Source organism: Micromonospora narathiwatensis, from assembly GCF_900089605.1.
GTDB classification, from domain to species: domain Bacteria; phylum Actinomycetota; class Actinomycetes; order Mycobacteriales; family Micromonosporaceae; genus Micromonospora; species Micromonospora narathiwatensis.
Map to the genome: position 1 here is coordinate 5,292,514 of NZ_LT594324.1, position 57,671 is coordinate 5,350,184.

The following is a 57,671-nucleotide window of genomic DNA, read 5'->3' on the forward strand; positions in this document are numbered from 1 at the left end:
GCGACCGCCACCGGGCCGAGCGCCAGCGCCGGGAACGAGCCGCCGTCGGAGCGGACCCGGACCCGGGTCAGCAGCGCGTAGCCGACCACCTCGCCGCCGTACTCGGCGACCATGGCCAGCTCCGGTACCCAGGCGTCGCTGTGCCGGAGCTCGTCGACCAGAGCCACCTCGGGCGGCGCGGCCACGTCGGGGCGGGCGAAGGCACCGGCCAGCACCCGGGCGACCGGTTGCTCGTCCGCCGGATCCTCGGGTCGCAGTCGCAGCGTCGTCACCCGCGCGACCTTACCGCGCGTACCCGGTCCATCCGCGACGGTCGCTGAAATCGATACGCCGGCCGGCTCGCCTGGACGTCCACGTCGGCCGATCCCGTTCGGGTGTTGCGCGGGTGGCGACCGCCGCGACGGGGTATGACTGAGCCATGAAGCCCGTGCGTTCCCTCGCCCGCGTCATGTTGAGCGGCATTTTCGTGGCCAGCGGCGCCCGTAACTTCAAGAACCCCGACCGGCTGGTGCCCGCCGCGAAGCCGGTCACCGACCGGGTCGCCCCACTGATCCAGAACCTGCATCCCCGGATCCCGACCGACACCGTGACGCTGATCCGAGCCAACGCGACCGCCCAGGTCGTCGGCGGGTTGATGCTGGCGAGCGGCCGGTTCGCCCGGCCCGCCGCGCTCCTCCTCGCCGGCAGCCTGGTGCCCACCACCTTCGCCGGCCATTCCTTCTGGAACATGGACGACCCGGTGCAGCGGAACACCAACCAGATCCACTTCCTGAAGAATGTCGGGCTGATGGGCGGCCTGCTCCTCGCCGCCGCGGACACCGGTGGGAAACCCGGACTGCGCTGGCGCGCGGGTCATCGGATCGACCACTCGCGACGCTCGGTGCGGCGCGCGGTCCGGACCGCCCGCAGGGAGACGAAGATCGCCGTACGCTCGGCCGCCACCGGCCGCCGGCTTTCTGGCTGACCTACCGTCCATTCGGCCGCCACCCCCGCAAGGCCACTAATCACCTGAACCCCCCGACACCCGTTAACGCGGTGGAATTGTCAAAGATGTGTGGGATCGGACACGGTCGCATAACGCGGGAGGCAACGAAGTGAGGCACCGTTCTAGGCTCCGTGCGGGACCTGGACGGGCAAGACGATCTTGGTACGGGGGTGGCCACGCCATGCCGGCGACCGTCGGTAGGCGGACCGACCGCCTCGCTCCATTCCGCTACCGGGGTCGCGGCACCGACCGGCGAGCAGTCGTACGCGCCAGCGTGGTGGCCGCCGTCGCCTACGCCGCGTGGCTCGCCATCACCGCCTTCGGCCGGCCGTACAACTTCTTCGACATGAAGATCTACCACGGTGCCGTGGTGTGGTGGGCGAACGGCAACGAGCTGTACGACTTCATCGCACCCGAGACGAACCTGGGCTTCACCTATCCGCCCTTCGCCGCACTGGTCATGCTGCCGATGTCCTGGCTGCCGGTCGACGCCGCCGGCTGGCTGAACGCGGTGGCCAGCATCGCCGCGCTCGCCGTCGCGCTGGCCGCGCTGCTGCGCCCGATCGTCGACCGGCTGGGCTGGCCGCTCTGGTTCACCGTCGGCATCGCCACGCCGATGGCCGTCGCCATCGAGCCGTCCCGGGAAACCCTCGGCTACGGCCAGGTCAACCTGCTGCTCTTCGCACTGATCGTGGCGGACCTGGTCGGCCTGCGGTGGCGGGCGAAGCGGGGCACCCATCACGACACCGCCGACTCGGCGCTGGCCCGGTTCGTCTACAGCGGCGCGTGGGCCGGGGTCGGCATCGGTCTGGCCACCGCGGTCAAGCTCACCCCGGCGCTGTTCATCGCGTACCTGATGATCACCCGGCAGTGGCGGGCGGCGATGGTCGCCGTCGGCACGGCCATCGGCGTGACCCTCGGGGCGTTCGCACTGGTCGACACGGAGTCACGGGCCTACTTCACCGGCGTGCTCTGGCAGACGGAGCGGGTCGGTGCCGCCGACATGACCGCCAACCAGTCGCTCGCCGGCCTGCTCGCCCGGCTCTACGACTCCATCGAGACGCCCGGCCTGCTCTGGCTGGCCTTCTCGGTGCTGGTGCTGGCGCTCGGGCTGTCCCGGGCGGCAAGCGCCCGGGCCGACGGCGACGAGCTGACCGCGTTCACCCTGGTCGGGCTGACCGCCAACGTGATCAGCCCGATCTCCTGGTCGCACCATCTGGTCTGGGTCATCCCGGCGATCATCGTGCTGGCCGACGCCGCGATACGCCGCCGCGAGGCGAGCCGTGGCGTGCCGCCCCGGATCACCTCGGCACCACCCACCGGCGGGGTACCGGCGCTGCGCCCGCCGATCTGGTACCCGACGCTCACCGGTCTACGGCACGGGGCCGGCGCCCTCGCGCTCTACCTGCTCTTCCTGGTCTCGCCGATCTGGCCGTACGAGCACCAACTCCCCGAGGTGTCCCACTACCAGGACGGGCTGTTCGGCGCGCTGATGGAGAACTCCCTGGCGATCGCCCTGATCGCGCTGGTCGCGGCGCTGCCCTGGCGCCCGGGCGCCGAGCCGGCCTTCTACCACGACCGGCTGGTACGCGCCGCACCGCTCACGGCCCGCCGCTGAACCTCCCCGGGTCGGGAGGTCAGGGGCAGTTCACCCACTCCTCGGTGCCGTCGGCGAAGACCTGCCGCTTCCAGATCGGCAGCCGTGCCTTCACCTCGTCCACCAGCCGGGCGCAGGCCGCGAAGCCCGCCGCCCGGTGGGCGGTGCTGACCGCCGCGACCAGGGCCACGTCACCGATCTCCAGCGGGCCGATCCGGTGCGACACGGCCACCGCGTACACCTCCGGGTCGGCGGCGATCTCCGCCGCCACCTCGCGCAGCACGACCTCGGCGGTGGGGTGGCCCTCGTACTCCAGGAGAGTGACCACACGGCCGTGGTCGTGGTCGCGGACCACGCCCTGGAACGAGACCACCGCGCCGGCCCGACGGTCGGCGACCGCCGCCTCGTGCGCGGCCAGGTCCAGCGGCCGGTCGGTCACCGCGCCGACGGCGACCACCTGGGCCGGGCTCACTGTGGCTTCCTCCGTTCGCGACTGCGGGGCTCGCAAACCCGGCTCACTCCTCGCGCTCACCGGGCCATCTCCGTTCGCGACTGCGGGGCTCGCAAACCCGGCTCACTCCTCGCGCTCACCGGGCCATCTCCGTTCGCGACTGCGGGGCTCGCAAACCCGGCTCACTCCTCGCGCTCACCGGGCCATCTCCGTTCGCGACTGCGGGGCTCGCAACCCCGGCTCACTCCTCGCGCTCACCGTGCCCGCTCCCCGGGGAGCAGCGGCAGCGGTACCACCGGCACCCGGTCCCCGACCTCGCCCGAGGTGCCCGGCCGGATCAACGCGAAGCCGTCCGCCTCGGCCAGCCCGCGCAACATCGCCGAGCCGACGTGGCGCAGCGGGTGCGCGGTGCCGGCCGCCCGGTCGATCCGGACCAGGGCGAGGTGGGTGTAGTCGCCGCGACCCGGAATCGGCTCGGCGAGGGTGGCCTGCGCCAGCACCGGCATCGGCCGGCCCTGGAGGCCGGCGAGCAGCGGCGCGACCAGCGAGACCAGCGCCACGACGGCCGACTGCGGGTTGCCGGGCAGGCCGGCCACGAACCGGACTCGACCGTCGCCGTCCACCAGCCGGGCCAGCAGCATCGGGAAGCCCGGACGGACCGCCACGGTGTTGACCACGTACTCCGCGCCGAGCGCCGCCAGCGTCGGGTGCAGGTGGTCGACCGGACCGTGCATGGTGCCGCCGGTGGTGCAGACCAGGTCGGCGTCGACCAACGCGCCCCGCAGGGCGGCCACGTGCTCGGGAAGGGTGTCGGCCACCGGGCCGACCACGTCGGCCGGGCGCACCTGGCAGCCGTACCGGCGTAGCCACGCGGGCACCGCCGGGCCGAGCGCGTCGCGGACCCGTCCGGCACCCGGCGGGCCGGAGGTCAGCAGCTCGTCGCCGAAGACCAGCAGCGCGGCGCGCGGCTGCCGGCGGACCCGCAGCGAGTCGTGCCCGCAGGAGGCGGCCAGCCCGATCAGCGCCGGGTCGACCGGCGTGCCGGCGGGCAGCAGTTCCTCCCCGGCGTACGCCTCCTCGCCCGGCTCCCGCCACTCGGTCACCGGACGCGGGGTGCCGGCGACCCGGCCGTCCCCGGTCCGGGTCGACTCCTCGATCCGCAGGATCGCCGTGGTGCCCGCCGGGACCATCGCGCCGGTGGCGATCTCGACGGTGGTGCCGTCGGTGGCCAGCGGAGACGGGGTGTGCCCGGCCAGCACCCGGCCGACCACCTGCCACGGGCCGTCCCCGCGCACCGCCCAGCCGTCCACGCCGGAGGTGGGAAACGCGGGCAGGTCGGTACGGGTGGTCAGCGGCTCGGCGAGGGTGTGGCCGTCGGCGTCGGTGAGTGGGCGGTCGACCGCCGGGAGCGCGGCGGCGAGGCCGGCCGCGTACACCTGGGCGCGGGCCTCCGCCCACTCGGCCGGCGACGGCGCGGCGACCTGCGTCGCCGTGGCTGCGGTTTCCGTGCTCATCCGGCGAGCCTAGCGCCGGCGCGACCGGCAGGTGTGGTCAGTGGTCGCCGCCGCGGAGCTGGTCGACGGCGTGGCGGAGGATCGGCCCGAGCACGGCCAGCCCGTCCTTCGCCCCGCCCCGGGAGCCGGGCAGGTTGACCACCAGCATCCGCCCGGCCACCCCCGCCAGCCCCCGGGACAGGGCGGCGGTGGGAACAGCGTCGCGGCTGTGCGCCCGGATCGCCTCGGCGATGCCGGGGATCTCGTAGTCGAGCAGGGCGCGGGTCACCTCGGGCGTCCGGTCGGTCGGGGTGATGCCCGTCCCGCCGCTGGTCAGCACCACGTCGACGCCCTCGTCGCGGGCGGACCGCAGCGCCACGCCGACCGGGTCACCGTCCGGCACCACCACCGGTTCGTCGACCTCACAGCCCAGCTCGCGCAGACCGGCGACGAGCAGCGGACCGCTGGTGTCCGCGTAGACCCCGGCGGCGGCCCGGTTGGAGGCGACGATCACCCGGGCCCGGATCACGGCCGGTCCTCCGGCCGGACCCACTCGCCGGTCTTGCCGCCCTCCTTGCGGAGCACCCGTACCGCGTCCACCGACGCCGCCGGGTCGACGGCCTTGACCATGTCGACCAGGGCGAGCCCGGCGACGGCCACGGCGGTGAGCGCCTCCATCTCCACGCCGGTCCGGTCGGCGGTCTTCGCCGTCGCGGTGATCTCGACCGTGTCGGTGGTGAGCCGAAGATCGACGGTGACGCCGTGCAGGGCGATCGGATGGCAGAGCGGGATCAGGTCGGGGGTCCGCTTGGCACCCATGATGCCGGCGAGCCGGCCGACCGCCAGCGCGTCGCCCTTGGGCAGGCCGTCGCGGCGCAGCAGGTCCACCACCTCGGGCGTGGTGCGGAGCCGGCCGGCGGCGACCGCGAGCCGGCCGGAGACCGGCTTGGCGGACACGTCGACCATCCGGGCCGCGCCGGCCGCGTCGACGTGGGTGAGCTGCGCGGGATCGGTCACGGCCGCGAGCCTACCCATCGGGTACGACGCGCACGGCGACCGCCGTGGGGAGGAGCGCCACCGCAGGTGCCGATCTCGCGGTACGGCGCTCCTCCCTCGGTCACCCGCCGTCCGTCGCTGGGGGAAACCGACGGCGGGCGCCTCGACGGCCAGGTCCGCCCTGCGGCTGGACTGCCCCCGTTCGGCCGACACGCGAGGGACGGTAGCGGCCCGTGCGATAAGAAATCGATAAGGCGGAGCCCGGTCAGTTGTCGGTGTCGGCAAGCCGCTGGCGTACCTCGTGCCGCTCGGGGACACCCATCCGCTCGAAGATCGCCAGGGCACGCTGCCAGTACCGCCGCGCCTCGGCCGGCTCGACGGCGATCCGGTGCTCGGCCAGTCCGTTGAGCGCTCGGCCCTGGGCGTAGGGGTATGCAATACGGGTAGCGATGTTCAGAGCTTCCCGATACGTCGCCGCCGCCTCCTCGTGGCGTCCCACCGTCCGGAGAGTCATGGCTAGTTCGTTGCGAGCCTCGGCCTGCACATGCCGTTCACCGGAGTTGGCGGCTGCTTCGATTGCCGCGTGGTGGCTCCGCATCGCTTCGTCATAGCGACCCAACTGCCGGTACGTTCCCGCTAGGTCGCTGAGCGCCTCGGCTCGGGCATACCCGTTACCGGTGCGGTCCCTGAGGGCCAGGGAAGCACGGAGCAGGCGTTCGGCCTGGATGCTGTCGCCAAGGCGGTAGCGCACGCCGCCGAGATGACCGAGCGCGTTCGACACGTGGAACTGATTCCGAGCCACCCCGGCGTTGAAGAGTTGCAGCCGATGAACGGCCATGGCCTCCTCGTATCTGCCGAGAAAGCGCAGCGTGAGACCGAGGTTGGGTAACACCGGAAGGCTTTCCAGAATCCCGGCCCGCAACGCCGAGGCGTTGATTTCCATCGCTTCCTTCAGACGACCGGTAAGCCAGTACACGACTCCCATGTTCACCCGTGCCCGGTCTGTTCCTTCTGCGTCACCGAGTTCGGAGCGTATCGACACCACCTCGGTCAGGTGGGCCAACGCTTCCTGATAGGAACCGGTGCGTACGTACGCCGAGGCGAGGTAGTTGTGCATGAGCGCGACCGCGTGCCGATCCTCCGACCGAGTCGCCGCAGTCAACCCCGCTCCATGTGTCACGGCGATGTCGTCGAAGTAGCCGCGCGAGTAGAAGAAGCGCCAAGCCGCCCGAGCCAGCCGCCACGCCAGCGCTTCGTGGCCGTCCCGCACGGCCTGGCGGACCAGGGCGTGCAGGTTGAGTCGTTGATTCTCCAGCCACTCGAAGTCGCCCGTCCTACGAACTTCCAGAAGGTCAGGGCGCAGCGGATCCGCCAAGCGGAGATGCTGGCCAACCAGGCGTTGTTCCTCCATCGGCGCCGAGACTTTGACGACCGAATGCACGAGGTGATCCAGCAGGCTCCCGACGGCCGCCTTCCGAGTCGCCTCGGAATCGGACTGCATACCCAACTCGAAGGCGTACTGCCGCATCAGGTCGTGGACGCGGTATCGACCGTTCGCCAGTTCCTCCACCAAATTCCGGTCGACGAGTTCGTCGACCAGATCCGCCGCGTCGTCGAACGGCAACTCGGTGAGCGCCGCAATCATCGCGGTGTCGAGATGGCTGCCTGCAGCTAGTCCGAACGACCTGAAGAGCCGTTTGGCCGGATCGCTGAGCGGCTCGTAGGACTCGGCGAAGGCGTCGACGACCGTTCGGGCCTCGGCCTGCAATCGCGGGAGAAAGGCAGGCTTGGCGACGAGCCGACGGACCATGTCGGACATGCTCCACGCCGGCCGGTGCGCGAGCCGGGTGCCTGCCAACCGGATGGCGAGGGGTAGACGGCCGCAGAGACGCACGACTTCCACCGCGCCGGCCATGTCAGCTCGCACCCGTTGCTCACCGACGAGTGTCATGAGCAGGGCCAACGCCTCCTGCTCGGAGAGGACAGGAAGCGATACCGGGGGCCGTGCGGTGAGCGCCAGGAGGCGCCGCCGGCTCGTCACGAAGACCAGCACCCCGCCGGATGCCGGCAGCAGTGGCTCGACCTGCGTACTGTCCGCAGCGTTGTCAAGGACCAAGACAGTTCTACGCAGCGCCAGTTCCCGCCGCCACATCTCGATCCGGTCCGACAGTTCGCCGGGTATCCGGCTGGCAGGCACCCCCAGTTGACGGAGCAGGGTGACCAGGGCCGCAGCGGGCTGAACCGGCGCCCCCTCCGAGTGGCCTTGCAGGTCGACGAACAACTGACCGCCGGGATAACAGCCGGCGAGACGGGCAGCCAGGTGCACGGCCAGGGTCGTCTTGCCGCAGCCCGCCATACCGTCGATCAGCCGGATCACGGGCGTCTCCTCGTCTGCGGCGGCGATCTCGTCGAGCATCCGCCGCACGATCTCCTGACGACCGACGAAATCGGGTACGACCCGAGGCAGCCAGTCGACCGTCCGGCCCGAGTCGTTCTGTCCGCCTACCTGATCAGCTACCGGACCGTCCGACAGGGCCTGTCTCCGGCTTGCCCGCCGGGCCTCGATCGTGTGCTGGCGGAGCCGCTCCAGTTCCGCACCGGGCAACACGCCGAGCTGCTCGGCAAGCGCATTTCGGGTGCTCTGGTAGACGTCGAGGGCTCCGCTGAGATCGTCGGTCCGGATGAGGGCACGCATGAGCAGGATCTGGGCGGGCTCCCGTACGGGCTGCTCCGACGCGTGCGCCCGAAGGAGGGGGATGGCGAGGTCGGCACGACCGGATCTCAGGTACAGGTCGGCCAGAAACTCAGCCGTCGACTGCCGTTCCCGATCCACGGTCTCTCGTCGAGCGAGCAGGGCCGGGCCGAGCGGCAGTCCGGCAAGCAGAGATCCCTGCCATGCGTCAACCACACGCCTGAGCAGATCACCTGCCCGTGGCAGGTCACCCGCATCGGCCAGCTCTCGGGCCTGGCCCCACTGCGCCGACAGGCGCATGAGGTCGACTCGGCTCTCGTCCAACGCCAGGCGGTAGCCGCCCTGCTCCCGGACGACAATCGCCTGTTCAACCATGACGGATTCAAGGCTCCGTCGCAGGTTCGCAGCGTAGGTACGGACATTGGGGACGGCAGACCGTGGCGGCTCCTCGGGCCACAGCTCGTCCACCAGCTGGTCGACCGTGACCAACCGGCCGGCATGCAGAGCGAGCATGGCCAGGACAAGTTGCTGCTTTGGCGTCCCGAGACGCAGGCAGCGCCCGTGGACCCGTACGGTGAGGCCACCCAGGACTTGAATTTCCACGGGGTACGACTCCGGTTCAGTCCGCCTCGACCGATCGCCCCAGGCAGTTTACCGACAATTGTCGAAGGCCCGGGTGCCCGCGGCACGGAGCGGGCATCGCCGACAGCTCCGACTTTTCCCTCCGAACGCGGAGGGTCGTTCGAGGGGGCGGGAAGTATGCGGAGACTGACCGGTCTGGCAGGCTGGACAACGCCTTCCACCGGAGGTCGATTGCGGTCGGCGACCAGTTGGGCACGGTTGGGATCCAGCCAACTCCGCTCTGCACAACGATGATGGACAGAACGTCATATAAGACCACAGTGTTGGCTAATATTGCGCATACCGACATTTATATCTTTGGAACGGGAGCATCCCACTTCTAAGCTGCTTTCGAGGTTTTAAAGAACCTATCGAACGTTTCGAAAGACAGCCGGAAGGAGTCGGGCGATGCGCGGCAGCGAGTGGCACTGAATCCCGAGACTTCACGCAGGAAATCCCTCACGGTAGGCTTCCGACATCAACTGGTTGGTTGATGCTGGTACAGGCGTCAGCCGTTCAGCCACTGGAGCTGAATGAGCCGGACCGACGGACGACGTGTTGTTGGGACCGATCGGCACCTCGTGGCGCTCGTCGGTCTCATCGTCGTTCTCGCGTCGGCCGTCACGGCCGCCGCAGTCAGCTTCCTGGTACGGCAACCACCTACCGCCGTCCGAGATATCGCAACGCTCATCACGCTGATCTTCATGATCACGGTCGGTGGGATCGTCAAGACCTCCGTCCGGATACGCTCGACGACACACTCCATCGCATGGGTCGAGACCGCAGTCGTCATCGGGGTGGCGATTGCGCCAAGTTCGTGGGTCATCCTGAGCACGGGCGTGGGCGTTGCGGCGGCTTCCGCGATCCTGCGTCTACCGGCGATCAAGACCGCCTTCGGCATCGGCAAAAACGTGCTGATCGCCGGCGGCACCGTGGTGATCGCCCGGTTCCTGGACTGGCCTTCGGCGTCGCCCTCAGTCGGCGGCCTCATCGGCGTGCTGGGCATCGTCTACCTGGTCGCGGCGCTCCTCGATGACATACTCGCGATCCCGGTGATCGCACTGGCCTCGGGAACGCCGATCTCGCGGCAGTTTCGGAGCGACCTGGATCTGCGGGTCGCCGGCTTCGGGGTCCGGTTCGTGGTAGCGGCCTGCACCCTGCTCATCCTCCGGGCCGACCCTCGACTGCTGCTCGCCGTACCACCGCTGGTGCTCAGCCTGCACCTGGCGTACTCAACCCGCATCCGCAGCCGCACCGAGCAGCAGGCCTGGCAACGGCTTGCCCGGACCACCGACGCGCTCAACGTGGTCGACCTCGACCAGGTGCTGACCACCGCCGTCACCCAGGCCGCCGAACTCTTCTCCGCCGACGAGGTCGAGATCGAGCTGCGCGAGGGCGACCGCACAGTCCGCGGCGGCACCGGCGGGATCGCGTACGACGGTGCGACTCCCGAGCCCAGCGCGGTGGACGGCACGGTCATCCCGCTGGCGCTTGAGGGGCACGACCGCCTGGTCGACCTCGGTGTGCTCCGGCTCCGCTTCGCCGGGCCGGTCGAGCTCTCCGAGCGGGAGCAGTACACCCTGCGTACCTTCGCCTCCGCGCTCTGCACCGCGGTCCGCAACGCGCAGGCGTACGCCGAGTTGGCCCGGATCGCCGAGGAGCACGCGTACGCCGCCACCCACGACGCGCTGACCGGGCTCTCCAACCGGCGTCACCTGCTGGACGAGGGCACCGAGCAGTTGACCACCCGCCACGCCGAGGGCGTCACGGCCCTGGTGCTGATCGACCTCAACCACTTCAAGGAGGTCAACGACACCCTCGGGCACGGCGCCGGCGACCGCGTACTGATGCAGGTGGCCGACCGGCTGCGTGCCGCGGCCCGCCCGGGCGACCTGGTGGCCCGGCTCGGCGGCGACGAGTTCGCCGTCCTGCTGCGCGGGCTGCCCGCACCGGCGGTGGCCGCGCACCGGGCCGACACCCTGCTGGCCGCCCTGCACGAGCCGCTCGAACTGGACGGCATGCGGATCAGCGTGGAGGCCAGCGGTGGCATCGCCGTCGCACCGTCCAGCGGCGGGATGCCCGAGCTGCTGCGCCGTGCCGACGTGGCGATGTACCAGGCCAAGCGCTCCGGCCGGCGGACCTCCACGTACGCGCCGACCCGCGACACCGCCGACCTGGGCCGGCTCACCCTCGGTGGCGAGCTGCCCCGCGCCGTCGCCGACCACGAGTTCACCGTCAACTTCCAGCCGATCGTCGACCTGGCCAGCGGTGCGGTGATCGGCGCGGAGGCGCTGGCCCGCTGGCACCACCCGATCCACGGCGTGATCGACCCGCTGCGCTTCCTGGAGGCGGTGGAACGCTCCGGGCTGCTGCCCGCGTTCGCCGAGGCGATCCTCGACCAGGCGCTGATCGCGGCCGGCACCTGGCGGGACGCCGGGTTCGACCTGCCGGTTTCGGTGAACGTGTCGCCGCGCAGCCTCCTCGACGCCCGCTTCCCCGGGGCGGTGCTGGCCCGGCTGCGGGCGCACGACCTGCCCCCGGACCGCCTCGTGCTGGAGCTGACCGAGACCCTGACGCTCAGCCAGCTCGACGTGGTGGACCGGGTGCTCAGCCGGTTGCGCGATTCCGGGGTACGGCTTGCCCTCGACGACTTCGGCACCGGCTACTCCTCGCTGTCCCTGCTCTCGCGGATCCCCGTACACGAGCTGAAGATCGACCGCAGCTTCGTCACCGCGATGGAGAGCACGGCCGAGGCGGCCGCCGTGATCCGCTCCACCCTGGACCTGGGCCGCAGCCTCGACCTCACAGTGGTCGCCGAGGGCGTGGAGAGCGAGCCGCAGCGCCGGGCGCTCTGGGAGTTGGGCTGCGCCGCCGGGCAGGGCCATCTCTTCGCCCGGCCGTTGCCGGCCGGGGCGCTGCTCGCCGCCCTCCAGCGCGGGGCGGGCGGACGACCTGGCATCCTCGCGCCGCCGTTGCACGACGCGGGTGCCGTGATCCGCCTGCCCGGTCGTCGCTCGGGCGGGCGCGCTCGGACGACCGCCGCCGGCTCCACCGCCACCCAGACCGCCGGCTCCACGGCCGCCCAGACCGCCGACGACTCCAGCCGCCACTGATCCCACTCCCGAGCGACCGGATGATCGTTGCCCGAATCTTGGCGAGTTGCCGCCGGCCACGAACGGTGACTGTCCAAGATCCGTAAGCGGACGAGCGGCGCGATGTGGGCGGACGGCTGTCGCGGCGGCCGTCTGCCAGACTGGCCGGCGTGACCGCCGACCCCGAACCGCCCGCCCCCGCCACCCGGCGCTGGACGGCCATCGACTCCGCGGCCGGCGGCCTCGCCCTCGACCTGGGCCTCTACGCCGCCGCGGCGACCTTCGCCGGGATCACCGCCGCCACCTCCACGCTGACCCCGCACCGGGCCTGGGGGGCCCTCGCCACCGCCGGATACCTGCTGGCGGCGCTCGCCGTGGCCGGGCAGTTCCTCGCCCGGCACCGCCACGCCGGCACGCCGCTCGCCGGGCTGGGCGCCCGCTGGGCGGTGACCGGGTTCGCCTGGGCCACCACCACCCTGCTGCCGCTGGTGACGCAGAGCGTGCAGCGGGCGGCCGGGCGTACCGACCGGGCTCAGGAGGAGGTGGTGGTGGTCGAGCACGCCGGCACCCGGCTCGCCGAACATGGCACCCCCTACCTGGGCCACGACGCGATCGCCGCGCTGCCGCCGGGGGAACAGTTGCTCGGCTACACCCCGTACCAGCCGGGGATGGCGCTGTTCGGGCTGCCCCGGGCCGTCGCCGACGCCTGGTGGACCGACGCCCGGATCTGGTTCGCCCTGGTCACCGCCGTGGTGCTGGCCGCCGCGGTGGCCACGCTGCGGACCGTACCCGGCCAGGTCGCGCCCGGCCGCGGCCCCGCCGTGCTCCGGGGCGTACAGGCGGCCACCGTGCTGCCGGTCTGCGCGCTCACCCTGGCGACCGGCGGCGACGACCTGCCCGTACTCGCGCTCTGCCTGCTCGCGCTGGCCCTTGCCGCGGCCGACCGGCCCGGTCGGGCCGGCCTGGCGGTCGGCGCGGCCGGCGCGCTGAAACTCTTCGCCTGGCCGGTGGCGGTCGTGCTGGTCTGCTGGGCCGCCACCCGCCGGGCCGGTCTCCGCGCCGCCCTCGGCGCCCTCGGGCTGCCGGTTCTCGCGCTGCTCCCCGCGCTCCTGGTCGACCGGGACGCCCTGGTCGAGAACGTGCTGCGCTTCCCACTCGGGCACGGCCTGGTGACCAGCCCCGCCCAGTCCCCGTTCCCCGGCCATCTCATCGCCACCGCGCTGCCCGCCGGTCGAATCGTCGCCGCCGCGCTGCTGGTCGCCACGGGGGTGGCGATCGCCGCCCGGCTCCTCCGCCGTCCACCGCGCACCGCCGTCACCACCGCACTGATCTGCGGGTACGGGTTGCTCGCGGCGATCCTGCTGATGCCGTCGACCCGCTTCGGTTACCTGCTCTACCCGATCGCCCTGCTGATCTGGGCGCCCGCGCTGGCGGGACGGCCAGCGCTCCACCGGCCCGGCATTCGGGCGACTTCCGCCACGCGACCCGCCGCGAGGGCGTAGACCTGAGGACATGACCACCTATCGCGACCGGGCCGAGGCGGGCCGCATGCTCGCCGACCGGCTCACCGACCTCGCCGGGCGGCCGGAGGTCGTCGTCCTCGGGCTGGTACGTGGCGGGGTGCTCGTCGCCCAGGTGATCGCCGAGCGGCTCGGCGTGCCGATGGACGTGCTGGTGGTCCGCAAGCTCGGCGTGCCGTGGGCACCCGAGGTGGCGTACGGCGCGCTCGGCCCCGGCGGGGTGCAGGTGCTCAACGAGATGGTCGCCGGCCGGCTCAGCGAGGCCGACCGGGCCGAGGTGCGGCAGCGCGAGCAGGCCGAACTGGACCGTCGGGAGAGCCGGTACCGGGCCGGCCGCCCACCGCTCGACCTGACCGGGAAGACCGCGGTCATCGTCGACGACGGGCTGGCCACCGGGGCCACCGCCCGCGCCGCCGTGCAGGTCGCCCGGCATCTGGGCGCCGCCCGGGTGGTCGTGGCCGTGCCGGTCGGCTCACGGGAGGCGTACGAGATGCTGGTCGCCGAGTCCGACCAGGTGGTCTGCCCCGACACCCCTCCCGACTTCGCCGCCGTCGGCGCGTACTACGACGATTTTCACGAGGTCTCCGACGACGAGGTGACGGCGGCGCTCACCACCACCGCGTGAAACCACCCGGTACCGTCGATACCATGCAGCTCACCTGCCCCAAGTGCCACGGAGAAATGCGCCAGTACGAGCGCAGCGGAGTGATCATCGACCAGTGCGGCGAGTGCCGCGGCATCTTCCTCGACCGCGGCGAGTTGGAGAAGCTGTTCGAGGCCGAGGCGAACTGGAACCGGCAGCACGCCGGGCCGCAGGCCGCGCCGGCCACCGGCGGCTACGCCCCGCCGCCCCCGCCGCCCGCCGCCCCGCACCAGCCCGGGTACGGCGCCGTCCCGCCGCCCCCTCCGCCGCCGCCCGGCCACGGCTACGCGCAGCCGGCCTACGGCCAGGGCGGGCACTACGGCTACCACGGCCACTACAAGCGCAAGAAGCGCCACGGCTTCCTTGGCGAACTGTTCGACTGACCGGCGTCGGGCCGGACTCGCGTCCCGGCCCACCCCGGCCTCGGTTTTCCTGCTCGGTTGATCCTCCTGCCGCCGACGACGGTTCGCGGCGGGCGGGTCAGACGATGGCCATGTCCACGAACCGGGACAGGTGCAGCTGGGCGGCGACGGTCACCGTGTCGGTGGGGCCATTCCGGTGTTTGGCCACGATGAAGTCCGCCTCTCCGGCCCGCGGCGACTCCTTGTCGTAGTAGTCGTCGCGGTGCAGCAGGAGAACAACGTCGGCATCTTGCTCAATCGAGCCCGATTCGCGCAAGTCGGACAACTGTGGTCGCTTGTCGGTGCGCTGCTCCGGGCCACGGTTCAGCTGGCTCACCGCGATCACCGGGCACTCGACCTCCTTGGCCAGCAGCTTCAGGCCACGGGACAGGTCGGCGACCTCCTGCTGCCGGCTCTCGGTGCGCTTCGGCGAGGTCATCAGCTGGAGATAGTCGACCACGATCAGCTTGAGGTCGTGCTTCTGCTTGAGCCGCCGCGCCTTGGCCCGGATCTCCATCAGGTTCATGCTCGGCGTGTCGTCGACGAAGAGCGGCGCCTCACTGATCTCGCCCATGCAGCGGGCCAGCTTGGTCCAGTCGTCGTCGGAGAGCTGGCCGCTGCGCAGCACGTGCAGCGGTACGCGGGCCTCGGCCGAGAGGAGTCGCATGACGATCTCGACCTTGCTCATTTCCAGCGAGAAGATCGCCGACGCCTGGTTGGCGCGAATCGCCGCGTTTCGGGCAAAGTCCATACTCGCCGTGCTGTTGTGGGTCGGGATCATGGACCGGCCGGCCAGGTAGAGGTGGTCAGGATTGTCCACCGTGACGCAGCGTACCGGGACACTGGCCACCGGCCGGACGTCCACGACAAAGCGGGCGGTGGTCCGTACGTCCGAGGACGTCCGCCGCCGCGCCGCGTGTACCGTCCGCTTCCGCGCAAGCCGGAAGACCGGGTCGGGCGTGGAGAAGTTCACGGTGTACGCGGTCGACGAATCCTCCGTCCGTCCCCGTACCTGCTTCTCGTTGATCGTGCACCGGTAACCGAGGCTGACCACCAACTCCTGGACGCCCTCGATGAGGCGCTTGGAGGTGGACGTGTACTGGAGGTTCCCCGCCGGAGCCACCGTGCCGTCGGCGTCCATCAGACCGGCGAGCAGCGCCCGGCGTTGCGCCTCCGAGGCGCGGAGGTAGTCCAGCGGGATGTGCTTCTCGTGCGCCACGCCGGCCCGCCGGAGCAGGGCCAGGAAAGCACCGTTGCGGTCATGGCACTCGGCGCAGGTCCGATCGGGGTTCCTGGCGGGAGTGGGCAACACGATGGTGTAGACCATCGGCCCGCTGGGGCGTACGACGAAGCCGTCCCGCGCGACCAGCTCGATCATCTCGGCGTCCGCCGTGGTGAAGCGACTCGCCCCGGCGTGCCCGTCGCCGAGCCACACCCCGAGGGTGTACGGCGGGACCACCAGATCCCGCTCGGGCAGTTGAAGGGGCGCGCAGTTCTCTACCGCGTGGTTCAACCGGCGGTCGGCCGTGTCCGTACGCAGCGTGGCGGCGATCTGCGCGGTGGTCACCACGCCGTCGTGGCGTGCCCGGGCGCCGGCGTTGACATGTCGCTCGGTCCGCTCGCGAAGGCCGGCCAGCAGCTGGCCGGCCGGGTAGCCGGGAGCGGTCCAGCTCCGCACCTTGCCGGCCCGGCTCACCTGGCGGCTCACCCGGTCGTTGGGACCGACCTGGCGCGCGACGGTGTGCAGCACGTTGCGGAACTCGGGTCCGACCTGCTCAAGGGTCTGCGCGAGGGTGACCAGACGGTGTGGCTCAGCTCCGGCCGTCGCCGCGGCCGCCCGTACCTTGGCCAGTGATTCCTCGGACCAGTAGTGGCGCGGACGTGCCTCCGGCTGCCGGCGGCTGGCCCGGGTGGTCGTCTTCCACAGGTGCTCGGCGTCCGCCACGATGACCGAGCCGTCGGAGAACTCGACCTCGTAGCAGGGGCGGTCGTACATGACGTCGAAGACGGCCGTGATGGTGGTCGGGGTACCGTCCGCCGCGAGCAGCCTGTCTCCAACCGTCACCTCGCTCATCGTGGTCCAGCCATCGGGAGTGGGCAGCGGGGTGTCGAGCGCAAGAGCCTTACCCAGACCGGGCCGGCCCGCCACGATGATCAATTGGCCCGGGTGCAGGCCGTTCAGCAGCCGGTCGAGGTCGCTGAAGCCGGTCGGCACACCGGTCATCACCCCGCCCTGGGCGCCCACCGCCTCGATCTCGTCGAGGGTCGGCTGGAGCATGTCGGCCAGGACCGCGAAGTCCTCACTGACCCGCTTCTCGGTCACCTCGTAGACGGCCTGCTGGGCGAGGTCGACGATGTCGTCGACGTCCCGGCTGCCGCCCTGGCCGGTGCCGTACCCGAGTTGGACGATCCTGGTGCCGGCCTCGACCAGCCGGCGTAGCACCGCCCGCTCGCCCACGATGCGGGCGTAGTAGGCGGCGTTGGCGGCGGTGGGCACGCTGGCGATCAGCGTGTGCAGGTAGGGCGCTCCGCCGATCCGGGCCAGGTCACCGGAGTCGGCGAGGGCGGCGGCGACGGTGATCGGGTCGGCCGGTTCGCCGCGTCCGTAGATGTCGAGGATCGCGTCGAAGACGGTGGCGTGCACCGGGCGGTAGAAGTCGTTGGACTTGAGGATCTCCACGACGTCGGCGATGGCGTCCTTGGAGAGCAGCATGCCGCCGAGGACGCACTGCTCGGCGGCCACGTCCTGGGGCGGCGTCTTCTCGAACTGCCCGTCCCGCTGCGCCGGCGCCGGCGACTGTCCACCGGTCCGCTCCGTACGCGTGTCATCGGTGACCGACACGGTCCCCCCTCGGTGCGTCGGATCGAAAACCAGCTCCGCCGGGTCTGACAGCGCCGACGACCCCTCCGGTCGATCGGGGGCCACCGCCCGGACGGTCGGGGATCCACGATACGGAACCCGAGGTCAGCCCCTCAACAATGCCGGTGGACGAGCCTCGGGACAACCTGTGGACGCCGGGGACCGGCATGTGTGCAGGTTGTGCACAGGGGTGTGGACAAGTAGTGGAGAATTTCGTGCGCACCGGCCCTGACCTGCGGTAATACAATCCACACCCTGTGGACGACAAATTCCGGGTCGAAACCTGTCCCCGACCGTCCCGTACTATCTCGGACGAACGGCTACACCTGGACAGCGGATTGCACTTTCGGTTGAGAAGGGTCACGCTCCGGCCGTGAGTTACCGGGACTGGGGAAGCGAGGAGAGCAGCGCCCCCGAGCGCCACCGCACCCCGAGCCGCCGGCGTGCCATCGAACGCGGCCAGCAGGAGCCGGTCGACACGTACCTCCCCCGGTGGGCGGTGGAGTCGGGCGTCCGCCGGGCGGACGGCGGCGGCCGGCACGCCGCCCCCGACGACGATGACGAGGTGCCGCCGTACCCGGGTGGCGGGTGGCGGGCCGACACCGGATGGCGCCGGGAGAGCGACCTTCGCGAGGTGCCCGCCGTCGGCGCTGGCCCGGCCGGCGAGCACACCGCCGAGTGGACCCTGGACACCCCGCAGGAGCAGGGGTACGTCGGGAGCCGGCGGGCCGAGTCCACCGAGGACGAGCCGGTCTCCGGGCGTCGTGCCCGGCCCCGGCGGCCACAGGTCACCTGGTCGGGCCTGCCGGACAGCACCTCCCCGGCGGAGGAGAGCGACCGGTGGGACACCGAGCGGCCCACCCGGCGGAGCCGGCGGGCGGCGTCGGACGCCGGGACCCGCCCTGCGGTCGACCCCTGGGAGCGGCCCCGGTCGGCGGAGCCGGATCCGGCGGAGCGGCCGGCGGTCGACCCGTGGGACGCCTCGGGCGTGCACGCGTGGGGCCGGTCGGTCCCCGACCGCTGGGACCGGACGGAGGCCACCGGTCGGTGGGACCGGGCGGAGCACACGGGCGAGTGGAGCCGGTACGACACCGGGCAGTGGGACCGGCACACCGAGGTGGACCGATGGGACCGCACGGCGCCGCCGACGCCGGCCCGGGAGGGCTGGGCGTCGCCGGAGCAGACCGAGGAGTTCTTCTCCGGCACCCGGCTGGCGGATGACGATCCGCGCTGGGTGGAGACGCCGACCTCCGCGCCGCGCTCGCCGACGGTCGGCTACCCCGCGTCCCGCCCGGGTACGACGCCACCGCGACGGACGGCGGACCCGGTGGGCGCCGGCAGGGCGTCGACCGGCCGTCGGCGGGAGGATCTGTCCGGCGGCGGATCCTGGCACCGCCGGATCGAGGACGATCTGCTCGACCCGGATCCGGGCGGCCCGATCCGGCCGTTGGCCTACACCGCCGCCTGCTACCTGGTTCCGGCGCTGCTGCTCTTCGTCGGCCTGCTGTTCCTCGACGGGCGGGCTCCGGCGGGATGCGTCACCGACGTCACCGGCGGTGGTTGCGACTCGCCGCGCATCCACGCCTTCGCCTCGATGGTCGCGGGTGCGCCACGGTTCGGGCTGGCGCTGGCGAGCAGCCTGGTCGTCGCGGTGGTGCTGCGCTGGGTCGGGACGAGTTGGCGGCCGGCGACGGTGGCACTGGCGGCGGCTGTGGTCGGTGGTGGCCTCTCGACCGTGCTGATCAGCGCGGTGACCGGTCAGCCGATCGGCTGACCGCCGACGGCTGCACGTCGCGGCACGGCACCGCGACCGGCCCTCGTACGGTCCGGAGCGCTGCCCGGCGGCGCGGAGGCCGAATCATGGCCGCCAGTCGAGCCGGAGTTGTCGCAGCCGTGGAATGCGGAAGGGCCCGCACCGGGGAGTCCGGTGCGGGCCCTTCTCGTGCTGCCGGGTGTCAGCCCTGGACGACGTTCAGGTTGAACTTGGCGGTCACCTCGGGGTGCAGCTTGATGCTGACCGGGTAGGAGCCGATCGACTTGATGTGACCGGGCAGCTCCAGCCGGCGGCGGTCCAGAGCCGGACCACCGGCCGCCTTGACGGCGTCGACGACCTCGGCCGGGGTGACCGAGCCGAAGAGCCGTCCGCCGTCGCCGGCGCGGGCCTTCAGGTTGACCTTCAGACCCTCGATCTGGGCCTTGACCTCGTTGGCGTGGCCGAGGTCGCGGATCTCCCGGGCCGAGCGGGCCCGCTTGATGACCGTGACCTGCTTCTCCGCACCCTTGGTCCAGGCGATCGCGAAGCCCTGCGGAAGCAGGTAGTTACGGCCGTAGCCGTTCTTCACCTCGACGATGTCGCCCGGAGTGCCGAGGCCGGACACCTCCTGAGTCAGGATGATCTTCATGTCCGTGCCTCCTCTCAGCGGGTCGTGGCCGTGTACGGCAGGAGCGCCATCTCGCGGGCGTTCTTGACCGCACGGGCGATCTGCCGCTGCTGCTGCGAGGTCACGCCGGTCACCCGCCGAGCGCGGATCTTGCCGCGGTCGGAGATGAACTTGCGCAGCAGCGCGGTGTCCTTGTAATCGATGTAGGTGATCCCGTCCTTGTCGAGCGGGTTCACCTTCTTCTTCGGCTTGCGAAGTGCCGCAGCCTTGGCCATTGCTCTTGCTCCTGGTTTGCGATCGCGGGCGCTCGGCGCCATCAGAACGGGGGCTCCTCGTCGAAGTTTCCGCCGCCCGAACCACCGCGCGAGGGAGCCGGGGCAGCCGAGGCCCAGGGGTCGTCGAAGTTGCCTCCGCCGCCCTGGCCACCACCGCCACCACCACCGAAGCCGCCACCGCCGCCCGAGCGGGACATCTTCTGCACCTTCGCCGTGGCGTAGCGCAGCGACGGGCCGATCTCGTCGACCTCCAGCTCGATGACGGTGCGCTTCTCACCCTCACGGGTCTCGTACGACCGCTGACGCAGCCGGCCGGACACGATCACCCGGGCGCCGCGCTGCAGCGACTCGGCGACGTTCTCGGCGGCCTGCCGCCAGACCGTGCACGAAAGGAACAGCGGCTCGCCGTCCTTCCACTCGCCGGACGCCTTGTCCATGAAGCGGGGCGTCGAGGCGACCCGGAACTTGGCGACGGCCGCCCCGGAGGGGGTGAACCGCAACTCGGGGTCATCGGTCAGGTTGCCGATGACCGTGATGGTGGTGTCTCCTGCCATGACCATCTCCTCGCGCACTCATCTTTGTGCCCTACAGGCTCTCAGAGCCCTCCGACACCGTCGATGAGGCTTGATCCGGACGTACCGGGACGGATGCTCAGCGCATCTCCGGGCGAATGACCTTGGTGCGCAGCACCGACTCGTTGAGTCGGAGCTGACGGTCCAGCTCGGCCACCGCCTCCGGCGTCGCCTGGAGGTCGACGACGGCGTAGATGCCCTCGGCCTTCTTGTTGATCTCGTACGCGAGGCGCCGGCGGCCCCACACGTCGGTCTTCTCCACCGAGCCACCCGCGGTCCGGATCACGTTCAGGTACGTGTCGAGCGACGGGGCGACGGTGCGCTCCTCGAGGCTGGGGTCGAGGATCACCATGACTTCATAATGACGCAAGACGTGCTCACCTCCTGTGGGCTAAGCGGCCACGGTCCTTCCGTGGCAGGAGGTCGTGCGTCGTGGCCCGTGCCGGTACCGGGGGAACCCGGCCGGACGCGGACAACCGGACCAGGATACCCGGTCGGAACGATCATGCCCGGGCCGGTCGTACGCGGTGGCCGGAACGCGGCGACAGGGGTCCACTTCCGATCGCGAGCATCGGAAGTGGACCCCTGTCCACGGGGCCGCGGGGCGTCCCGTCCGCATTCCTTGGGTGGGACCTGGGGAGGAACGACCACACCGATGAGGTTGGATCGAGGACGCCCCGCGGAGCTTTATCGTGTTGTCACGTGCTCTGACCATACAGCCGGTCTCGTCACCTGTAGGGGGAATTGGAAGAATTTGCCCGGCTGTCTTGTCGCCCAGCCGGTCAGGTGTGACGAGGCGGATCCCGCCCCGTCGTGCCGGGCCGCACGGCGGGGCGTCCCGTTTCCGGGGGCCTACCCTGCATCCGGGCGCCTGTGGACCGCACCCGGTTGGAGCGTCGACCATCGATCCCACCTCGGACAACGACCACCCGGCCGACTGGTGACGCCGCCCGCTCCGCCTCCGTACCCGGTGCCGGACGGCACGACGCCGGCCGGAAGCTCGCGGTCTCCCCGCTCGTCGGGGGCGCGACGTAGGCTGCCGTGCATGCGAATCGGAGCCCACGTCGATCCGACCGACCCACTGGCCGAGGCCGCCGCCCGGGACGCCGAGGCCGTGCAGTTCTTCCTCTCCGATCCCCAGGGATGGAAGGCCCCGAAGGCCCGGGAGGACGCCGAGCGGCTGCGCGCCGCCGATGTCGACCTCTACGTGCACGCGCCGTACGTCATCAACGTGGCCACGCTGAACAACCGGATCCGCATCCCGAGCCGCAAGCTGCTCCTCGGCCACGCGGCCGCCGCGGCGGCCGTCGGGGCCAAGGGGCTGATCGTGCACGGCGGTCACGTCAACGCCGGGGACGACGTCGCCGTCGGCTTCGACAACTGGCGCAAGACCTTCGCGTACGCGGCGGAATCGGGCGGCTTCCCGCTTCCGGTCCTGATCGAGAACACCGCCGGCGGCGACAACGCCTGCGCCCGGCGCCTCGACGCGCTGGCCCGACTCTGGGACGCCCTCGGCGACTACGAGGTGGGCTTCTGCCTCGACACCTGCCACGCGCACGCCGGCGGCGAGGAGTTGCTGGGTCTGGTGGACCGGGTCAAGGCGATCACCGGCCGGATCGACCTGATCCACGCGAACAACTCCAAGGGCGCCTTCAACTCCGGGCAGGACCGGCACGACAACCTCGACGGCGGGACCATCGACCCGGAGCTGTTGGTGGCGGTGATCCGGGCCGCCGGCGCGCCGGTCATCGTGGAGACGCCGGGCGGCACCGAGGGGCAGGCGGCCGACATCGCCTTCCTGCGCCAGCAGCTCGGTGCCGGGGCGTCGGCGGCATGACGACCAAGCAGTCCGACACCGCGGACGGTGCCGGGCCGGCCGGGGGATTCTCCGCCGGTGGCGCCCAGCCGCACGCCGGCGACGCCGGACCGGTCGGGCGGTCGACCGACGGCGAGGCACCGTCGTCCGGCGTCACCGGCCGTGACGGAGCCGCCGAGGCGGCACGGGAGCAGGCCACCGGGGTGCCCGACGGGATCGGCTCGACCGACAACCGCCAGGCCGGGGCGACCGCTCCGGACGGGCCCGCCGCCGAACTGACCGCCGCCGGCCAGTCCGCCACCGGCCCGGCCGGTGGCGACGCAACCACGAAGACCCGCCCGGGCGCGGCCGCCACGAAGACCGGCCCGGGCGCGGCCGCCACGAAGACCGGCCCGGGCGACCCCGGTGCGGCCGACAAGCCCGCGAAGCCCGGCCAGGACGGCGATGCCGGGAAGCACGAAAAGACCGCCGACGGCGGGGCCGGGACCGCCGGCGCGGCCGGCGGCAAGGACACGTCCGCCGAGGGTACGGAGCCGGCCGATCGCTGGTCCGCGTTCGGCCCCGCCCCGGATCCCGTGCTCTCCCGGCCACGCCGGGCGGTCCGCGCGGCGGGCCGGTTCCTGATCCACGAGTGGACCCTGGCCACCGTCGCCTCGCTGGTGCTGGCCGTGCTGATGACCTGGCCCACCCTGCGCTACCCGCGTTACACGCTGCCGCAGGACTACTGGGACCCGAGCCTCCAGTCCTGGCAGATGGCCTGGTCCGGGCACATCCTGCGGACCGACCCCGGGCAGCTCTGGCACTCGAACACGTTCTTCCCCGACTCGTGGAGCTTCGCCTTCTCGGACACCCTCCTGGGGTACGCGCCGGCCGGCCTGCTCGGTAACGGCCCCGAGGACGCCCTGCTGCGCTACAACATCCTGTTCGTGCTGGCGCACGCGCTCGCCACGCTCGGGGCGTACGCGCTGGCGCGGCAGCTCGGCGCGGGGCGGATCGGCGGCGCGGTGGCCGGGGTCGCCTACGCGTACGCGCCGTGGCTGCTGGCCCAGGCCGGGCACCTGCACATCATCTCCAACGGCGGCATCCCGCTGGCGCTGGCGATGCTCGCCCGAGGCCACGGCTGGTCCCTCCGGTACGGCTACCGGCCCCGGCGGCGCCACGCCGGCTGGGCGTTCGCCGGTTGGCTGGTGGCGGCGTGGCAGCTCAGCCTCGGCTTCGGCATCGGGCTGCCGTTCGCGTATCTGCTGGCCACCGTGGTGCTGGTCTCGACCGTCATCTGGTTCGCCCGGCGCTGGGTGGTACGGCCGGTGAAGCGTCCCTTCGGTGGCCGGCTGCTCCTCGCCAACGTGCTCGGTGGCGTGCTCTTCGCCGCGGTGGGCGCGCTGCTGGCGGTGCCGTACTTCAAGGTCGCGGAGCTGCACCCGAACGCGGAGCGGACCCTCGGCGAGATCAGCCTCTACTCGCCGCCGGCCACCGGGTTCTTCACCGCCCCGGCGGAGTCGCGGATCTGGGGTCCGCTGCACGAGGGCGCGCGGGCCGCGCTGCCCTGGCATCCGGAGATGACCCTGCTGCCGGGCTACGCGCTGTACGCCCTGGCGGCCGGCGGGCTCTTCTTCTCCGTCTGGCGGGTCCGTCACCGGATCTTCCTGCTTGCCGGGGTGCTGGTGACGATGGCCCTGGCCATGGGCACCCGCCTCCTCGACGGCCGGTTCACCTACGTGCCGCTCTTCGACTACCTGCCGGGCTGGAGCGGACTGCGCACGCCGGGCCGGCTGATGCTCTGGACCACGCTGCTGCTCGGCCTGCTCGCCGCCGGCGCCGTCACCGCGTTCTGCGCCCGGGTACGCGAGGTCGCCGCCGGGCGGGTTCCGCCGTGGCCCGGCCCGTGGCTGCGGCTGGCCACCCTGCTGCCGCTGCTCCTGGTCGTCGTGGAGGGGCTGAACACCACGCCGCACCCGGTGGTGCCGCAACAGCCGGCGGTGATGCGGACGGTCGACGGCCCGATGCTGGTCCTGCCCAGCAGCCAGGCGCTGGACCAGCCGGTGATGCTCTGGTCGACCAGCCGGTTCCAGGACATGGTCAACGGCGGCAGCGGCTTCACCCCGAGGAGCCAGGCCCAGATACGCGATGCCAGCGTCAGCTTCCCCGACCCGCTCAGCATCGACTATCTGCGTCAACTCGGCGTGAAGAACGTGGTCGTGCTGCCCGGCCGGCTCGCCGGCACCCCGTGGGAGGGCATCCTCGACCGCCCGACCGACGGGCTGGGCGTCACCCGCGAGGAGGTCGACGGCGCGGTGGTCTACCGGCTCTGACCGCTGACCACCGGTCGCAACTCGGCGCACCCTACCGCTCGGCTGCCTCCCCGGCGGGAACTCGACTCCCGCCGGGCAGATCATCCGTCGAGGCTGACGATGCGGTCAGGATGATTGGGCCGCCGCTCATCCAGCGAGGAGGCGCAGGCGGTGTCGACCATCCTGACCTGCGGATCGCGCCCCACCACTCCGGAGAGCCGGGCGCAGAGCCGGACGATGACCTGGGCGGGGGGAAATCCGCTGCCGGTACCCGTCGCGTCGAACGCGACATCCACCTCGAGCCGACCGTCCCGACCGGCCCGTTGCTCGAAGACGATGCCGTCGAGCTTGCCGGCGCTCACAGCTGTGACCAGCGCGTCCAGCCGCTGGTCCGTGGTCTTGGCGTCGAGGTCCGGGCTGGCGAGCATGGTCACCGCCGTCCCGCGAGCAGCCTCCGCACGTCCGCGCACCGACTTGGTGGCGGCCTCCGTCGCGCGGCCCTCCGCGTCGAGACCACAGCCGGTAAGGCAGAGCAGGGTGACGCCCGCGAGGAGGAAATTCTTTCTCCTCGCGGACGCCGTCCAATCGACTCCTGTCACAGCCCCATCATATCGACGGTGATATGGTTCATGACCGATGCGTAACGACGCGATCCGTCCATGTTCGGATGGAATGATTGTTGGGATACGCCATACCGGTTCCAGCTTTCCGGAAGCCAGTCCGGTAGCTCCCCGTGCTCACCCGGGGTCAAGGTGGTGATGATTTTGTTCAGCGCCTCCTGGTCAGCGCAGATCCCGTGACCGGCAAACGCCACGGTGGGGTCGGCGAAATAGGTCGGGATGCCCTCGGCACTGGCCTCGGTGGCGGCTTGGCCCATCACGGTGGCAAGCAGCATCGCGGTGTTGTTCAGCCAGGTCCGCTCTCCGTCATTGATAGCGTTCATGCAGAATGTGCTCGTTTCCTTAAAGAGCTTGGGATATCCCATCAGCATGATCTGGGCATGGGGCGCCTTCTTGTGAATCTCCCTCAACACCGTCTTTATCGACTGCTTGACCGGCCCTTCGATATCCCTCTTCACCTCAACCGAAAGTGGATCGGAGTCGCCGGGCATCGTGTCGTTCTCGCACTCGAAGCTGTGCATGACGCAGAACTGGAGCACCTTGGCGAATCTGGCGTCGTTGCCGCCGACGGACAGCGTCACCAGGGTGGTGTTCTCGTCCACGAAGCCTCGGTCGAGCTGCGGCATCTCTCCCCACAGGTACTTGGCGTTCTGACCCCACGCGTTTTCGGGCAAGGGCTGGCCGGCCGGGACGGTGTAGGCGGGCAGGAGGTGCTCCGTCTCGGCCCAGGAACAGGCGAGGAAGTGGTAGTCCATGTTCGGGTCCCAACTGTCGGCACGGCTCCCGATATTCGAGGTGCTGTCCGAGAGCACCCCCAAGCGAGACCAGGCGAACCGGGACCGGTGACAGAGGTCCTGGTACTGCACCTCGTTGTTGACCACCTGCTTGTAGTCGCTCTCCGGGTAGTAGTCGGCGCCGTTGCCGCTCGAGACACCCTCACCAGACGAGTACGAGTCGCCGAGCGCGACGATCTGGTGCCGCGGCTTCGCCGTCAGCTTCTTGACCGCGATCGCGTCCCAGGCCACGTCCTCGTCGCCGGTGCCGTCGTACGCGTCGTTGGTCAACCGCACCCGGGGCGTCCCGTTGAACTGGAACACTCCGAGGGACACCCACTGGTTCCGCTGCACCCGTTGCAGCAGGACTCGCTTCTTTCCGGCGTTGCCTAAGCCCTGCCCGAGATCGATCTCGTAGGCCGCCTGCCGGGTGTGCGCGCCGTGATCCGGGATGTGCACCATCACCCGGGCCCAGCCGGTGACGCTCTGGTTGAGTGTCCAGGTGCCCGTGACCTTCATCTTTCCGCCCAGCATCCCTGGGCCCCAGGTATGGGCGAACCAGAAGTGTCCCCCGAAGCCACCGCCGATCTGATGGAAGTCGACCTTGGAGGGGAACTTGCCGGCCGAGTCCGTGGCAAAGGTCAGCTTGAAATCGCCCGAGTTGGTCCACTGGTTGTCGCAGCCCGGGCGGACCGACTTGGTACCGGACGGAACGTCGTCCACCACGAGGCTCCCCGCCGGCAGGCCGGAGAGATCGCAGCTGGGCGGATACGTCGTCGCATCATCCTGATACGCGTACCCCGGATCGAACCGCAGCACCTCGTTGCCGAGCTGGGTGTCGCCCTTCCAGGTCGCCGACCGGTGGTACCAGCACACCAGGTCGTACTTGCCGGCGGCGTTCTTGTGGGCGCACGGTCCGGCCGGCTCGCCGACCACGTCGGGATCGTCCGGGGTGTTCAGCTCACCGGGATGGCAGTCGTTGGACGCGTCGCAGAACAGGTAGGGCGGCGGCTTGACGTTGATTCGGTTCTCCACCGTGGTCCACCATGCGGCCCGAAAGCCCGCCACGAAGGTGTCCGGTCCCTCCAGCAGGTTCGGCGGGTGCCCGGCAAAACCCAGCACCTTCTCCTGGTACGGCCAGAACTGCGGCCGGGCGGCGTCGGCGTAGGTGTACTCGAGGAAGGGCTGACGGTCCGGCTTGTAGCGCGGGTTGGCCGGGTTGTTGGCCCAACCGAGGCCCCACGGCTCGCCGGTACCGAGGTTCGGATGCAGACCCGAGTTGTACGCCCAGAGGGCGTAGAACCAGTTCTCCAGACCGGCCGGGTCGCCGTTGTTGATGATGAGGTTGGCGACCCGGGTCTGGTTCCACTTGTCCTGCAGCACCTGGAGACCAGCCGCCACGTTGGCGGCGAAGTCGAGCGCAACCGCCCGCTGCGTCTGGTACGGCAGCAGCGTCTCGCCGGGCTTCGCGTGGCCGGCGAGACGCATTCCGTCGGTCAACTGGGTGACGCCATAGCCGCAGTCGGCATCCTCCCAGTGCACGTCCCAGTCATCGTTCGGGTCCACGTTATAGATGTCGCGCCCATAGAAGTTGCCGATCAACGGATTGCCGGTAACACCTGGCAGGGCGTTGCGCGACGCCTGCCACATGTTCGACTCCTGCGCCACAACACCCAGCATCACCTGGGCCGGCACCCGGCCACCGCCGAGCAGTTCGTGTGGCCGAAACAGTCCCTGCGGGGTGTACGCGGGCATCCCTAGGTTCTTCCAGTTGGCCGGCCGCTGCACGTACAGCGAGTCGGTGATGGCCTGGTCGATCGCCCATTCCACCTGGCGCGGCTTGGGCTGCAACGCCTGGTTCTGCGGATCGTTGCGCGGCACCGAGCACCACCGCTCGTCCTCGACGGCGTCCGTGGGCGAGCCGCTGGGCGACGCGGTGGCGCCGAGCAACCGCTGGCCTTCTGCTGCTGCTGCACCGGGCCGCAGCCGTGCCGAGGGATCGATCCCGGCGCGGGTGGCAACCCGGAAGCTGACGTCGCGGCCCGTGCCGGTGACCCGAGCCTGGATTGCGATCTGGCTGACCTCGGCGGTCGATGCGTTGGACACCGAAGGTGCGGCCTGGTCGGCGCGCTCGACCCTGGTCAGCGCGAGCTGCCCCTCCGAGGACAGTTCCGCGCCGGCCGGTACGTCGCGCCAGCTGATCCCCGCCGGCAAGGAGTGCAGCTCGGTAGGTCGACCGGTGATGAAAAGCTGGCGACCCGCACCCGCGCCGACCGACAACTCCCCCAGGCGCCCCTTGGCCAGCGTCCTCGCGACCGCCCCGGGTAGCGCCTCGGCGTACCCCACTCGCGCCGCGCCGCCTGGGCGGTCCAGGAAGACCACGTTGCCGTGCCGGTCGGTGGCGAGCCCGAACGGAGTGCCCGCGGTGCGGGCGAGCGGGACGAGCTTGCCGCCCTGCTCCACCCGGACCAGCCGGGAGCCGCCAGCGGCGACGATGCCCGCCGGGGTGAGCACCGGCGAGGTGAGTTCGGCCTCGACGACCGTCGACTCGGCGAGCTTTCCGGTGGCGGCGTCGAGGGTGGTCAGCCGGGTCCGAGGTCGGTCGGTCACCTTTTCCACGCGCTGGCCGTTCAGCTGGGTGAGCACGGCGGACTCCCCGCCACTGCAGCTCGGGTTGAAGTACGCCAGTGACGTGCGGATGGGCAGCCTGGTGACCGCACCGGTGGTCAGGTCGACCGTTGCGGTAAAGCCGCCCCGGTCGAAGAGATCCGCCTTGTTGGTGTAGGTCCGTGGCGCGTAGACCACCACGAGCCGGCGACCGGACGCGGTCAGACAGGCGTTGCCGATCCACTGGTCGGCTTCGACACCGGGTACCGCCAAGTCGGCCACTCCGCGCCAGGTGTACCCGCTGCGGGCGGTGGCGGAGAGCACGTGGAAGCCGTCGGCGTCACCCGACGTCGTCCAGGCCAGGTCCGACGACCGGGCCCAATCCTTGGGCAGCAACTGGTCGCGGCGCCCGGGTTGGATGGTGTTGGTGGCGGTCGTCTGCTCGGCACGGGGCGAGGGAGCGGGTGGGGCGGCGGTAGCGGGCAGCGCGGGTGCGGCTGACACGGTGATGGTGGCTGCGGCAACCACCGCGATCGCGGCACGTCTTCGTAGCATGGCCTGCCTATCTCGGAGAGCGGGTGGGACCCGGGCATACTGACCGAGATCGTCATCGCGTCGTCATCAACGCCCCACCAACTTGGGCGCGGGAGGCGAGGGCGGGCTGGCCACATACGCAATCGACGGCATGCCGCTCCATCGGGAAGGAGCGACCTGCCGTCGGCGCGCGGCGTGGACCGGTCAGTTCACGCAGTACTCGACGTACTGGCCCCAGTCCTGGGAATAGAAGAAGAGGCAGCCGTGCGGGCTCTGGTTGGCGGCCGCCATCGGCGTCCAGCCCGTCTCACCCGCGTACGCCGCCAGGGTCTTCTTGTACATGACACTGTTGCCCTTGATGCGGGCCTCACCGCTGGCCCCGTTCTTGTTGGTGTACCGGGTCCAGTACGCCTGGCAGCCGGAGGAGTACCGAAGCTCCACGTACACCCCGTTCCGGGCCGCGCCCTCCGCCACGGTCACCGCCGTGCAGCCCATGGTGTTGGGGTCCTTGCCGTTGCACGACAGGTAACCGGAACCACCGCCGTTGCGGCACACGTCCGGGTCGGCCGCCGTGCCCGCCCACGCCGCGCTCGGCGCGGCCACCAGGGCACCGGCTACCAGCACCGATGCCGCCAGGATGTTACGTACGTGCTTGAGGCTGAATAACCGGCTCAAGGCTGTCTCCTTGTGACTCGTCTCCGACATCGGGGCCGACCGTAGGAGGCCGGAACATCACGGCTTCATCATTCGGCCACAGGGATCCGCTGCGCCCGCGCGGGACTACTACACCTACCGGTCAACGACGCGGACCTGCTGGTCGAGGCAAGAGCATCGCCCGGCCCGACGACCTAACGTACTGATTGATACCGGTCTCGGGCGCTGGCCGGAGCGTAGAAGCGGTCACCGCCCCGGCTCAACACCACGTTCCGAGGCTCGACGACACCCCGTAGGGAGGGTCCGTAATCGCCCGATTGACGTCTACTGGAAGGGCGCGGTGCCACCGCTCATCCGGAAGCTCATCAACACCGAGTCGGCAAAGTGCCGGTAGTGGTCCAGCCCGCCACGCACTCGGCCGAGAAACTCACCTCGGCCGCCGACAAGGTGGTGAAAAAGGTCCGCACCACCGGGGACCAGTCGGTCGTCTCGGTCGGCTACCCGGTCACCGGTACGGGCCTAACCGTCACGGTGGCGGGTGCCACCCAAAACCCGCTGGCCCTCCGGACACGAGGGTGCCGGTCACGATGGTCCGTGCCGAGGCGAAGGCGACCCCGGCGCCGAGGCCGGCCACCCGGCCGCGCACCGACGCCGACCGCAAGCCCACACCCCGTTCTGGTACGGCCAAGCCGGGTACGGCACGCGTCGCGGCGCCGGCGACCGGGGCCGTGGTGGGTGGCTGACCCATCCCGAGCCGACAGGGCGACGCAATCCCGGGCTGGGCGGCGCACCCATCATCAACTGGAGCGCCACCGGCGGGAACCACGGCTGGACGACCCGGATTCAGGAGACCGGTGAGGTGGTGTACGTCGACGACAAATACCACTGCACCTCCGGCATCTCGGCGCTCGGGGTAAACGGCGCCGAGTTCATGGTCGGGGCGTTGAGCTGCGGCGAGGCACGAGACACCTTCGTGAACCCAAGCGGTTACGCAGTCAATGTCCCCAAACGAGCGGCGGGTTCCGTACCGCCTTCTGGATCGGCGAAGATCTGGACGCACGAATCCGCCAGACCCAGCAGAAGCCGCTGACGTCGCTCTTCTGCGGCAGCACGAACCGTTGCGACCTGCGGGCGCTGGTTACGCCCAACGAGCCCGGTCTGGAGGGCGAGCCGCCCGGGCCCTACGTACACAAGAACAGCGCCGGTCAGTACGACCTCAAGTGCTGGTACAGCGACGCGTACTACGAGGTGGACGCCGGTGACGGCCGGCTTCGCCAGGTGAAGGTCGACCAGGGTACCACCGGGGCAAATGGGTGTTCCTCGGTAACTTCCAGTTGCGCTCCGGCGCCAGCGTCAAGCTCGATTCGATACGTTCTTCGCCAACGGCAGCGAGCATCAGCTTTGACGCTATGGCATTCGTGCCAGGCTGCGTCTGATCGGCCGGCGGGATGCGTCATCAGGCGCACCCCGCCTCCGTCCAACGTCATAACAGGGCGGGAACCCCGGCGTTCATGTGCCGATGATCCGCGTATGAAAAAACGGTGACGGAGCCTGGGACCATCCCTGAAAGCGGGTTGCCACTGGAGGAGACTCGCCCAGCGAAGGGAGCACGGATGAAGAACCGAATCCGAGCCATCGTCGGCGGTCTGGCCATATTGGCGACGTTGGCCGTCGGTGCACCTGTGCAGGCTCAGGCAGGAAGCAACCCCGCCGCTGCCCTCGGTACCCTGCAGAACCCGGTCGTGATCGCGGCCGGGACCGCGTGTGGCTCGAGCTGCGACGGCAAGAACCCGGCCACCTACGCCGTCTACGTCAATGGTCTCATCACCACGTGTTCTGCGGACGCGGTCACGGTGGCGTCCAAAACCAACGGCATCAACCTCGAACTCCGCTACAGCAAGGCCTGCCGCACGGCCTGGACGCGGATCGGCTCGGACTACGACTACCCGACCATCACGAGCTACTACCCGGACGGCCGGTTCCGGACCTCATACAGCGGCTTTGCCGGCGCCTACTACACCGTGATGGTCAACGATGCCAACCTGCTAGCCGAGGCAAGTGCATCGGACGGCGTCTTGACCTGGCGAACTGATCGGTACTGACCCGGGCCGCCGGCCGGTCGGCGGCAGTGGCTGTCCGGCCGGCGTCCCTGGCTCAGCGCCACATCCCGTTCAGGTCGAGGCGGGCATCTCGGTGCGCAACTGGTTCGTCCGTCTGGCGAACCAGGGGACATCCGGTGCACGATCCAGCACGCCGCCGTCCGGGTCATCGGCGTACGTGCTGCGGACCGCGTCGCGCTCGGGGCGGAGGATGTCCCGGATCACGAAGCCGCAGAGCACCGCCACGGTGATCAGGCGCAGGCTGGCGGCGAGCACGAACACGCCCTCCGGGAAGACCGGCTTGCTGGTCGCGGAGCCGAGCAGTTCGCCGTAGAAGGCGACGAAGTAGCAGACCTCAGCGACCTGCCAGGCCAGGAACGCTCCCCAGCGCGGCCGGGCGAGCACGGCGAGCGGGAGCAGCCAGAGCACGAACTGCTGGGACCAGACCTTGCTGAAGATCAGGAAGGCGGCGATCACCAGGAAGGCGATCTGCCCGAGCCGGGGCCGGCGCGGGGCGAACAGCGCGAGCGCGGCCACGCCGAGGCACGCCAGCCCGAAGAGCAGGTACGACACCCAGTTGAGGGTGGGGATGTTGGCGTTCAGCCATTCGAACGGCCCCAGCTCGCCGGGCTTCGACGGGCTGATCTTGCCGTCGAGCCAGCGGCCGATGTACCAGAGGGTGCCCCAGTCGATCGGCCGGGTGGTGTTCAGGTCGAAGAAGCGGTTCCAGTTGTCCCGGTACGGGATCGCCACCGGCAGGTTGACCGCGACCAGCGCCACCAGACCCGCTCCGGTGGCGGTTAACGCGGCGCGCAGCCGGCCGGCCCGTAGCCCGAGCACCAGGATCGGGCCGAGCAGGAACAGTGGCCACAGCTTCGCCGCCCCGGCCAGGCCGAGGAGGACACCGGCCGTCGCCGGACGGCGACGCGCCCAGGCCAGCAGCCCGAACGCGGCCAGCCCGACGGCGAGCAGGTCCCAGTTGACGGTGGCGGTGAGCAGCAGGGCCGGCGCGAGCGCGAACATCGCCGCGTCCCATGGTCGTCGGCGGCGCAGGCTGAGGATGACCGCGACGGTGGCGACGGCGAGCGCGCTGAGCACCAGGGCGTTCAGGTTGTAGAACCACCGGCCCTGGTTGATGCCGGGGTTGTTCACCCCGAGGGCGTGCACCGGCAGGCCGAGCGCACCCATGAAGTAGCCGGTCAGCACCGGGTACTCCACCGGGTGGTCGGCGTAGGGCACCTTGCCCTCGTTGAGGCCCTCGGCGTAGTAGAGCGCCAGCACGTCGGTGTAGCACATCCGGGTGTACTGCACGTTGTTCTGCCAGGCGCCGTCCTGGCAGGGCGACTTCTGCACCCAGTGCAGCGCGAGCGTCAGGCACACCAGGGCCAGCACGATCCTGGCCGCGGTCCAGAATCGGCCCTCTCGACCCGCCGGCTTGTCCAGGGCGACCGCGTGATCGCCGAGCGGGCCACCGATCAGCTCGGAGGCGCCGTGGACGAAGCCGTCCGAGCGGGACGGGTGGTCGATGGGACCACTGTCGTCGATGCCTGCCGTCGACTGGATGCTCATGGAAAGGCATCCTGCCCTATCTCGGACGCGCCGACGAGAACTCACGGCGGAGGAAGTCAGGTCCCCGCGGCGGCCGCAAGATCCATTGCGCTGGGGGTAGCAGGCAAGCCGGAATCAACTCCGCGCGCCGGGCGCGGCCGTTCACAATCAGGCGTCGGCGTGACCCATACGGCCGACCGAGGCAATTGCCTTCGATTTCCCCTTTCCCGGATTGCGGTTCACAAAAGAGTGCGAAAACCGCGCCCGAGGCGTTCATCCCGGCCCGCGTCGAATCCTCTCACGCCAGGCTCGCCATCATCCACCGAGACGCTATGTCCACTTTGATCGGCAAGATGCCGGTAATTTTGGCGTACTTATGCACCGTTTATCACTTCCACGGGACCTTGCAGTGCTTGACGCCGATCGAACAGCGGCTATGCTTGGCTCGGCTCGACCAGCAACTATGCGCCACATGCAATACGGGGGATCCACTTGGAATTTTTATTTTTGGGCGCACTGGCGATTAGGTCAGGCGATTCGACAATGTACCTTTCTGGATATCGCAGCCGAAATCTTTTGGCCGCGCTCCTGCTTGACGCCAACCGGGCAGTCTCCATCGAACGGCTCATCGACGTGGTCTGGGACCAGCAGCCACCAGGCACGGCACGTCAGCAGATCCAGAACCGGGTCGGCAGGCTCCGTGCCCTGCTCGGCGATTCATCCACCGAGCGGATCGCCCGGGCCGGTGGCAGCTACGTCCTCGAGGTGAGCGAGGACAAGATCGACGGGTTGCGGTTTCGCGGGCTCTGTGCAGAGGCTGAGCAGGCCCGGCGACAGGGTCAACCCGAGCGTGCCGCCAACCTGCTTCACCGTGGCCTCAACCTGTGGCACGGCGCTGCCCTCCAGGACGTCGACTCACCGGCGCTGCGTGGGGAGGCGGTCCGCTGGGAGGAAGCCAGACTGCGGGCCATCGAGATGCTGGTGGAGCTGGAGTTCAGCCACCAACGGCACACCGCCATCACGGCTGACCTGCGCACCTGGATTCAGCACTACCCATACCACGAAGGTCTGCACTGCCGGCTCGCCGAGGCGCTGCACGCCGGGTCGCGCACAGCCGAGGCATTGCAGGTGCTACAGGAGCTGAAAGTCAGGCTCGCCCGGGAACTCGGCATCGACGTGGGCCCCGGTGTTCACGACCTGCAGCGTCGGCTGCTCGGCACGACGGCCGAAACGGACGAGCCCGCGCACCTCAGCCGGCAGGCAGCCGAGGCGATCCACCGGGCGCTGACCGAGACGACACAGGCGCTCAAGGTGCTCAGCAGCGCCATAGCGAACTACTAGCTCCGGCATGCCCGCACGGAGGCGGCCAAGGCGCTGAGTGTCTGACCACGTCACCGATCAGGCCCTGACCTGAGCTCCGCCGCACAGGGCTCGGCTGCCGAAACCGTTCGGGCAGCCGAGCCCTGGCCGACGATCCCGGGGATCAGTTCGCGCAGGACTCCAACCACTCCCCGGTCCCCGCGTAGCGGAACACCAGGCACGCGCGGGGGTTCTGGTTCGCGGCGGCCATCGGCGTCCAGCCCGTCTCGTTCGCGTACGCGGCCAGGTCCTTCTTGTAGCTGACCGAGTTGCCGCGGATCCACGCCGTCCCCGTGCTACCCCCCGCCGAGTTCGTGTACCGAGTCCAGTACGCCTGGCAGGTCGACGAGTACCGCAACTCGATGAAGACCCCGTTCTTGGCCTTCACGGAGGCCTTGGTCTCGCCGTTGCAGCCCAGCGCACTCGGGTCCTTGCCGTTGCAGGAAAGGTAGCCCGAGCCCCCGCCGTTGCGGCAGAGGTCAGGGTCCGCGTTCGTGCCTGCCACGGCCGCTCCCGGGGTGACGGCGAGGGCGGCGACCGCGAGCGCGGCGGCGGCGACGGCACCACGCGCCCGCCGGATGAAGGAAATTGTCACATCGTGCTCCTGTCCAGCTGGTTGACGACAGGAAGGTAGAACCCGTCCTCACAGTCCGGTCATCGTTCGGCCACGGGTCCGCTCGCCGCCGATGAAGCCCGATACGAGCAAGCCTGGTACGGCGAACGGCGGCCGGACCAGTGGTCCGGCCGCCGTCGTCAACCCTGCCGTCAGTACGTCTGGCGTGGTGGTGTGCTGGGCAGGAGACCACCACCGCGACCACCGCCACCGTTGCCCGGACCCCACGGGAAGCCGTTGCCGTTGCCGTTGTTGTCGCCGTTGTTGTTGCCGTTGCCGTTGTTGTCGCCGTTCGGGCAGAAGAGGCCGAGCGAGTCGCAGGCCTGCTGCCCGTCGTTCGGCGGGGGCGGAGGCGGCGCTTCGCCGTTGCCGGTGTCGTCCTTGCCGATGTGCGCGGCGGGCGGGAAGTCGAGCTTCTTCTCGCCCTTGAGCGCGTCGTTCATGAACCGCTGGAAGATGGCACCCGGCATCTTCGCGCCGCTGATCGGCGTCTTGCCGTCCTTCATCAGGATCGCCTTGCGGTTGCCCTTGTTGCCGACCCAGACGGCGGTGGCGAGTTGCGGCGTGTATCCGATCATCCAGGCGTCGCCGTTGTTCTTGCTGCCGTCGCCGAGTTCCCAGGTACCGGTCTTCTCGGCGGCCTTCCGGCCGTCGGCGAGCCGGCGGTTCACCTGCGCCGGGTACTCCTCCAGCACCGAGGTCACATCGGCGACGACGCTCTTGCGGATTCGCTGCTGTGGATTCAACTTGTGGCTACCAACCTGCTTCCACGTGCCCGTAGCGAGGTCCTGCTTCTCCACCTTCTTCACGAAATGGGCCTTGTTGTAAACGCCCTGGTTGGCGAAGGTGGCGACGCCGTTGGCGTGGTCGAGCACCGTGATGGGGTACTTACCGAAGCCGACGTTGAAGTAGAACGGCTCCGGGGCCACCTCTGACGCCTTCACCTTGGTGAGGTCGAACACCTGGGCCGGCGTTTTGTCGATATACCACATCGTCGTGATGCCGGCGCGCTTGGCCAGATCGACGACCTTGTCCGGGCCGATATCCTCGGCGACGTGCCAGAACGGCACGTTCAGTGACAACAGTGTCGACTTCTCCAGGGTGCAGGAGTCGTGGCAGACCGGATCATCCTTGTCCGCGTTACTGATCTTTTGCTCGAAGCCTTCCGGCTTGAACGCCTTGCCCTTCCAGCGCGACTGGATGGACTTGTCGGCTTCGAGCGCCGCCGCCAGCGTGTAGATCTTGAAGCTCGAACCCGGGGGGTGACCGCCGCTGATCACGCCCTTGTCGTAGTTCTTGCCCGCGTAGTCGGTGAAGGTGCCGTTGTCTCCGCCGTAGTAGGCGCGCACCTCGCCGTTGCTCGGGTCGATCGCCACCACGGCGGCCATCAGATTGTCGCGTTGGCCGTCGAGCTCGGAGCCCTTCCGGGACCGCTGCGCCGCGTCGAGCGCCGCTTGCTGGATCTTGGTGTCGATGGTGGTGGTGATCCGGTAGCCGCCCAGGCTCAACGCCTTGGAGCAGAGCGGCTTGTCCGGCGTCGCCTCGGCGTCGTTGTCGGTGCAGAGCTTCATCTCGCGCATCTCCTGCGAGACGTAGTTGGCCACGTTGCCGTAGGGCGTGTCGACACCGAAGCCGCCGGCGTTGCCCTTCGGGTTGTTCGGCAGGATGTTCTTGGGGTATTCGGTGGGGCGCGGGGGCATGCCGGACGCGTCGAGCCACTTCTCGGTGACCATGCCGTCGATGACGTATTTCCAGCGTTCCTGCGCGGGCTGCGGGTTGATCGCCGGGTCGTAGCCCTTGTGGGTGTCGCTCGGCTCGGGCTGCTTGATCAGCGCGGCGAGCACCGCACCCTCAGCCACGGTCAGATCATTGACGTTCTTGCCGAAGTACGTCCGCGCCGCCGCCTGGATGCCGTACGCGCCCCGGCCGAAGTAGATCACGTTCAGGTAGTGCTGCATGATCGTCGGCTTGTCGTACCGGTCGTTCAGCTTGGACGCGAAGATCGCCTCCTTCACCTTACGGCCGTATGTGTCCTGGTTCAGGTTCTCGAAGGCGTTGCGCGCGTACTGCTGGGTAATGGTGGAGGCGCCCTGCTTGTCGCCGCCGGTGAGGTTGTTCCAGGCCGCCCGGGCGATGCCCTTGTAGTCCACGCCGGAGTGCCGGTAGAAGTTCCGGTCCTCGGCCGCGGCCACCGCGTGCTGCACGTGTAGGGGGATGTCCTTGATGGTGACGAACTGCCGGTTCTCACCGAGCTTGACGATGGTCTTGCCATCCACGGAAAGGATCGTCGTGGACAGCGGTGGCATGGTGTCCTGGGGAAGGACGACGTTCGTCGAGTAGTAGGTGAAGCCGACGACGCCGATGCCGGCGAGCATGATGAAGACGGCGAAGCCGGCGATCAGGATGTTGATCCGGCGGCGCTTCTTCGCTCCGGCCCGCGCGGCCGGGTCGTCACCGCGACCACCGCGACCGCCCCGGCCGGGGCCACCCGGGCCACCCGGCCCGCCGGGACCACCGCCGACCCCACGTACGGCGGCCCGGGCCACCGGGGCCCGGCCGCCGACGGCCGCCGAGCCGACGCTCGCCCGCCCGGCCGTGCCCACGCTGGCCGCGCCGACCGAGGCACGCCCGGCCGGGGCGCCCGGGGACACCGGCACCGAGGCGCGGCCGGCGCCGGCCCGCCCCGAGGCGCCGCCGGGTGCCGGCGAGACCGGCACCGAGGCCCGGCCTCCCGTACCGGCGCGGCCGACCGAGGCCGAACCCGAAGCGCCGCGCGGCGCCGGGGCCGCGCCACCGACCGAGGCGCGTCCGCCGGACGCGGAGCCTCCGGGCGTCACCGAGGCGCGGGCCGAAGCACCGCCTTCCGACCCGGATGACCAACCGTTCCCGTGTGGGCGCCCGCCGTAGTCGGAGTCGCCGTTCGGGCCCGGGATCTGGGCCCGCCCACGCGAAGAACTGGGATCGCCGTAGTTCATTCCTCACACCCTGCCGGTCGCGGTGGGGCGCGGGGGCGCCGCCACCGGGTTGCCGTGAGCTGGAACACGAGACGCTACTCCCCGGGCATGCCAGGGCGCAGCCGTCGAATCCGAGCTAATCGGACCAATCAGACGTGAAAGCTGTCGGTCGTCCCGCCCGTACGTCGGGCCGGGGCTGACCGGCACAGCCAAATTCACCGTTGCGCCTCTCGCCTTCGACGAGGGCCGGAACCGGCCGGCGCGGACGAGCCGCCCACCGCCTCCTGCTCCGACCCGTCATCCACGCCACCGGCCAGCCCGTCCCGGCCGAGCAGGTACTGCTCGACGAGATGGTTCCAGTCGCAGCCGGGGCACACCTCCACCACGAAAACCTGGAACTCACGCAGCGTCATCGCCAGGACCGACAACTCGGCCCGGGTACGCGCCTGGCCGGCGGACTGCTTGAGTTCGTCGCCGTAAATGTAGTGGACGTGCACGAGGTTATCGCTGCGGCAGATCGGGCAGCGCTCCTCGGTGGGTTCGCCGTGGAACCGAGCTGCGTTCTTCAGGTACGGAGAGGCGTCGCAGACGTCGTACCTGCCGACCCGGGCGGCGAGGAGGTCACGCAGCACAGCTCGCTTCTGGAGCGAGTAGTCGACGACCTGGCGCTGCGTACGCATGCGGCAAAGGGTACGCGCTCCGGCCGGACGAGGCGACCACCGTCACGATCTGTAACGACAAGACCGCGTAACCGAAAGTTTGCCCTGATCATGCGTCTCCGCTAACGTGCGATGTATCGGTCCGATACATCGCGGCGGTTACGACTCCGCGCCGGGGGTAAGAAGGGGTGGCCCGTGCTCGAGCTCGCCATCCTCGGCCTCCTGCAGGAGGCTCCGATGCACGGCTACGAGCTGCGCAAGGAGTTGACCGCCAAGCTCGGCGTCATCTGGGCGGCGATCAGCTACGGCTCGCTCTACCCGACCCTGCGCCGGTTGCAGGCGGCGGGATGGATCGCCGAGGCCGCCGGGACACCCGCGACCGCCGAGGAGGTTCCGGCGCTCACCAGCCGTCGCGGTCGGGTGGTGTACACCATTACCGCGGAGGGCAAGGAGCGCTTCGCCCAGCTGATAGCGCAGGCTGGGCCCGAGACGTACGACGACACGGGCTTCGGCGTGCACTTCGCGTTCTTCGCCCGGACCGACCAGGCCACCCGGCTCCGGATCCTGGAAGGTCGTCGTCGCAGGATCGAGGAGCGTCGCGAAGGTCTTCGTGACGTGCTCGGCCGGGCCGCCGAGCGGCTCGACGCGTACACCCTGGAGCTGCAGCGCCACGGCCTGGAGGCATGTGAGCGCGAGGTCCGCTGGCTGGAGGAGCTCATCGCCAACGAGCGCTCCGGCCGAGCCCCGACGGTCCCGCAACCCGGGACGGCCGGCGGCCGACGAGATAACGAAAGCCCGCCCCCGCCTGGAGAGTCCAGGACAGAGCGGCCGTGATGAAGAAGAAGGAGGCAGACGCTATGGGCTCCGTCCGCGTCGCCATCGTCGGTGTGGGTAACTGCGCCTCGTCCCTCGTGCAGGGTGTGGAGTACTACCGGAACGCCGACCCGAACGACCGCGTCCCGGGTCTCATGCACGTCACCTTCGGCGACTACCACGTCTCCGACGTGAAGTTCGTCGCGGCGTTCGACGTGGACGCCAAGAAGGTGGGCATGGACCTCGCCGAGGCGATCGTCGCCAGCGAGAACAACACCATCAAGCTGTGCGACGTGCCGCCGACCGGCGTGACCGTGCAGCGCGGTCCGACCTTCGACGGGCTCGGCCAGTACTACCGCGAGATCATCGAGGAGTCGGACGTCGAGTCGGTCGACGTCGCCCAGGCGCTGCGTGACGCGCAGGTCGACGTGGTCGTCTCCTACCTGCCGGTGGGCTCCGAGCAGGCCGACAAGTTCTACGCCCAGGCCGCGATCGACGCCGGCTGCGCGTTCGTGAACGCCCTGCCGGTCTTCATCGCCTCCGACCCGGAATGGGCGAAGAAGTTCGAGGATGCGGGCCTGCCGATCGTCGGTGACGACATCAAGAGCCAGGTGGGCGCCACCATCGTGCACCGCGCCCTGGCGAAGCTCTTCGAGGACCGCGGGGTCGAGCTGCTGCGCACGTACCAGCTCAACTTCGGCGGCAACATGGACTTCATGAACATGCTGGAGCGCAACCGCCTGGTCTCGAAGAAGATCTCGAAGACCCAGTCGGTGACCTCCCAGATCCCGCACGAGATGGCCAAGAGCGACGTGCACATCGGCCCGTCGGACCACGTGCCGTGGCTCGACGACCGCAAGTGGGCGTACATCCGCCTGGAGGGCCGCTCCTTCGGTGACACCCCGCTCAACGCCGAGCTCAAGCTCGAGGTGTGGGACTCGCCGAACTCGGCCGGTGTCATCATCGACGCCGTCCGGGCCGCGAAGATCGCGCTGGACCGGAAGATCGGCGGCCCGATCCTCTCCGCCTCCTCATACTTCATGAAGTCCCCGCCGCAGCAGTACGCCGACCACGACGCGCACGCCGCCGTCGAGGCGTTCATCAAGGGCGAGGTCGAGCGCTGACGCGCTGACCACAGCACCGTCGAGGGCCGGGTCCGCACGGACCCGGCCCTCGCGCGTCCCAGCCGCCGTCCCCCTGGGGTACGTCAGGACCAGGCGCGCTGGAACGCCACGCGGGCCTCCAGCTCCAGCAGGGTCACCTTGCGTGGCAGCCCGCCACCGAAGCCGACCAGCTTGCCGCCGGCACCGACGATCCGGTGACAGGGCACGATCACCGGAATCGGGTTCCGGTTGCAGGCCACCCCGACCGCCCGGGCCCCGCCCGGCTCGCCCACCGCCGTCGCCACCTCGCCATAGGTTCGCGTCTCCCCGTACGGGATGAGGGTCATCTGCCGCCACACCGCGCGCTCGAACTCCGACCCCCGCGCCGCCACCACCGGCACGGTGAACTCGATCAGCTCACCGGCGAAGTACGCGCGCAGCTCGGCCAGCGCGCGAGCGGCGATCTCGTCGCCCGGCTCGTCGGTCGCCGACTCCACCCGGCCGAAGTGCGCCCCACGGACGGCCTCGCCGTCGGTGGCGACGGAGAACTCCCCGATCGGGGTGTCGAGCACGGTCCAACGCATGCCCCCATTCTCCCTCGCGATCGGTGCCGCTCCGCTGAGTGGCCGCGCAGCCGGCGAGTTGCGCAGCATCGATATCGTGCAGGTCGTGGCCACCGGGACGCTCATTTTCCTGATCATCGGCGGGGTCGGGGTCGGTGTGCTGGCGCTCGCCCTGCTCGGCGCGGAGGTGTTCACCTTCGGCCATCCGGACGTCGACGGTCCGCTGTCGCTGGAGGCGGTCGCCGGGTTCGCCGGGGCCTTCGGCTTCGGTGCCGCCATCGTCAACGAACTGCTCGGCGGTCGTACCCCCGGGATGATCGCGGCGGCGGTGGCCGGCGGTGCCGTCGCCGCCGTGCCCACCGGGTGGCTCGCCACCCGGCTCGCCCGGGCGGCCCGCAACATGCGCACGGACGCCACACCGACCCGGGACCATCTGGTCGGCGCGGTCGGCCTGGTGGTGACGCCGGTCCCCGCCGACGGTTACGGCGAGGTCCGCGTACGCCTCGCCGGCCAGCCGGTCAAGCTCAACGCCCGCGCCGACAATCCGATCCCGGTCGGCGCCCAGATCTTCGTGGTCGAGGCGCTCAGCGAAACCAGCGTGCACGTCGAAACCTACTGATTCCCCCACGCAAGAACGGATTCTGCCATGCCCCTGCTCGTCGCCATCGGCGGCGCGGTCCTCCTCGCCGTCCTGCTCATCCTCTTCGTGCTCTCCAGAATCAAGGTGGCCGGCCCGAACGAGGCGTTCATCGTCACCGGCCGCAAGGGCCGGACCACGCAGACCGCCGACGGTGGGCGCTCCACCGACATGTCCGGGCAGAAGGTCGTGCTCGGCGCGTCGGTCTTCGTCCTGCCGGTGGTGCAGAAGCTCCAGTCGCTCGACCTGTCCAGCCGGCGGATCGACGTCGGCATCCGTGGCGCGGTGAGCAAGCAGGGCATCCGCGCCGACCTGCACGGCGTCGCGATCGTCAAGGTCGGTGGCACCGAGGACGCGATCCGCGCCGCCGCCCAGCGCTTCCTGCACCAGCAGGACGAGATCGACAACTTCACCCGGGAGGTGCTGGCCGGCGCGCTGCGTTCGATCGTCGGCCGGCTCACCGTCGAGGAGGTCATCCGGGACCGGGCCGCGTTCGCCAGCGCGGTGGCCGAGGAGGCCGAGCACTCGATGACCAACCAGGGCCTGGTGCTGGACACCTTCCAGCTCCAGGACATCCTGGCCGAGGGGTCGTACCTGGCCGATCTGGGTCGGCCGGAGGCGGCCCGGGTGCTCAAGGACGCCGCGATCGCCGAGGCCCGCGCCCGGCAGGCGGCCGAGCAGGAGCGGCTGCTCGCCGAGGAGGCGATCGCCGAGGCGAACCGGAACCTGTCCCTCAAGCAGGCGGCCATCCAGGCGGAGATCGACGCGGCGAAGGCGAAGTCGGCGGCCGCCGGCCCGCTCGCGCAGGCCGAACGGGACCAGGCGATCCTCTCCGAGCAGCAGAAGGTGGCCGAGCGCAACGCCGAGCTGAAGCAGCGCCAGCTCGACACCGAGGTGCGCAAGCCGGCCGACGCGGCCCGGTACAAGGTCGAGCAGGAGGCCGAGGCGTCCCGCAACGCGGCGGTGCTGCAGGCCGACGCCGAGCGGCAGGCCACCATCGCCGCCGCTCAGGCCGCCGCCGAGCAGGCCCGGCTGATCGGTGAGGGCGAGCGGGCCCGGCGGGCCGCGCTGGCCGAGGCGAACGCGATCGAGGGCGCCAAGGAGGGTGAGGCCGAGCAGCGCCGGCGTTCCTCGATCGCCGAGGCGGTCGAGCGCGAGGGCCAGGCCGAGGCCGCGGCCATCCTGGCCAAGGGGCAGGCCGAGGCCGACGCGATGGCCCGCAAGGCCGAGGCGTTCGCCGCGTACGGCGAGGCCGCGGTGCTGGACCTGCTGGTCAAGGTGCTCCCGCAGGTGGTCGGGGCGGCCAGCGCGCCGATCGGCGCGATCGACAAGATGACCGTCATCTCCACCGACGGCGCGTCGTCGCTGACCAAGTCGGTGGCCGACAACGTGGCGCAGGGCCTGCAGCTCGGCAGCGACCTCACCGGCATCGACCTGGCCGGACTGCTCGCCAAGCTCGGCGGCGCGCACACCGGTGGCAACGGCCGGGCCGCCGTGGACGGCACCGCGGTGGAGCACTGAGGCACCACCGGACAAGCGACGGCGCCCGTCGGGTCCCCTGCTCGGGGAACTCCGACGGGCGCCGTCGTTGTCGGGGCCTAGAGAACGGTGAAGACGAACTTCTCGCCGACGCCGAGACCCAGGGTCGCGCTGTTCCAGTTGATGGTCTTGCTGGCGATCAGCTGGCTGGTGCCGGCGCTACCGGCGGTGACGGCCTTCCCGTTGGCGTTTGCCCACAGGTAGACCGAGCCGTCGGGGTTGTAGTCCAGGAAGGCCAGCGCCTCCCAGGAGCCGATCGAGGTACCCCGGGCGATCAGCGGCTTGGTGCCGGCGCTCTCCGCGGTGACGTACTTGCCGTTGATGGTTGCCCGCAGGCCGAAGATGCCGTCCTTGACGTTGACGACCTCGTACTTCTCCCAGGCGCCGACGGTCGCGGACCGGGCGATCAGCGGCTTGGTGCCGGCGCTCTCCGCCGTCACGTACTTGCCGTTGGCCTGCGACTTGATGCTGACGACCGGGGCCGGCGCGTCGAAGTCGAACTTCTCCCAGGCACCGATCGAGGTACCCCGGGCGATCAGCGGCTTGGTGCCGGCGCTCTCCGCCGTCACGTACTTGCCGTTGATGTTCGCCTTCAGGCTCACCGTGCCGTCGGTGTTGTTGATGAGCTGGAACTTCTCCCAGGCGCCGATCGCGGTACCGCGGGCGATCAGCGGCTTGGTGCCGGCGCTCTCCGCCGTCACGTACTTGTTGTTGATCTTCGCCTTCAGGGCGACGAGGCCGGCGCCCGCGTCGACGACGTCGTACTTCTCCCACGGCCCGAGGGCGGTGCCCCGGGTGATCAGCGGCTTGGTGCCGGCGCTCTCCGCGGTCGCGTACTTGTTGTTGATCTTCGCCTTCAGCCCGTACGAGCTGCGGGCGACCTGGACCGGGCCGACGTGCAGGAGCCGGTCCGTCGACCCCATCGGGTCGTGCACCGCGCCGGCGATGCCGGTGGTCACGATGCTGTCGTGCACCTGCTGCGGGGTCCAGGTCGGGTTCGCCTGGAGCAGCAGCGCTGCGGCGCCGGCCACGTGCGGGGAGGCCATCGAGGTGCCGCTCATCAGCGCGGTCCCGCCGCCCGGAGCCGTGGAGACGACGTTGACGCCGGGGGCGAGGGTGTCCACGCAGCGGCCGTAGTTGGAGAACCAGGCCCGGAAGTCCAGCTGGTCCGTCGCACCGACGGTGAGGGCCGCCGGCACGGCGGCCGGCGAGAAGCCGCACGCGTCCTTGTCGCTGTTGCCGGAGGCGACGGCGTACGTGACGCCGGAGGCGATCGAGCGGGCGACCGCGTCGTTGACCGGCTTGTCGATCTTGGGAACGCCGAGGCTCATGTTCGCCACGGCGGGCTTGACCGCGTTCGCGGTCACCCAGTCGATGCCGGCGAGGACCTGCTCCGTGGTGCCGCTGCCTTCACAGTCCAGCACCCGCACCGCGACGAGATTGACGTCCTTGGCCACGCCGTACTTCGTGCCGCCGACGGTGCCCGCGACGTGGGTGCCGTGGCCGTCGCAGTCCTGGGCCACCTCGTCGTTGTCGACGAAGTCGTAGCCGTTGCTGGCCCGCCCGCCGAAGTCCGGGTGGCTGATGTCGATGCCGCTGTCCACGATGTACGCGGTGACGCCGGCACCGGTGTTCGGGTAGTTGTAGGAGCCGTTGAGCTTGGCCGTGGTCTGGTCGATCCGGTCCAGGTTCCACGGCGGGTTGCTCTGGGTACCGGTGGCCTTGTAGCGCCGGACCGGCTCGACGTAGGCCACGTCGGGGTCGGCCGCCAGCCGGTCCGCCTGCCGGCGGTTCATGCTGGCGGAGTAGCCGTTGAGGGCCTCGGTGAACACCCGGCGGACGGATCCGCCGTGCGCCTCGGCGAGCGCCGAGGCGCTGGCCCGTACCTTGCCGGGGTTGGCCTTGCGGTCCTTCAGCACGACGATGTACCGGTCGGGCACGACGTCGGTGGTGTCGGCACCCCGGACCTGCGTCCGGTGTGGATTGGATGGGTCGGCCATCGCGGTGCCGCTGGTGGCGGCGCAGACGATGGAGGTCACGGAGGCGAGAGCAACTCCCGCCAGCGCGGAGCGGCGCAGTGCGCCAGGACGTGTCACTGAAGAATCTCCCCGTATTCCGGCGACCGTCCGAATCGGACGGGCGGACGAGCGATCAACGCTGCCGTTACACAGATGACCGGGAACAAGCAGCGGTCACATCATCATCCGTGATGACGAGCGCCGATTGCGTCAACCGTTCGGTCTAGACGCCGGCGTGTCGTCGTACGCCGGGTGCCGGACGGCGTCGCGTCAGTCGCGGACGCCCTGCTCCTGGGCCCAGCGCAGCAGCTCCGCCTCGGCCTCCTCGCGGCTCAGCGGGCCGCGTTCCAGCCGCAGTTCCTTGAGGTACTGCCAGGCCTTCCCCACCACCGGACCCGGTGGTACGCCGAGCAGCTCCATGATCGCGTTGCCGTCCAGGTCGGGGCGGACCCGGGCCAGGTCCTCCTCGGCGGCGATCCGGGCGATCCGCTCCTCGAGCGCGTCGTAGTCGGTCGCGAGCAGGGCCGCCTTGCGCCGGTTGCGGGTGGTGCAGTCGGAGCGGGTGAGCTTGTGCAGGCGGGGCAGCAGGTCACCGGCGTCGGTGACGTACCGGCGCACCGCCGAGTCGGTCCACTCGCCCCGGCCGTACCCGTAGAAGCGCAGGTGCAGGCCGACCAGCTTGACCACCTGCGCGGTGACGTCCTTGGGATAGCGCAGGGCCTTCATCCGGGCCTTGGTCAGGCGGGCGCCGACCACCTCGTGGTGGTGGAAGCTGACCCGGCCGTCCGGGCCGACCGACTTGGTCGCCGGCTTGCCGACGTCGTGCATCAACGCGGCCATCCGGAGCACGAAGTCGCAGCCGTCCTCTTCCATGGACATCGCGTTGCTGACCACGGTCAGGGTGTGCTCGTAGACGTCCTTGTGCTGGGCGTGCTCGTCGATCTCCAGCTTGAGCCCGGTCAGCTCGGGGAGGAAGCGCTCGGCCAGCCCGGTGTCGACCAGCAGCCGCAGCCCGGTGATCGGGTCCGCGCCGCAGAGCAGCTTGGTGAACTCGTCCCGGATCCGCTCGGCGGTGATCCGGTCGAGGTCGGCGGCCATCCGGGCCATCGCCTCGCGGACGTCGGGGTGCACCGTGAACCGCAGTTGGGCGGCGAACCGGGCCGCGCGCAGCATCCGCAGCGGGTCGTCGCCGAACGACTCCCGGGGCGTGCCCGGGGTACGGATGATCTTGGCGGCCAGGTCGGCCAAGCCACCGTACGGGTCCGTGAACCGGTGCTCGGGGACGCTGACCGCCATCGCGTTGATGGTGAAGTCCCGGCGCTTGAGGTCGTCGACCAGGCTGGTCCCGTACTCGACGATCGGGTTCCGGCTGACCTGGTCGTACGCCTCGGCACGGAAGGTGGTGATCTCCAGTCGGAGCCCTTCGCGCTGGCAGCCGATGGTGCCGAACTCCCGACCGGTCTCCCAGATCGACTCCGCCCAGCCCCGGAGGATCTGGAGGGTCTGGTCCGGATGGGCGTCGGTGCAGAAGTCGAGGTCCTCGCCGAGGCGGCCGAGCAGCGCGTCGCGTACCGAGCCGCCGACCAGGTGCAGTTCGTGACCGGCCCGGGCGAAGCGCCGGCCCAGCTCGTCGGCGACCGGCGAGACGCGGAGCAGCTCGGCGACGGCGTTGCGCTGCGCTGCGGTCAGCTCGCGACGGTCGGCGGCGTGGGAGGCGGAGGCTTCGGACATGGGATCGCCAGCCTATCGGGCCGGGGTGGGAACTACTGCGCCGGGCGTGGGTAAGAGGTCGAGGTTGACTAAGGTCGTGGGCGTGCGGGCCCGGAGGTCCGGCTCCGACGTACCCCCTGGAGGCTGGAGATGAGCGGCGGGCTCTACCGCAGCGCGAACGCGCACGGCGGCGGCCTGCCGCCGGACGACGGGGCCACCTTCATCTCCGCCGAGCCGCTGAACCAGCCGGCCGTCGAGGCCACCGCGCCGCCGCAGGAGGTGGTCGCGGAGAGCAGCGCCGCGGCGAACAGCGCGGTGATGGCGATCGGCAGCCTGGTGAGCCGGGGTACGGGCTTCGTCCGCAACCTGATGATCGGCGCCGCCCTCGGCAACGCGGTCGGCAACGTCTACACCACGGCCCAGTTCCTGCCCAACCAGGTGTACGAGTTCCTGCTCGGCGGCGTGCTCACCAGCGTGCTGATCCCGGTGCTGGTCCGGCGCCGCAAGATCGACCTGGACCGGGGCGAGGCGTACGCCCAGCGGCTGCTCACCCTCGCGGTGCTCACGCTGGCCGCCGCCGCGCTGCTGGCGGTCGTCTCGGCGCCGGTGCTCACCGCGATCTACGCCGGCGGCAAGGACGCCACGTACAAGGGGCTGGTCAACGACCTGTCCTACCTGATGCTCCCGATGCTCTTCTTCACCGGGGTGAGCGCGCTGATCGCCGCCGTGCTGAACACCCGGGGGCACTTCGCCGCGCCCATGTGGGCGCCGATCCTGAACAACCTCGTGGTGATCGGCGTCTTCGGCCTGTACATCGGCGTCTACGGCGCCAAGCCGCTCCAGCCGGGGGAGATGACCCCCGGTCGGATCCTGCTGGTCGGCGGCGGCACCCTGCTCGGTGTGGCGGTGCAGGCCGCCGGCCTGCTGCCGGCGCTGCGCCGGGTCGGCTTCCGATGGAAGTGGCGGTTCGACTTCCGCGAACTGGGCCTGCGCGAGCTGGCCCGGCTCGGGGCCTGGATGTTCTGCTACGTCGGGGTCAACCAGCTCGGCCTCTTCGTGGTGGTCAACCTGCTCACCCGGGCGGCCGGCAAGGAGAACGCCGGGCTGCTGATCTACAACAACGTCTTCCTGCTGCTGATGATGGCGCACGGCATCATCGCCGTCTCGATCATCACCGCGCTGATGCCCCGGATGAGCGCCGCCGCCGGCGAGGGCCGGTTCCGCGACGTCACCGCCGACCTGTCCCGCGGGACCCGGATGGTCACCGCCGTCCTCGCCCCGGTCGCGGTCTGCTACGCGGTGCTGGCCGGCCCGATCTCGGTCGTGATCTTCCGGTACGGCGCGTTCAGCGGCGAGAACGCGGTGGCCACCTCGACCGTGCTGCTGGTGGCGGCGATCGGCCTGGTGCCCTTCGCGATCAGCCAGCTCTTCACCTTCGCCTTCTACGCGCTGCCGGACACCAAGACCCCGGCCCTGGTCAACATCCCGGTGGTGGCGCTGCGGGTGCTCCTGCAGATCGGCCTCTTCCTCGCCTTCTCGGCCACCTTCGCCGCGGCCGGCATGATGCTCGGCAACGCGATCTCGTACGTGGCGGCGGCGGTGATCTCGGCGATGCTGCTGCGCCCACGGGTGGGCCGGATCGGGCTGGGCACCATCATGCGGACCATGGGCCGGGTGCTCGTCGCCGCGCTGGGCGCGGCCCTGGTCGGCCTGGTGGTGGTCAGGCTGCTCCCCGGCGATCCGGCGCATCTGAGCTGGCTGGCCGCCGCCGTCCGGCTGGTGGTCGGCGGCGCCGTGATCGGCGCGGCGTACCTCGGGCTGGCCATGGTGCTGCGAATCGGCGAGATCACCGAGGTGGTCGGCATGGTGCGCCGCCGGCTCGGCCGCTGAGCCGCGCCGATGACAGACGGTGAACGAGGATCACCAGCCTGGGGATACGGCTGTGGATAACTCGGAGTTTCGCGGCTGGATGGGCCTCTCGGCCTGTGGACAACCAACCGTAAGGACGAGGGCGACCGACCGAACCGGCCACGACACCGGCTGCACCCATCCGCCGACCACTTGCCGTCAACCTCTAGATTGGCTGGTGCGGGTGCCGACGACGGCGGCGGGACCGATCCCGTGACCGGCCGGCCGTCACGGTCACTGGCGTCCCACCGGTCACGGCGGGAAGATGACATGTCGAGGAACCGGGCATCCCGGGTAAGGTCGCACTCGACGGGTACGGCGGGCGCCGACGCGGGCGTCGACACCAGCCCGCCGGTTCCTTCGAAGGCAGAGCGGAAAGCCACATGCCCAGCAGCACGGGTCCATCGATCGACACGATCACCGAGGGAGGACGGGTGACCCAGGTCGGCGAGGGTCAGGAGGCGGAGGAGACCGCTCCTCCGGTCATGACCTTCGGTGCTCCCACGGCCGGTGAACTCCTTGCCGAGCGGTACGAGCTGGTAGAGCACATCAACAACGACAGCGCGGGCCGACTCGTCTGGCGTGGGGTCGACGTAGTGCTGCGCCGTCCCGTCGCGGTGGTCCTCCGCTACCCGGGTGGCGACTCCGCCACCGAAATGCTCCAGGCCGCCGTCGCGGCGAGCCGGGTGATCCACCCCAACCTGGTCGGCGTCTACGACGCGATCGACGAGGCCGACCGGGCGTACGTCGTCCGCGAGTGGGTGGACGGGCAGTCCCTGCGTGAGCTGGTCACCGCCGACGGGCCGCTCGACCCGGCGCGCTCGACCGCCATCGGCAGCGCCGTGGCGAGCGCCCTCGCCGCGGTGCACGCGACCGGCATGGTGCACGGCAACGTCCACCCCGGCACCGTGATGATCAGCGACGACGGCCGGGTGGTGCTGGCCGACGCGCGCACCGACGGCGACGACAGCCAGCCGAACGACGTCCGGGCGGTCGGCGGGGTGCTCTACTTCGCCCTGACCGGGCACTGGCCGCACGGCGAGGCCCCGCTGCGCGGCGCCACCGCCGGACACGGCCGCGCCGCGATCCCCGACGCGGTCCGGGACGCCAGCGGAGCGATCGCCGCGCCCCGCCAGGTACGCGCCGGCGTGCCGGCGTACCTCGACGACCTCACCATGGACCTGCTCGACACGGAGATCGCCCCGCCGTCGTCGGACGTGCTGTCGGCCGAGCTGAGCCGGTTGGACGTCCCCGCCGACGACCACTTCTTGGAGCCGGCCGGCCCGCTGCGGTTCACCGCCGACACCGGTGAGGAGCCCTCGCCGCTGGCCGCCGCCGGTGGCCGCAAGGTGGCCCTGGGCATCGCCGGGCTGCTGGCCGTGGCCCTGGTCGGGCTGCTCGTCGGGATCAGCGTGCTCGGTGGCGACGACAAGAAGGGCACGGGCACCGACCCGGCGGCCAACCCGACCAGCAGTGCGCCCGCCGGTGACGGGTCGTCCCCGGCCACCGCGCCCGCCCGCAAGCTCAACATTCAGGACGTCCGGATCATCGACCCGGACAGCCGCAAGCGCGACGAACTGGCCGACGCCGAGAAGGTGATGGACGGCGAGGTGGACAACGGCTGGGAGACCCAGACCTACACCTCGGCCAATTTCAGCAACTACAAGAAGGGCATGGGCGTCTGGATCGACCTGGGTGCCCTGCACAACGTCAAGTCGGTGCAGGTCGTCCTCTCCGCCACCGGCACCACCGCCCAGCTCCTCGCCGGCACGAAGGATTTCGCGTCCTCCTCGAAGGGCGACAACGAACTCGTGACGAACTACCAGAAGACGCCGATCGGGCAGCCGTACGTGAAGCACGACGGCACCAAGATGATTTTCGACGGGTTCGACCCCGAGGAGCAGTACCGGTACCTGCTCTTCTGGATCACCGAGCTGCCGAAGAAGGACTCCGGCTCCGGCTACAAGGTGGGCGTCCAGGAAATCACGGTCACGGGCTCGTGAGCCGTCCGCCGCGCCTGACGCACCGCCGCTCCTGGACGTGGTGACGGTGGGGCGCGGCGGACGTACGCTCCGGCCGGCGACCGGGGACGACCCTCCGGGCGGGGCGTCCGACCTCGACCTGCTCCGGGCTCACGTCGCCGGCGACCGGGACGCCTTCACCGAGCTGTTCCACCGGCACCGAAACCGGCTCTGGGCGGTGGCCCTGCGTACCCTCGGCGACCGCGAGGAGGCGGCCGACGCGCTCCAGGACGCGCTGTTGTCGGCGCACCGCGCGGCGGCCCGGTTCCGCGGCGACTCGGCGGTGACCACCTGGCTGCACCGGATCGTGGTGAACGCCTGCCTGGACCGGGTACGGCGGCGCCAGACGCACGCCACCGTGCCGCTGCCGGACGGGGTGCACACCGACGGGGAGCCGGGCCAGCACACCGGCGGGGTGGAGCCGGTCGCCCCGAGCCGCGACCACGACACCGCGCTGGTGGTCCGGCAGGCTCTCGCCGAGCTGCCGGTCGAGCAGCGGGCCGCGCTGATCCTGGTGGACGTGCAGGGCTACCCGGTGGCCGAGGTGGCAAAGATCCTCGGCGTCGCCGAGGGGACGGTCAAGAGCCGCTGCGCCCGGGGTCGCGCCCGGCTGGCCGTGCTCCTCGGGCACCTGCGTACCGGCTCGGACGAGGTGACGGACGTGCCCCGCGTCACCGCAGGGAACCGCCGGCCGGCCGAGGGCGTCGGATCGACGTCGGGGTGGTCCCGGCGGGACGCCAGCCAGGAGGAGACGTGACTTCCCGGGAGCTCAGCGGGGTCGACCACGACCTGCTCGCCGACTACGTCGGCGGGGCGCTGGACGGCACCCCGGAGCAGGCGACCGTCGCCCGGCTGGTCGAGGAGGACCGGGCCTGGGGCGACGCGTACGCCGCGCTGGCCCGGGCGGTGGACCTGGTCCACGCCGACCTGGCCGACTGGGCGACCGCACCGGCGCCGGAGATGCCGCTGGCGGTGGCGGACCGGATCACGGCGGCGCTCGCCGGCGCCGGGCCGGCCCCGGTCAGCGAGGACGAGCCCGGCGCGGCGTCGGTGGCTGCCGCGGGGCACGCGTCCGGCGACCTTCGGCGTACCGGGCGTACGCCGGCCGCCGTGCCGGCCCAGCCAGCCGGGCGACGGGTCGGCGGGGCGGGCCGGCCGGGCGAAGGGTCGGGCCGCGGCGCCGGGCCGGGCCGGCGCTCCCGGCGCTGGGCCCGGATCGCGGGTCCGGTCGCCCTGGCGGCCGCCTCGGTCACCGCGGTCGGGTTCGGGGTCAGCAACCTGGTCGGCGCAGGCCGTGACGGCACCAGCAGCGTGGCGGTCAACGGCGGCCCGGCCGCCGGCAGGGCTCAGGCCGACGCACCGGCCCCGCTCTCCGCCGCTCCCTTCCGGACCACCGGGCCGGCCCTGCACAGCGGCACCGAATACGGCCCGGAGCAGCTCTCCAGCAGTCCCCACACGCTCTTTGGCGCCTCCGCGGACAACGGGCGCGGGGCGACGGCCACGGCCACGGCCACGACAACGCCAGAGCGGCAGTTCGGGGCGTCCACCGGCCTGGACCGGCTCACCCGCCCCGGGGCGCTGGAGTCCTGCCTCAGCGCGATCAGCGCCGAGCACGCGGCCGGAACGCTCACCGTCGAGCTGGTCGACTACGCGTCGTTCCAGGGAAGTCCGGCGCTGGTCGTCACCTTCCTCGACGCGAGCGGCGAACGCTGGACGTGGGTGAGCGGCCCCGAGTGCGGGGTGCCCGGGTCCGACGCGGACACCCGCTTCCGTACGCGGGTAGGGTGAGGTCACCCGGTCGCCGGGCGTGTCCCGCCGCGTGACGTGACCCACCGGATGACCGGCTCGGGAATCCCCACTTCGTACGATGACGTTCTGCAAGTCAGGCGCCGACGCCGCTGAACCGTCGGCACTCGGGATCGGCATCGTCCCGGCGGTGGTTCAGCCGGATCAGATGACGAACACACACATCGGGAGACGGCAGTGGACGAGGTCCGCAACCTGATCATCATCGGCTCCGGGCCGGCCGGCTACACCGCGGCGGTCTACGCCGCGCGTGCCAACCTCAAGCCGCTCATCATCGAGGGCGTGCAGTCCGGTGGCGCGCTGATGACCACGACCGAGGTGGAGAACTTCCCCGGCTTCGCGGACGGCATCCTCGGCCCCGAGCTGATGGACAACATGCGCAAGCAGGCCGAACGGTTCGGGGCGGAGTTCCTGACCGACGACGTGACCCGGGTCGAGCTCAAGGACACCGGCGAGGTCGGCTCGGACGCGGTCAGCACCGTGTGGGTGGGCGAGACCGCATACCAGGCCAAGGCCGTCATCCTCTCCACCGGCTCGGCCTGGCGCCCGCTGGGCGTACCGGGTGAGCAGGAGTACCTGGGCCACGGCGTGTCGTCCTGCGCCACCTGTGACGGATTCTTCTTCCGCAACCAGCACATCGTGGTGGTCGGCGGCGGCGACTCGGCGATGGAGGAGGCGAGCTTCCTCACCCGGTTCGCCGAGTCGGTGACGATCATCCACCGCCGCGACTCGTTCCGGGCCAGCAAGATCATGGCCGAGCGCGCGCTCGCCAACGACAAGATCAAGGTCGAGTGGAACACCGTGGTCGACGAGATCGTCGGCGACGACGGCAAGGTCAGCGGCGTCCGGGTCCGCAACGTGCACACCGGCGAGACCAAGACGCTCGACGTCACCGGAGTCTTCGTGGCGATCGGCCACGACCCGCGCAGCGAGCTGTTCCGCGAGCAGGTGGAGCTCGACGACGAGGGGTACGTGAAGGTGCAGGCGCCGAGCACCCGCACCAACATCCCGGGTGTCTTCGCCGCCGGCGACGTGGTCGACCACACCTACCGGCAGGCGATCACCGCGGCCGGTACGGGCTGCGCCGCCGCGCTGGACGCCGAGCGCTTCATCGCCACCCTGCAAGCCTGAGAAATTTCAGAGAAAGTCCCGGAGGAGGGGTCATAGTGGGAGCAACCAAGGCGGTCACCGACGCGAGCTTCGCCAGCGATGTGCTGAAGTCCGACAAGCCGGTCCTGGTCGACTTCTGGGCGGAGTGGTGCGGGCCGTGCCGCAAGGTCTCGCCGCTGCTCGAGGAAATCGCGGGCGAGATGGGTGACCAGGTCACCATCGTCAAGCTCAACATCGACGAGAACCCCGAGACCGCACGGGCCTACCGGGTGATGTCGGTGCCCACCCTCACCGTCTTCAAGAACGGCGAGCCGGTGCAGTCCATCGCCGGCGCGAAGCCCAAGGGCGAGCTGGTCAAGCTCATCGAGTCGGCGCTCTGAGCCGACCCCCAGACCGCGCGGAACCCCCGTCGCCCGTACCCGGGCGCGGGGGTTCCGGCATTCCCGGCCACGACACCCTGACCTGAACGAACCTGGAGTCGTTCGGTGACCGACACGGTACGCTCCGTAGGCGTCCCGAGCGGAGGAAGCAACTCCGTCGGAGTCTCCGGCCAGCCAGTTTCCGTGCAGAGGGGGTCGTCGTGCGTCCCATCCGACCCGGTGACCGGGGACCCGCGGTGGCCGAGATCCGTACCGTGCTCACCGGCCTCGACCTGCTGCCGACCGGCGACCAGCGCGACGAGTTCGACGCCGAGACCGAACGCGCGGTCCGGGCGTTCCAGCAGTCCCGCGGGCTGAGCGTGGACGGAAGGGTCGGCGCGGAGACCTGGCGGGCGCTGGACGCGGCCCGCTGGCGACTCGGCGCCCGCACGCTGTACCACGCCGTACCCGAGCCGCTGATCGGCGAGGACGTCCGGTCACTCCAGGAACGCCTGCTGGAGATGGGGTACGACGTGGGCCGCGCCGACGCCGCCTACGGCATCCGTACCGCCCGGGCGGTCGCGCAGTTCCAGCGGGAGATGGGGCTACGGCCGGACGGTGCCTGCGGCCCGCACACCATGAACGCGCTGCGCCGCCTCGGCCGCAAGGTGGTCGGTGGACGCCCGCAGTGGCTCCGCGAGTCCGACGCCATCCGCCAGGCCGGGCCGACCCTGGTCGGGCGGACCGTGGTGATCGACCCGGGGCACGGCGGCACCGACCCCGGTGAGGTGGTGCCCGACGGCCCGCTGCGCTGGACCGAGGCGGACATCGTGCACGACCTGGCCAGCCGGCTGGAGGGGCGGCTGGCCGCGGCCGGCGTACGCGTGCAGCTCACCCGCGGCCCGTCGCCGGAGACCTGCCTGCCGGACGCCGACCGCGCCCAGCTCGCCAACTCCCTCGGCGCGGACGTCTTCATCTCGCTGCACACCGACGGACACGCCAACCCGGCGGCCAACGGGGTGGCCACCTACCACTACGGCACCGACAACGGCGTCACCTCGGCCACCGGCGAGCGGCTGGCCGGCCTGGTGCAGCGGGAGATCGTCGCCCGGACGGGCCTGCGGGACTGCCGCACCCACGCCAAGGCGTGGGACCTCCTACGGCTGACGAAAATGCCGGCGGTCCGGGTCGAGGTGGGCTACCTGACCTCACCGGAGGACCGGGGCCGGCTGGTCGACCCCCGGTTCCGGGACCGGATCGTCGAGGCGATCGTCGCGGCGGTGCAGCGGATGTACTTCCCGATCGAGCGGGACGTCCCCACCGGCTCGATCGACGTGAGCGCGCTGCGGGCGGTCGTCGTCGCCGGGCAGGGTGGCGGACTGAGCCGGACGGCGGCGGACTGAGGCCGGCCCGTGCCCCTCCGTGGACGGTCTGTGCCGCTCGTTGGGTCGACTGGGCCGGTCAGCCCATGGCGCGGGTGGCGGGGGCCGGGCGTACCGGGCGCAGCAGCGTCTCCGGGCTCATCGAGCCGAGCAGCTTCTCCAGCGCGTACTCGACGTCGGACTTCCAGCTCAGCGCGGTACGCAACTCCAGCCGCAGGCGCGGGTAGCGGGGGTGCGGGCGGACCGTCTTGAAGCCCACCGAGAGGAAGAAGTCGGCCGGCGCGACGCAGGCCCGGGTCGGGTCGTTCTCCGCGTCGTCACCGAACTTCGCGTCGCCGAACGCCTCGATCGCCTTGATGCCGCGCTTGGTGAGGTCCCGGGCCACCCCCTGGACCAGCATCCGGCCCAGGCCGCCACCGGCGAAGGCGGGCACCACGCTGGCGGTCATCAGCAGCGCGGCGTCCGCGGAGACCGGCGAGGTGGGGAAGGCCATCGAGCGCGGGACGTACGCCGGTGGGGCGTACATGACGAAACCGGCGGGCATGCCGTCGACGTACGCGAGTTTGCCGCAGGAGCCCCACTCCAGCAGCGTCTGGGAGACCCAGGCCTCCTTCTCCAGGCCGGGGTCACCGGCGGCGCACGCCCGCTCGGCGGAGACCGGATCCAGCTCCCAGTAGACGCATCGCCGGCAGCGGCGGGGCAGATCCTCGAGGGTGTCGAGGGTCAGACTGACCAGACGTCGCGACATCAGCGCATCCCCACCCATAGGCTCGGAGCCGAAACCGGCGCGGTGATCACGCCGCCGCCTTCCCTGCCCCCGACGAGCGATCGTACGCTCCCTCCCCGACCGTACGGGAGAGGACGCGCGAACGCCCACCCGTGCCGGTGAGGTCCGGGATGTGGACGTTCACCACAGGGTGGCACCGTATCCGGCCAGCGCGGACTACGATCGACCAACCGGCGTCCCGCGCCGCCATGGTTGCCGGCATTGCGGGTACGACACCGGGCGGCAGCCCCGCCGACACCCGATCGAGGTGATGTCATGACCGGCACGACGCTCGACGACTACACCGACCGGTACGCCCGGCGGGTCCGCGGGATGACGGCCTCCGAGATCCGGGCACTCTTCGCGGTGGCCAGCCGGCCGGAGGTGGTCTCGCTCGCCGGTGGCGCCCCGTACATCGCGGCGCTGCCGCTCGACGCGGTCGGCGAGATGCTCGGGCGGCTCGGCGGCGAGCACGGCGTCACCACCCTCCAGTACGGCATCGGGCAGGGCACCCTGGAGCTGCGCGAGCGGATCTGCGAGGTGATGGCCCTCTCCGGGATCGACGCCTCGTGCGGCGCCTCGCCGGAGGACGTGGTGGTCACCGTCGGCGGGCAGCAGGCGCTCGACCTGGTGGCCCGGCTCTTCCTGGACCCGGGCGACGTGGTGCTCGCCGAGGGCCCGACGTACGTCGGCGCGCTCGGGGTGTTCCAGGCCGCCCAGGCCCAGGTGGCACACGTGCCCATGGACGAGCAGGGGCTGATTCCGGAGGCGCTGGAGGCGGCCATCGCCGACCTGGCCCGCGCCGGCCGGCGGGTCAAGTTCCTCTACAC

At 70.7% G+C, this 57,671-nt stretch carries 46 protein-coding genes (2 of these 46 only partly in view); 24 read left to right on the plus strand and 22 right to left on the minus strand.

Annotated elements, in window-relative coordinates:
* Window positions 1–272, minus strand: the start of a protein-coding gene (locus GA0070621_RS23205) for a GNAT family N-acetyltransferase (protein ID WP_091199664.1). The gene continues 274 nt to the left of window position 1, outside the view; only the first 272 of its 546 coding nucleotides appear in the window; its start codon is at window positions 270–272; its stop codon lies beyond the left edge, outside the window.
* Window positions 273–418: 146 nt separating this feature from the next.
* Here GA0070621_RS23205 and GA0070621_RS23210 point away from each other — a divergent pair, with 146 nt between their 5' ends.
* A complete protein-coding gene (locus GA0070621_RS23210) occupies window positions 419–964 on the plus strand; it encodes a DoxX family protein (protein ID WP_091199666.1) in 546 nt (181 codons plus the stop codon).
* A gap of 202 nt (window positions 965–1,166) precedes the next feature.
* Window positions 1,167–2,603 carry a glycosyltransferase 87 family protein gene (locus tag GA0070621_RS23215; RefSeq protein ID WP_091199668.1) on the plus strand — a complete coding sequence of 479 codons (1,437 nt, stop codon included), beginning with the start codon at window positions 1,167–1,169 and terminating at the stop codon, window positions 2,601–2,603.
* Between the two features lie 19 nt (window positions 2,604–2,622).
* Here GA0070621_RS23215 and GA0070621_RS23220 read toward each other — a convergent pair whose 3' ends face one another.
* From GA0070621_RS23220 to GA0070621_RS23240, 5 genes are all read right to left on the minus strand, one after another.
* Window positions 2,623–3,054, minus strand: coding sequence for a molybdenum cofactor biosynthesis protein MoaE (locus GA0070621_RS23220; protein WP_167667199.1), 432 nt, complete (start codon window positions 3,052–3,054; stop codon window positions 2,623–2,625).
* A 233-nt stretch (window positions 3,055–3,287) separates the two neighbouring features.
* The gene (locus GA0070621_RS23225) at window positions 3,288–4,547 is read right to left on the minus strand and encodes a molybdopterin molybdotransferase MoeA (protein ID WP_091199671.1); all 1,260 of its coding nucleotides are present in this window, start codon (window positions 4,545–4,547) and stop codon (window positions 3,288–3,290) included.
* Between the two features lie 37 nt (window positions 4,548–4,584).
* Complete coding sequence (locus tag GA0070621_RS23230) at window positions 4,585–5,055, minus strand: MogA/MoaB family molybdenum cofactor biosynthesis protein (protein WP_091202758.1); 471 nt, start codon at window positions 5,053–5,055, stop codon at window positions 4,585–4,587.
* Window positions 5,052–5,543 carry a cyclic pyranopterin monophosphate synthase MoaC gene (gene moaC / locus GA0070621_RS23235; RefSeq protein WP_091199673.1) on the minus strand — a complete coding sequence of 164 codons (492 nt, stop codon included), beginning with the start codon at window positions 5,541–5,543 and terminating at the stop codon, window positions 5,052–5,054. Before moaC ends, GA0070621_RS23230 begins: the two co-directional genes overlap by 4 nt.
* 244 nt (window positions 5,544–5,787) lie before the next feature.
* Entirely contained in the window at window positions 5,788–8,817 is a 3,030-nt protein-coding gene (locus tag GA0070621_RS23240) for an AfsR/SARP family transcriptional regulator (protein ID WP_091199675.1), read from the minus strand.
* A gap of 551 nt (window positions 8,818–9,368) precedes the next feature.
* On the opposite strand from GA0070621_RS23240, the gene GA0070621_RS23245 reads away from it, so the two are divergent.
* The 4 genes from GA0070621_RS23245 (at window position 9,369) to GA0070621_RS23260 (ending at window position 14,473) form a co-directional block, all read left to right on the plus strand.
* Window positions 9,369–11,948, plus strand: coding sequence for a putative bifunctional diguanylate cyclase/phosphodiesterase (locus GA0070621_RS23245; protein ID WP_091199677.1), 2,580 nt, complete (start codon window positions 9,369–9,371; stop codon window positions 11,946–11,948).
* A 149-nt stretch (window positions 11,949–12,097) separates the two neighbouring features.
* On the plus strand, window positions 12,098–13,429 hold the full coding sequence (locus GA0070621_RS23250) for a glycosyltransferase 87 family protein (RefSeq protein WP_091199679.1): 1,332 nt from the start codon (window positions 12,098–12,100) through the stop codon (window positions 13,427–13,429).
* 10 nt (window positions 13,430–13,439) lie between these two features.
* Window positions 13,440–14,072, plus strand: a complete 633-nt coding sequence (locus GA0070621_RS23255) for a phosphoribosyltransferase (RefSeq protein WP_091199681.1) — start codon at window positions 13,440–13,442, stop codon at window positions 14,070–14,072.
* Between the two features lie 23 nt (window positions 14,073–14,095).
* Window positions 14,096–14,473, plus strand: coding sequence for a TFIIB-type zinc ribbon-containing protein (locus tag GA0070621_RS23260; protein ID WP_091199683.1), 378 nt, complete (start codon window positions 14,096–14,098; stop codon window positions 14,471–14,473).
* Window positions 14,474–14,570: 97 nt separating this feature from the next.
* On the opposite strand, the gene dnaB is transcribed toward GA0070621_RS23260, so the two are convergent.
* Entirely contained in the window at window positions 14,571–17,333 is a 2,763-nt protein-coding gene (dnaB, locus tag GA0070621_RS23265; protein ID WP_091199685.1) for a replicative DNA helicase, read from the minus strand.
* Between the two features lie 391 nt (window positions 17,334–17,724).
* On the opposite strand from dnaB, the gene GA0070621_RS23270 reads away from it, so the two are divergent.
* A complete protein-coding gene (locus GA0070621_RS23270; protein ID WP_167667205.1) occupies window positions 17,725–19,125 on the plus strand; it encodes a hypothetical protein in 1,401 nt (466 codons plus the stop codon).
* 181 nt (window positions 19,126–19,306) lie between these two features.
* On the opposite strand, the gene rplI is transcribed toward GA0070621_RS23270, so the two are convergent.
* The 4 genes from rplI to rpsF form a co-directional block, all read right to left on the minus strand.
* Window positions 19,307–19,753 carry a 50S ribosomal protein L9 gene (gene rplI / locus GA0070621_RS23275; RefSeq protein WP_091199687.1) on the minus strand — a complete coding sequence of 149 codons (447 nt, stop codon included), beginning with the start codon at window positions 19,751–19,753 and terminating at the stop codon, window positions 19,307–19,309.
* A gap of 14 nt (window positions 19,754–19,767) precedes the next feature.
* A complete protein-coding gene (rpsR, locus tag GA0070621_RS23280; protein WP_013289355.1) occupies window positions 19,768–20,007 on the minus strand; it encodes a 30S ribosomal protein S18 in 240 nt (79 codons plus the stop codon).
* Window positions 20,008–20,048: 41 nt separating this feature from the next.
* A complete protein-coding gene (locus GA0070621_RS23285) occupies window positions 20,049–20,579 on the minus strand; it encodes a single-stranded DNA-binding protein (protein ID WP_197673925.1) in 531 nt (176 codons plus the stop codon).
* A 79-nt stretch (window positions 20,580–20,658) separates the two neighbouring features.
* Window positions 20,659–20,949, minus strand: coding sequence for a 30S ribosomal protein S6 (rpsF, locus tag GA0070621_RS23290; RefSeq protein WP_088643630.1), 291 nt, complete (start codon window positions 20,947–20,949; stop codon window positions 20,659–20,661).
* 675 nt (window positions 20,950–21,624) lie between these two features.
* Between rpsF and GA0070621_RS23295 the strand changes: the two genes are divergently transcribed.
* Both GA0070621_RS23295 and GA0070621_RS23300 read left to right on the plus strand, forming a co-directional pair.
* Window positions 21,625–22,416: a deoxyribonuclease IV gene (locus GA0070621_RS23295; protein WP_091199690.1), complete on the plus strand. Its 792-nt coding sequence runs from the start codon at window positions 21,625–21,627 to the stop codon at window positions 22,414–22,416.
* Window positions 22,413–24,707 (plus strand): collagen-like domain-containing protein, encoded by a 2,295-nt coding sequence (locus tag GA0070621_RS23300; RefSeq protein WP_167667207.1) that lies wholly within the window; start codon window positions 22,413–22,415, stop codon window positions 24,705–24,707. The genes GA0070621_RS23295 and GA0070621_RS23300 overlap by 4 nt, the downstream gene beginning before the upstream one ends.
* An 80-nt stretch (window positions 24,708–24,787) precedes the next feature.
* Here GA0070621_RS23300 and GA0070621_RS23305 read toward each other — a convergent pair whose 3' ends face one another.
* From GA0070621_RS23305 to GA0070621_RS23315, 3 genes are all read right to left on the minus strand, one after another.
* On the minus strand, window positions 24,788–25,120 hold the full coding sequence (locus GA0070621_RS23305; RefSeq protein WP_157740033.1) for a hypothetical protein: 333 nt from the start codon (window positions 25,118–25,120) through the stop codon (window positions 24,788–24,790).
* Window positions 25,121–25,281: 161 nt separating this feature from the next.
* A complete protein-coding gene (locus GA0070621_RS23310) occupies window positions 25,282–29,214 on the minus strand; it encodes an SGNH/GDSL hydrolase family protein (protein WP_157740034.1) in 3,933 nt (1,310 codons plus the stop codon).
* A gap of 210 nt (window positions 29,215–29,424) precedes the next feature.
* Complete coding sequence (locus tag GA0070621_RS23315; protein WP_157740035.1) at window positions 29,425–29,895, minus strand: DUF2690 domain-containing protein; 471 nt, start codon at window positions 29,893–29,895, stop codon at window positions 29,425–29,427.
* A gap of 838 nt (window positions 29,896–30,733) precedes the next feature.
* Between GA0070621_RS23315 and GA0070621_RS29635 the strand changes: the two genes are divergently transcribed.
* Complete coding sequence (locus tag GA0070621_RS29635; RefSeq protein ID WP_157740036.1) at window positions 30,734–30,964, plus strand: hypothetical protein; 231 nt, start codon at window positions 30,734–30,736, stop codon at window positions 30,962–30,964.
* A 523-nt stretch (window positions 30,965–31,487) separates the two neighbouring features.
* Window positions 31,488–31,976: a DUF2690 domain-containing protein gene (locus tag GA0070621_RS23320; RefSeq protein WP_091199698.1), complete on the plus strand. Its 489-nt coding sequence runs from the start codon at window positions 31,488–31,490 to the stop codon at window positions 31,974–31,976.
* A gap of 69 nt (window positions 31,977–32,045) precedes the next feature.
* On the opposite strand, the gene GA0070621_RS23325 is transcribed toward GA0070621_RS23320, so the two are convergent.
* Window positions 32,046–33,542 carry a glycosyltransferase family 87 protein gene (locus GA0070621_RS23325; protein ID WP_091199700.1) on the minus strand — a complete coding sequence of 499 codons (1,497 nt, stop codon included), beginning with the start codon at window positions 33,540–33,542 and terminating at the stop codon, window positions 32,046–32,048.
* 555 nt (window positions 33,543–34,097) lie between these two features.
* Here GA0070621_RS23325 and GA0070621_RS23330 point away from each other — a divergent pair.
* Window positions 34,098–34,862 (plus strand): AfsR/SARP family transcriptional regulator, encoded by a 765-nt coding sequence (locus tag GA0070621_RS23330; protein ID WP_167667209.1) that lies wholly within the window; start codon window positions 34,098–34,100, stop codon window positions 34,860–34,862.
* Window positions 34,863–35,004: 142 nt separating this feature from the next.
* Here GA0070621_RS23330 and GA0070621_RS23335 read toward each other — a convergent pair whose 3' ends face one another.
* From GA0070621_RS23335 to GA0070621_RS23345, 3 genes are all read right to left on the minus strand, one after another.
* Entirely contained in the window at window positions 35,005–35,475 is a 471-nt protein-coding gene (locus GA0070621_RS23335; RefSeq protein ID WP_091199705.1) for a DUF2690 domain-containing protein, read from the minus strand.
* 170 nt (window positions 35,476–35,645) lie between these two features.
* Window positions 35,646–38,468, minus strand: a complete 2,823-nt coding sequence (locus GA0070621_RS23340; protein ID WP_091199707.1) for a transglycosylase domain-containing protein — start codon at window positions 38,466–38,468, stop codon at window positions 35,646–35,648.
* 194 nt (window positions 38,469–38,662) lie between these two features.
* Window positions 38,663–39,127, minus strand: coding sequence for a DUF5318 domain-containing protein (locus GA0070621_RS23345; protein ID WP_091199709.1), 465 nt, complete (start codon window positions 39,125–39,127; stop codon window positions 38,663–38,665).
* 174 nt (window positions 39,128–39,301) lie between these two features.
* Here GA0070621_RS23345 and GA0070621_RS23350 point away from each other — a divergent pair, with 174 nt between their 5' ends.
* Together GA0070621_RS23350 and GA0070621_RS23355 are read left to right on the plus strand one after the other, a co-directional pair.
* Window positions 39,302–39,940: a PadR family transcriptional regulator gene (locus GA0070621_RS23350; protein WP_091199711.1), complete on the plus strand. Its 639-nt coding sequence runs from the start codon at window positions 39,302–39,304 to the stop codon at window positions 39,938–39,940.
* A 23-nt stretch (window positions 39,941–39,963) separates the two neighbouring features.
* Window positions 39,964–41,043, plus strand: coding sequence for an inositol-3-phosphate synthase (locus GA0070621_RS23355; protein ID WP_091199714.1), 1,080 nt, complete (start codon window positions 39,964–39,966; stop codon window positions 41,041–41,043).
* Between the two features lie 83 nt (window positions 41,044–41,126).
* Here the strand turns inward: GA0070621_RS23355 and GA0070621_RS23360 are convergent, their stop codons facing one another.
* The gene (locus tag GA0070621_RS23360) at window positions 41,127–41,606 is read right to left on the minus strand and encodes a methylated-DNA--[protein]-cysteine S-methyltransferase (protein ID WP_091199716.1); all 480 of its coding nucleotides are present in this window, start codon (window positions 41,604–41,606) and stop codon (window positions 41,127–41,129) included.
* On the opposite strand from GA0070621_RS23360, the gene GA0070621_RS23365 reads away from it, so the two are divergent.
* Both GA0070621_RS23365 and GA0070621_RS23370 read left to right on the plus strand, forming a co-directional pair.
* Complete coding sequence (locus GA0070621_RS23365) at window positions 41,605–42,204, plus strand: hypothetical protein (protein ID WP_231920969.1); 600 nt, start codon at window positions 41,605–41,607, stop codon at window positions 42,202–42,204. The two genes, GA0070621_RS23360 and GA0070621_RS23365, sit on opposite strands and share 2 nt — an antisense overlap.
* 27 nt (window positions 42,205–42,231) lie before the next feature.
* Complete coding sequence (locus GA0070621_RS23370) at window positions 42,232–43,743, plus strand: flotillin family protein (protein WP_091199718.1); 1,512 nt, start codon at window positions 42,232–42,234, stop codon at window positions 43,741–43,743.
* Between the two features lie 77 nt (window positions 43,744–43,820).
* Here the strand turns inward: GA0070621_RS23370 and GA0070621_RS23375 are convergent, their stop codons facing one another.
* Entirely contained in the window at window positions 43,821–45,857 is a 2,037-nt protein-coding gene (locus tag GA0070621_RS23375; protein WP_091199720.1) for a S8 family serine peptidase, read from the minus strand.
* Between the two features lie 192 nt (window positions 45,858–46,049).
* Window positions 46,050–47,510 (minus strand): CCA tRNA nucleotidyltransferase, encoded by a 1,461-nt coding sequence (locus GA0070621_RS23380; RefSeq protein ID WP_091199723.1) that lies wholly within the window; start codon window positions 47,508–47,510, stop codon window positions 46,050–46,052.
* Between the two features lie 129 nt (window positions 47,511–47,639).
* Here GA0070621_RS23380 and murJ point away from each other — a divergent pair, with 129 nt between their 5' ends.
* From murJ to GA0070621_RS23415, 7 genes are all read left to right on the plus strand, one after another.
* Window positions 47,640–49,379 (plus strand): murein biosynthesis integral membrane protein MurJ, encoded by a 1,740-nt coding sequence (murJ, locus tag GA0070621_RS23385; protein ID WP_091199725.1) that lies wholly within the window; start codon window positions 47,640–47,642, stop codon window positions 49,377–49,379.
* Between the two features lie 401 nt (window positions 49,380–49,780).
* The gene (locus GA0070621_RS23390; protein WP_091199727.1) at window positions 49,781–51,400 is read left to right on the plus strand and encodes a protein kinase family protein; all 1,620 of its coding nucleotides are present in this window, start codon (window positions 49,781–49,783) and stop codon (window positions 51,398–51,400) included.
* Window positions 51,401–51,440: 40 nt separating this feature from the next.
* Window positions 51,441–52,175, plus strand: a complete 735-nt coding sequence (sigM, locus tag GA0070621_RS23395; protein ID WP_407940357.1) for an RNA polymerase sigma factor SigM — start codon at window positions 51,441–51,443, stop codon at window positions 52,173–52,175.
* The gene (locus GA0070621_RS23400) at window positions 52,172–53,206 is read left to right on the plus strand and encodes a hypothetical protein (RefSeq protein WP_091199729.1); all 1,035 of its coding nucleotides are present in this window, start codon (window positions 52,172–52,174) and stop codon (window positions 53,204–53,206) included. Before sigM ends, GA0070621_RS23400 begins: the two co-directional genes overlap by 4 nt.
* A gap of 195 nt (window positions 53,207–53,401) precedes the next feature.
* Window positions 53,402–54,355, plus strand: a complete 954-nt coding sequence (trxB, locus tag GA0070621_RS23405) for a thioredoxin-disulfide reductase (RefSeq protein WP_091199731.1) — start codon at window positions 53,402–53,404, stop codon at window positions 54,353–54,355.
* A 35-nt stretch (window positions 54,356–54,390) separates the two neighbouring features.
* Window positions 54,391–54,714: a thioredoxin gene (gene trxA / locus GA0070621_RS23410; protein WP_091199733.1), complete on the plus strand. Its 324-nt coding sequence runs from the start codon at window positions 54,391–54,393 to the stop codon at window positions 54,712–54,714.
* 200 nt (window positions 54,715–54,914) lie between these two features.
* Window positions 54,915–56,096: an N-acetylmuramoyl-L-alanine amidase gene (locus GA0070621_RS23415; RefSeq protein ID WP_091199735.1), complete on the plus strand. Its 1,182-nt coding sequence runs from the start codon at window positions 54,915–54,917 to the stop codon at window positions 56,094–56,096.
* A 58-nt stretch (window positions 56,097–56,154) separates the two neighbouring features.
* Here GA0070621_RS23415 and GA0070621_RS23420 read toward each other — a convergent pair whose 3' ends face one another.
* Complete coding sequence (locus GA0070621_RS23420) at window positions 56,155–56,823, minus strand: GNAT family N-acetyltransferase (RefSeq protein WP_091199737.1); 669 nt, start codon at window positions 56,821–56,823, stop codon at window positions 56,155–56,157.
* 294 nt (window positions 56,824–57,117) lie between these two features.
* Here GA0070621_RS23420 and GA0070621_RS23425 point away from each other — a divergent pair, with 294 nt between their 5' ends.
* Window positions 57,118–57,671: the beginning of an aminotransferase-like domain-containing protein gene (locus tag GA0070621_RS23425; RefSeq protein WP_091199740.1), read on the plus strand. It continues 760 nt past the right edge of the window; only the first 554 of its 1,314 coding nucleotides appear in the window; its start codon is at window positions 57,118–57,120; its stop codon lies off the right edge, out of view.

Excerpts from the sequence above, each read along its gene's own strand:
- GA0070621_RS23390 (WP_091199727.1), top strand. The coding sequence starts at position 49,781 with ATGCCCAGCAGCACGGGTCCATCGATCGACACGATCACCGAGGGAGGA.
- GA0070621_RS23215 (WP_091199668.1), top strand. The coding sequence starts at position 1,167 with ATGCCGGCGACCGTCGGTAGGCGGACCGACCGCCTCGCTCCATTCCGC.
- murJ (WP_091199725.1), top strand. The coding sequence starts at position 47,640 with ATGAGCGGCGGGCTCTACCGCAGCGCGAACGCGCACGGCGGCGGCCTG.
- GA0070621_RS23355 (WP_091199714.1), top strand. The coding sequence starts at position 39,964 with ATGGGCTCCGTCCGCGTCGCCATCGTCGGTGTGGGTAACTGCGCCTCG.
- GA0070621_RS23295 (WP_091199690.1), top strand. The coding sequence starts at position 21,625 with ATGCGAATCGGAGCCCACGTCGATCCGACCGACCCACTGGCCGAGGCC.
- GA0070621_RS23325 (WP_091199700.1), bottom strand. The coding sequence starts at position 33,542 with ATGAGCATCCAGTCGACGGCAGGCATCGACGACAGTGGTCCCATCGAC.
- GA0070621_RS23320 (WP_091199698.1), top strand. The coding sequence starts at position 31,488 with ATGAAGAACCGAATCCGAGCCATCGTCGGCGGTCTGGCCATATTGGCG.
- GA0070621_RS23245 (WP_091199677.1), top strand. The coding sequence starts at position 9,369 with ATGAGCCGGACCGACGGACGACGTGTTGTTGGGACCGATCGGCACCTC.
- GA0070621_RS23365 (WP_231920969.1), top strand. The coding sequence starts at position 41,605 with ATGCCCCCATTCTCCCTCGCGATCGGTGCCGCTCCGCTGAGTGGCCGC.
- GA0070621_RS23340 (WP_091199707.1), bottom strand. The coding sequence starts at position 38,468 with ATGAACTACGGCGATCCCAGTTCTTCGCGTGGGCGGGCCCAGATCCCG.
- GA0070621_RS23255 (WP_091199681.1), top strand. The coding sequence starts at position 13,440 with ATGACCACCTATCGCGACCGGGCCGAGGCGGGCCGCATGCTCGCCGAC.
- rpsR (WP_013289355.1), bottom strand. The coding sequence starts at position 20,007 with ATGGCCAAGGCTGCGGCACTTCGCAAGCCGAAGAAGAAGGTGAACCCG.
- GA0070621_RS23225 (WP_091199671.1), bottom strand. The coding sequence starts at position 4,547 with ATGAGCACGGAAACCGCAGCCACGGCGACGCAGGTCGCCGCGCCGTCG.
- GA0070621_RS23420 (WP_091199737.1), bottom strand. The coding sequence starts at position 56,823 with ATGTCGCGACGTCTGGTCAGTCTGACCCTCGACACCCTCGAGGATCTG.
- GA0070621_RS23360 (WP_091199716.1), bottom strand. The coding sequence starts at position 41,606 with ATGCGTTGGACCGTGCTCGACACCCCGATCGGGGAGTTCTCCGTCGCC.
- GA0070621_RS23380 (WP_091199723.1), bottom strand. The coding sequence starts at position 47,510 with ATGTCCGAAGCCTCCGCCTCCCACGCCGCCGACCGTCGCGAGCTGACC.
- GA0070621_RS23260 (WP_091199683.1), top strand. The coding sequence starts at position 14,096 with ATGCAGCTCACCTGCCCCAAGTGCCACGGAGAAATGCGCCAGTACGAG.
- GA0070621_RS23300 (WP_167667207.1), top strand. The coding sequence starts at position 22,413 with ATGACGACCAAGCAGTCCGACACCGCGGACGGTGCCGGGCCGGCCGGG.
- rplI (WP_091199687.1), bottom strand. The coding sequence starts at position 19,753 with ATGAAGATCATCCTGACTCAGGAGGTGTCCGGCCTCGGCACTCCGGGC.
- GA0070621_RS23345 (WP_091199709.1), bottom strand. The coding sequence starts at position 39,127 with ATGCGTACGCAGCGCCAGGTCGTCGACTACTCGCTCCAGAAGCGAGCT.
- GA0070621_RS23210 (WP_091199666.1), top strand. The coding sequence starts at position 419 with ATGAAGCCCGTGCGTTCCCTCGCCCGCGTCATGTTGAGCGGCATTTTC.
- GA0070621_RS23370 (WP_091199718.1), top strand. The coding sequence starts at position 42,232 with ATGCCCCTGCTCGTCGCCATCGGCGGCGCGGTCCTCCTCGCCGTCCTG.